This is a genomic window from Marilutibacter maris, assembly GCF_006546735.2.
GTDB classification, from domain to species: Bacteria; Pseudomonadota; Gammaproteobacteria; order Xanthomonadales; family Xanthomonadaceae; genus Marilutibacter; species Marilutibacter maris.
In genome coordinates this window covers 1-56,619 of sequence record NZ_VICD02000049.1, presented here as the reverse complement: position 1 = coordinate 56,619, position 56,619 = coordinate 1, and the positions used below count along the sequence as shown (strand labels likewise).

The following is a 56,619-nucleotide window of genomic DNA, read 5'->3' as shown; positions in this document are numbered from 1 at the left end:
TCGCGCCGTCGACCAGCGGCCGCAGCGCCGGGTCCAGCGCGACCCGCTCGTCGAACACGAAACAGCGGCCGTCGTAGTGCGCGCCACCGACCTGCTCGAAGTACCCGAGGATGCCGCCGTCGAGCTGCAGCACGTTGTCCATCCCGGTCGCGCGCATCCACAGCGCCGCCTTCTCGCAGCGGATGCCTCCGGTGCAGAAGCTGACCACGGTGGCGTCGGCCAGCGCGTCCCGGTGCGGCGCCAGTGCCTGCGGCAGGTCGGTGAAATTGTCGATCGGCAGGGTCAGCGCATTGGCGAAACTGCCGTGGCCGACCTCCTCGCGGTTGCGGGTATCGAGCATCACCACCGGCCGGCCGCGGTCGTCGTGGCCCTGGTCGAGCCAGCGCGCCAATTCGGCCGGCGCCACCGTCGGCGCGCGCCCCTCCAGCGGCGAGGCATCCTCGCGCCGGAACGCGATGATCTCGCGCTTGAGCTTGACCTTCAGCCTGGCGAACGGCTGCGTGCGGCTGTGGCTGTACTTGACCTCGATCGCGGCGAAACGCGGGTCCGCGCGCAAGCCATCCAGAAAACCGTCGATCGCCGCCGCGGTGCCGGCCAGGAACAGGTTGATGCCCTCGGCGGCGACCAGCACGGTGCCGCGCAGCCCGCCGGCCGCGGCCAGGCCGCGCAGGTGCCCGGACAGTGCGTCCGGGTCGTCGATCGGGGTGAAATGGTAGGCGGCGATATTGACGAACATCGGCCGATTCTACGCCGCCGGCACGTCCCGGGCGCTGAACGTCGCCGGTGCCGGCGCCGGAACCGGGCGCTCTTCGCGTTGTCTGAATGTGGGCACTGCCAAGGTGGTGCGGCACGGGTGCGAAACGGTTCGCCCCGTCGCCAATCGCAAGCCGACAACAAGAAGATGGAGGCGCAATGAAGGTACAGATCAATACCGACAATCATGTCCAGCACGACGAGTCGCTGACCCGTCACGTCGAATCCGCGGTCGCCAGCGCGCTCGACCGCTTCGGCGACCAGGTCACCCGGATCGAGGTCCACGTGCGGGACAAGAACGGTGGCAAGACCGGGGGCAACGACAAGCACTGCATGATGGAAGCGCGCCTGGAGGGCCTGCCGCCAATGACCGCCTCCGAGGATGCCGACAGCGTCGCCTCCGCGGTATCCGGTGCCGCCCGCAAGCTGCAGCGGGTCCTCGATCACGCCCTGGGCCGGCTCACCCACTGAGCCCATCCGCGGGAGCGGCGCAGTCACGATTCCCGGGCGGCGCCCGGGAATCCCCAAAGTCTGCCGCGCAAACCCTGGGCCCTGCCGATGCGCCCCATGCGCCTCTTCCCGTAGGAGCGGCGTAAGCCGCGATCCCCGGGCGGCGCCCGGGAATCCCCAAAGTTTGCTTCGCAAACCTTGGGCCCTGCCGTTGCGCCTCCACACCCCCATTCGCGCTGCGCGAATCGCCCCCTGACTTCAGGGGGAACGATATCCGGCTGCGCCCGGATATCTCCCAAGGTTCGCTTCGCAAACCTTGGGCCCCACCGTTGCGCTTCCACACCCCCATTCGCGCTGCGCGCGAATCGCCCCCTGACTCAGGGGGCTGTGGCACTCATCCCCGTCTCGTAGGAGCGGCGCGAGCCGCGATCGGGCGTTCCGGCGATGGTCTCTCGCGCCTCAGTCCTCCTCCCAGCGTCGCGCGCCGGCACCGTTCTCATGCAGGCGGTCGCCGGGATTGGCCAGCCGGCACCGGTCCAGCGACAGGCAGCCGCAGCCGATGCAACCGCCGAGGCTGTCGCGCAACTGGGTCAGCCGATGGATGCGCTCGTCCAGTTCGTCGCGCCAGCGCGTCGACAGGCGCATCCAGTCCTTGCGGGTCGGCGTGCGATTGTCCGGAAGGGTCGCCAGCGCGTCGCGGATCGTCGCCAGCGGGATGCCGACCCTCTGCGCGACCCGGATCACCGCCAGCCGTCTCAGGGTGTCGCGACCGTAGCGGCGTTGATTGCCCGCCGTGCGGCGGCTGTGGATCAGCCCCTTGGTCTCGTAAAAGTGCAGCGCCGACACCGCGACTCCGCTGCGTTCGGCGAGTTCGCCGACACTCAGTTCCGATTGCACGCCCATCGCCCGCATTGAACCTCAAGCAATATCGAGGGTTCATGGTCGCGCCGCATGCGCGCGACCGCAAGCCCACGCGGCCGCTCAGACCTCGTCGATCAGCTGTTGATAGAGGCCGACCACGCGCCCCATCAAGGTGGTCGTGCTCCAGGCGGCGGCATCGCCGGGGCCCAGCGCCGACAGCTCGGCGCGGCGCTGCTCCGAGCGCAGCAAGCCGGCCACGTGGGTGGCGAACTCGCCCACGTCCTCGCCACTGATCACCGCGCTGCGGGTATCGCGCAACACCGTCGCGGTCCCCATCACCGCGGTGGAGACGACCGGCACGCCCAGCGCCATCGCCTCGGTCAGCACCAGCCCCTGGGTTTCCGTCGGCGAGGCGAACACGAACACGTCGCCGGCACGATAGGCATCCAACAGCGCCCCGCGTCGATCGAGATTGCCGAAGAAGCGCACGTTGTCGCCCAGTCCCTGACGCTGGACCAGTTGCTTGAGCCGCGGCGCGTCCGGCCCTTCTCCGGCAATGATGAAGAGCAGCTGCGGAAACTCCGGCACCAACCGCTTGACCACGTCGATCAGGAAGCCGATGTTCTTTTCCACCGCCAGCCGGCTGACCGTCACCAGGGTCGGTCGCGCCGGATCGATCCCGTAGCGCTGCCGGAACGCCTCGCCGTCGCCGCCCTTGAACTCGTCCAGGTCGATGCCGGTCGGGATCACCGTCGACGGCGTCTGGATGCCGTAGCGATCGAGTACCTCGACCATCTGCCGGCTCGGCACGATCAGGTGATCGACGCCGTGGCAGAGCATGCGCGACGCGCGACGCGCGCCCATCCGCAGCAGCGCGCCCGGCAGCCACGGCAGGTAGTGGGCGACGTACTCCTCGAAATAGGTGTGGTAGGTCTCGACCGTTGGCACCCCGGTCAACTCCGACAGCTGCACGCCGAGCCGATGCGCGCGGAACGGGGTGTGGATGTGCACCACGTCCCAGCTGCGCGCCGCCAGCCTGGGCAGGATCCGCCGCAATGCCGACGCCCGGATCAGGCGGTCCTCGGGGTCGAAGAAGATCACGCTGGACGGCAGCCGGATCAATTCCAGTCCCGCCAGGTCGTCATTGGCGGCCGGAGCCTGCGCCGGGTCATCGCCGCCTTCCCCGTCGCTGTCGTGGCTACCGTAGTCGGGCGCGACCAGGGTCACCTTGTGCCCCATCCGCAGCAACGCCTGGGCGAATGTACGGATCGAAGTGGACACCCCGTTCACACGGGGGAAATAGACGTCCGACAGCATCAGGATGTTCATCCCGGAAGGCTATGTCGATGCGATGACAGACAGGTTGCATGCCGGCCATGACGCCCGGCGCTGACGGCACCGGCGGATGAATACGGTCACACGCCTGACACAGGCGCCGGCGAAGCCGCCGACCGCCCGTGCCGCGCCCTAGTCGTGCAGCCGACGCGGCACCGCCAGCAGGGCCAGCAGGGTCAGCACCGCGGCCACGACCAGGTAAGCGCCGACCGCGCCCAGTCCATGGTGAGCGGCCAGCCAGGTCGCCGCGTACGGCGCCAGCGAGGCGCCGAAGATGCCCGACAGGTTGAACGCCAGCGAAGCGCCGCTGTAGCGCACCTCGGCCGGGAACAGTTCGGCCAGGATCGTCCCCAGCGGTCCGTAGGTCAGGCCCATGATGCCCAGCCCCAGAGCCAGGAACAGCATGACGCCGACGCCGCTGCCGGCGACGAACAACGGCGCGAACGCCAGGCCGAACAGCATGATCGCCAGCGTCGCCAGCAGCATCATCCGCCGGCGTCCGACCCGGTCGGCATAGTGCGCGGCCAGTGGAATGCTCAGCCCGAAGCAGACCACGCCGGCCATCTGCATCCACAGGAACTGCTCGCGGCTGTAGCCCAGCTGCGACGTGCCCCAGCTCAGCGCGAACACCGTCATCAGATAGAACAGCACGAAGGTCGCCAGCGCCGAGGCGGTGCCGATCAGCAACGCGCGCGGATGCCGGACCAGCACTTCCAGCATCGGCATCCTCACCCGCTCCTGCCGTTCCAGCACGCGCTGGAACGCCGGCGTCTCGCTGATCCGCAGACGGATCCACAGGCCGAGAAAGACCAGCACGGCGCTGCCGATGAACGGTACCCGCCAGCCCCAGGCGAAGAACGCCGCATCGTCCATCGACGCGGTCAGCAGCAGGAAGGTGCCGGTGGCGAGGAAGAACCCCAACGGCGCCCCCAGCTGCGGGAACATCCCGTACCAGGCGCGCTTGCCCGGCGGCGCGTTCTCGGTCGCCAGCAACACCGCCCCGCCCCACTCGCCGCCCAACCCCAGCCCCTGGCCGAAACGGCACAACGCCAGCAGCGCGGGCGCGGTCACGCCCCATTGCGCATAGGTCGGCAGCAGGCCGATCGCGACCGTCGACAACCCCATCGTCAGCAGCGCGGCGACCAGGGTCGCCTTGCGCCCGATGCGATCACCGAAATGGCCGAACACCGCCGAGCCGATCGGCCGCGCCAGGAACGCCAGCGCGAAGGTCGCCAACGACTGCAGGGTCGAGGAAGCCGGATCGCCGGCGGGAAAGAACAGCGCCGGAAACACCAGCACCGCGGCGGTCGCGTAGATGTAGAAGTCGAAGAACTCGATCGTGGTGCCGATCAGGCTGGCGAACAGTACCCGCCACTTCGAATTGGCGCCCGACAGCCCGACCGCTTTGTCGCTCATCACCACGTCGTTCATCCGCGCCCTTCCCCGAAGCATGTTGGAGGTTCCAGCCCCGATTGTAGGGACTGTGGCGGTGCCCGCATCCACCCGGGGTACGCGGGGATCGACATCGCCCCGTGCGGGCCCGTCATTGTCCGTCATGCCGTAGGAGCGGCATAAGGCGCGATAGCCGTCCCATGAAATCCCATCGCGGCCTACGCCGCTCCTACGGGAAATTCGGAAGCAGGACGGGCTCCGTAGTAGCGGCGTGAGCCGCGATTCCCGGGCTGCGCCCGGATATCTCCCAAAGTTTGCTGGGCAAACCTTGGGCCCCACCGTTGCGTTGCCACACCCCCACTCGCGCCTGCGGCGCGAATCGCCCCCTGACTCAGGGGGCTGGGCCATCCATACCTATCTCGTAGGAGCGGCGTGAGCCGCGATACCGCTAGCGTTTGTGGGTGATCAGCCGTCGCAGGTTGGCGCGCGCGCGCGCCTCCAGGCGCTGGTGGAAGAACTCGCTGAGGTAGATCCGCTCGCGTTGCAACAGGGCCTTGACGAAGCGGCGGCGGTTGAGGCGGAACAGCCAGGCCGGAACACGCCCGCGGTACTCGCTGGCGATGCCGCGGTCGTAGGCGTCGAACCGCGCCGGATCGGCCCCCAGGATCGCCATGTCGCAGTCGAGGAAGTGGCGCACGTCGTCCGGCGCCGGGTCGGAATCGAAATCCGACGCCACGAACTGGCCGTGCCGTGCGGTCAGCTCGATCAGGGCCGCCACCCGATCGGCGTCGATCCCGGCGTCAGGCAGCCAGCGTCCGATCTCCTCGACCGCGAAGGCCGCCGAGCGCGATTCGTTGTCGCTGCGTCCCGGCACGTAGATCGCATCGTGATACAGCACCGCCAGCTCGACCTCGCGCGGCTGTCGCCAGCCGGGACCGGCGGCGACCTCACGGCAATGCCCGAGCACTTCCTGCACGTGGCCGAAGTGGTGGTAGGCACGCGGCGGCTCGGCGTAGGCGGCCTCCAGTCGCGCCCGCTGGGCCGGAGGCAGTTGTAGCGATGACATGCGGCGTCCGCTTTCGTTGTCGTTTCGACCGGAGCACAGCATAGCCATGCCCGCCCCCGGCCGCGGCGGGCGCCGCCACGCGATCGGCACATGGCCGCATAAACAACCGTTTGTCGGCATAAATAGACCATTGATCAATAAAAGCCTGGATTGAAATAACCCTGTAACCCACGCGGGGCCCCAACGCGCTGTCATTCATGCGTAACGCACTTATGTTAGGCCGCGCGGCCTGGGAGGATTTCGATGAAGCACGCCATTCTGTTCGCATCCCTGCTGGCCGCCGGCGCCACGCTCTTCGCTCAGGCGGCCGACGCCGGTCAGCCGGCCGCCCACACCTTCGCGCTGGACCTCGACGCCCGCGGCCAGGTCACCGCCATCGAGCCGACCGAAACCATGCCCGCGGAACTGCGCAAGGAACTGGAAGCACGCATCGGGCAATGGGCGTTCACCCCTGCCACGTTCGACGGCCAGCCGGCCGCCACCCGCACCTATCTGCGCATCACCACCGCCGGCAATCGCGGTCCCGACGGGATGCTGAAGGTACTTTCCGCCACCACCGGCCCGGGCGTCGCCAGTCTCAGCAACCCGGCCTACCCGACCAGCGAGCTGCGCCGTGGCGAAGGCGGCATCGTGGTCCTGCAACTGGCGGTCGACGCCAGCGGCGAGGTCACCGATGTTGCGTTCTACGGCGAGCGCCAACGCGCCTCGCGCACCCTCGCCAACGCCGCCCGCGATGCCGCCCGCGACTGGCGCTTCAAGCCCGAGACCGTGAACGGCACCGGCATCGCCAGCACCGTGGTGCTGCCGGTGTGCTTCATGGCGACCACGCCGACCCTGTCCACCTGCGCCTGGCAGGGCCCGGACGCGAAGAACTTCAATCGCATGGACATCGTCGCTGTGGATCCCGCCGCCCGGGTCGACACCGGTATCGGCCAGTTCGCCAGCAACTAGGAACGCACACGCCCCTCTCCCGGCGTTGAAACCGCCCCGGGAGAGGGACCGGCGGGAGCTCTCCCGCGTCATTGTCGCCTGGTTCGGCGATACCGCTTCCGCTCAGTCCGCGCGCACCGAGCGGCACGCGGCCGCGGTGAACAGCACATCGGTCGAGGAATTGAGCGCGGTCTCGCAGGAGTCCTGCACCACGCCGATGATGAAGCCGATCGCGACCACCTGCATCGCCACATCGTTGGAAATGCCGAACATGCCGCAGGCCAGCGGCACCAGCAACAGCGAGCCGCCGGCCACGCCGGAAGCGCCGCAGGCCGCCACCGCCGCGACCACGCTCAGCAGCAGTGCGGTCGCCAGATCGACCTCGATATTCAGGGTATGCACGGCGGCCAGCGCCAGCACCGTGATCGTGATCGCCGCGCCGGCCATGTTGATCGTCGCGCCGAGCGGGATCGATACCGAATAGGTGTCCTCGGGCAACTCCAGGCGCCGGCACAGGTCGAGATTGACCGGGATGTTGGCCGCCGAGCTGCGGGTGAAGAACGCGGTGATGCCGCTGTCGCGCAGGCAGGTCAGCACCAGCGGGTAGGGATTGCGCCGGGTCATCGCCAGCACGATCAGCGGATTCGCCACCAGCGCGACGAACAGCATGCTGCCGACCAGCACCGCCAGCAGGCGCAGGTAGTCCAACAAGGCGCCGAAGCCGGACTCGGCCAGGGTCGCCGCGACCAGTCCCAGGATGCCCAGCGGCGCGAAGCGGATCACCAGCCGCACGATGAAGGTCACCGCGCCGGCCAGGTCGGTGACCATCGCCCGGGTGCCGTCGCCGGCGTGGCGCAGGGCGATGCCCAGCCCCACCGCCCACGCCAGGATGCCGACGAAGTTGCCGTCGCGCAGCGCGTTGACCGGGTTGTCGACGATCTTCAGCAGCAGCGTGCGCAGCACCTCGACGATGCCCGAAGGCGGCGCCATCTCGACGCCGGACTCGACCAGCTTCAGCGATGACGGAAACAGGAAACTGGCGCTCACCGCAACCAGCGCCGCGATCAGGGTACCGGCCAGGTACAGGCCGAGGATCGGACGGATGTGGGTCGACTTGCCTTTCTGGTGGTTGGCGATCGCCGCGGTGACCAGCACCAGGACCAGCACCGGTGCGACCGCCTTCAGCGCCGAGACGAACACCGTCCCGAGCAGGCCGACCGACTTCGCGGCCGTCGGCCACCACCATGCCAGGGCGATGCCGACGAGAAGTCCGACCAGGATCTGTACGACCAGGCTGGTTCCGAACAGGAAGCGCAGCACCGGATTGTCCGGAGCGATGCGCTGGGGTGAGAGCTTGTCGGGTGCGGTCATGCGCGCGCCTGTGGTCGGGTTGCGCCGCATCCTCGCCCGAACGCGGCGGTCCGGCAAGTCCGGTCCCCCGCGATCGGACATCCGGCGGCCGGGGACGCTAGGATCGCGGGTATCGTGCGACCGGGGAGGCTCACGTTGCCGTCAACCAATACCGTCCCGCCGACCGCCCGCCTCGGGCGCTGGATCGGCGCCCTGCCCGACGCGCTCACCGCCGGGTTCTTCGCCCTGGTGTGGATCGCGCCGCAACTGCCGGGGGCCGGCGCGATCCGCACCGGCATGTTGATGATGATGGTCGAGTTCGTGCTGCTGCACGCGTCGGCGATGATCGGCTCGATCGCGCTGAACGCCACCTCCAGTCGCCGCAAGAAACTCGCCGCGGTCGGCGGTTTCGCCGCCATGTACCTGCTGTTCATCGCCGCATGGGCGTGGCAGTTCCGGGCCTGGTGGCCGTTGCTGGCATTCGGCTGGCTGGTGCTGGGCAAGGCCTGGCTGGCATTCCAGCCATTGCCGCCGGAGCAACGCCGCCAGCAGATGCACTCGGAATGGGCGGTCGGGGTGATGGCCTATCTTGCCGGCGCCTTCGCCACCGTGTTCCTGCCGATACCGCGGCTGGGCATGACCCCGTCGATCGTCGCCGAGGCCGCCCTGCCCGGCGGCGGCCTGTGGGTGAGCAAGCCGCAGACGGTGATCGCGTTCGGCGTGTTCTATTTCGGCGTGCTGGCGGTGACCAAGGCGCGCGGCACCCGTCTGCGCCACGCCGGCAGCGGCAGCGCCAGCCCCGACCAGGACCGGGCCCGCTAGGAATCAGGCCCGGCCCCAACCGGCGCCGAATCGGGCGCCCATGCAGCCGGCGGCCGGGCAGCGTGTGGCCCGGTCCGGGTGACGGTTACGGCGCGCCCGGACTCGTCCCGGACGCGAACGGGAACTGCGCGAAGATCGCGGTGACCGCCTGGTCGGCCGCGGCCGAACGCTCCTGCGGGCTGCGCTGGACCACCCGTCCGATCGCATCGCCGGTCCACACCAGCCGGTTGCGGCGGGCATCGACCAGGTCGATCGTCAGCGTGCCCTCGGTGTACTGGCTGACCTGGGCCTGGTCGTACCAGACCGGCACCGCGACGTAGTGGCGATGGCGGTAGCTGTAGAAATACTGCATGTCGGTGCGCGGGATGCTGTAGACATCGGTCTTCTCCTGCACGACCGCCTGGAAGTTCACCCTCAGGTCCGGCGACTGCTCGTCGAACACGTAGCCGCGCGCGTCCATCTCGCGGCGGACCGAGGCCCTGATCCGCTCGGTCAGATAGGTGGTGTAGCCGGACTCCTCCATCGCCAGCGGCTGGTAGAAGGCATAGCTGCGGTAGCGCGCGAAGTCCGCCTCGGGATCGAGCTCGGTGCGCACCCGCGGTCCGGTGGCGCAGGATGCCAGCAACGCGATCGCGACGCAGGCCAGAGTGAAGCGGACGATTCGGTGGGACATTCGCATGACGGGCCTCGACGTGGGCGGTCCGTTCGACCGGTGGTTCGAACGCTACACCCGCCGGCGTCGACATGGAATCACCGGGTCTGTCCGATCCCGCGAATCGCGGCACGCGTATCGCCACCGCGTGGCAGACTGCACACAACGGCCCGAGCGGCCACAGCGGAGGCAGCAGATGCGCATGCGCGAAACCGAAGCCATCGTCCACGCTTGCCGGCGCCCTCGCCGATCCCGGCACCGGTCCGCGATCGCCCGGGCGGCGATGGCGGTGATCGCGATGGCGCTGGCACTGATGGCCGGCTGCGCCAGCCTGCCCCACCGCGACCCGCTGGACATCGACGTCGCCGGCGTCGAGGCCCTGCCCGGCGAAGGCATGGAGCTGCGCCTGGCGGTGAAACTGCGCATCCAGAACCCCAACGACAGCGCGATCGACTACCGGGGCGCGGCCCTGCAGCTGGAGCTCAACGGGCACCGCCTGGCCAGCGGGGTCAGCGACGTGGCCGGCACCGTGCCCCGCTACGGCGAGAGCGTGGTGACCATTCCGGTCACGGTATCGGCGCTGGACATGGCCCGCCAGATCGCACTCCTCGGCGAGGGTCGGCCGGACTGGCGCTACCGCGTCGAAGGCAAGCTGGAGGGCGGTCTGTTCGGCACCCGCCGCTTCGGCGACAGCGGCACGCTGGATCTGTCGCGACAGCTGGGCGCTCCCGGCGAGCGCTGAACCCCGCCGCGCCCGCGCCGATTCGAGGCCCTGCTCTAGACGCCTGGGGTATCAAGGAAGCTCCGGTCGGGCGGCAGCGATCGACAGCGGGCAGCCAGGTGCATCCTGAATACACCGTCGCGTTCTTCGACATTCTCGGCTTCAAGCAGGCGTCCGAGCGCCTCGGGCTGGACGCGATCGAACACCGCTACCGCAGGCTGATCGAAGCGGTCGACCGCTTCAACGCCAACTCCGCCAGCCTGTTCGGACAATTGAGTTTCCGCGAGTCGGCGTACTGGACCGAGGATGGCGACATCTTCATCCTCAACCGCATCGACGGCGCCTACGCCAGCGACTCCGTGGTGGTGTGGACGGCGCGCTGGTGGCCGGAGTCGCGCGACCTCGATCCGGCCGCGCGCGCCGGGCTGGCGCGCGACCCCGAGTCGGGCTGGCAGCACACCACCGTCCCCTGCGACAACCTGCTCAGCGTCTGCAACGAACTGGTCTGCCGCAGTATCGAGGTGGGCCTGCCGTTGCGCGGCGCGCTGGCGATGGGGCCGGCCCTGCTCGACACCACCCGCAGCCTGTTCCTGGGGCCGCCGCTGATCCAGGCGGCGACACTGGAGCGGGAGCAGACCCTGATCGGCGCCAGCCTGTGCGACTCGTTCATGGACCAGACGATCCCCGAGCGTTTCGTGCTGGACTTCGACCGCCACCTCAAACCGGGGCTTGCGCGCGATTTCGGCGGCAAGGTGCTGGACTGGCCCCGCCACTGGCGGCGCACCCGCGGCTCCGATCTGCGCGATCGCATCCGCACCCTGTGCCCGGACAGGGGCCGGGCCCGCGTCCACTACCGCAACACCCTGGCGCTGATCGAGATGTCCGAACGCAAACAGAAGCGGCTGGGCGATCCGGCCCCCTCCGACGACCGCGAGCCCTCGTTGCGCGACAGCCACCCCGCCTACGCCGCCGCCCGGCTGGGCACCACGTTCCGCGCGATCCGTCGACGCCGCTGAACGCGGCCGTGGCGGTCCGGCGGAGACGGTTCAGGGCAGCAGGTCGTCCCAGCCCGACAACACGGTGATGCCGCGCGCACGATTGGCGCGGGCCAGCAGCATGTAGGCCTCCATCGTGGTTTCCATCACGTTGCCGCCGGCCGCCGCCAGCACCTCGTCGGCATGCTCGGCCAGCCGGTGCAGACGGTCGCGACGCAGGCGCAGGCGCTCGATCGACTGCAGCTCGGCCTCGATGATCTTGCGCACGTCGGCGGCGTCCAGCGGTTCGGGCAGGACCTCGGGGAAGCAGTCCAGCGCATCCAGCACCTGCCGGCAGAAGCGCTCGGACGCCGCACCGCGCCAGCGGGCGTGGGTCGGCCCCTCGCCCTGGGCACGGATCAGCCGCCTCATCTCCGCCTCCATCGCATCCATGTTCCGGTCCAGCGACCCCAGGCGGGCTTCGGCCAGGATTCGGGGTTCGGAACTCTTTGACATCGTGCGGACTCCGATACGTTCGGGAAGGACACCGGCCGGGCGCGGGCGTCGCGGCATCGGCCTGTCGCGGCCTGGCTCCTGACTAGAACGCAATTCGCCGGCCAAGCCGGGCGCGTCGCCGGCATGTGCCCCGACCCGGCCGCCTGCACGTGCCGTTGTCACGCACCGTGTCAATCTGTGTGTTTTGCCCCGCGGAGTCGCTGCCCATGCCCGTCGCCCCAGCTTCAGCCGAACCGGTCAAGGTCGCCCTGGTCGGATACGGATTCGCCGGCCGGACCTTCCACACGCCGCTGATCCGGGCGGTGCCGGAGCTGGCACTGAGCGTGGTCGCCTCCGGCGATGCGTCCAAGGTCAATGCCGAGCTGCCGCAGGTCGAGGTGATCGCCGACCCGCTGCGCGCGATCACCGCGCCGGGGATCGAACTGGTGGTGATCGCCTCGCCCAACGACAGCCACGTGCCGCTGGCGCAAGCGGCGCTGTCGGCCGGCCGCCACGTGGTGGTGGACAAGCCCTTCACCCTTTCGCTCGACGACGCGCGCGAGCTGGCCTCGCTGGCCGAGGCGCGCGGCAGGGTGCTCTCGGTGTTCCAGAACCGGCGCTGGGACAGCGACTTTCTCGCGATCCGCAACGCCATCGATAAGGGCATGGTCGGCGAACCCATGCATCTCGAATCGCGGCTGGAACGCTTCCGTCCGCATGTGCGGCTGCGCTGGCGCGAACAGGCCGGTCCCGGCAGCGGGCTGTGGTGGGACCTGGGCCCGCACCTGGTCGATCAGGCGCTGCAATTGTTCGGCCTGCCCGACCGGGTGATGGCCTCGTTCGCACTGCAGCGCGAGGGCGCCAGCACCCCGGACTGGGCCCACGTGGTACTGGAACACGGCGCGCGTCGCAGCGTGCTGCACGCCGGCATGCTCGCCGCCGGCGGCTATGCCCGTTTCCTGCTGCACGGCAGCGGCGGCAGCGCGTCGAAGCCGGCCGCCGACCCGCAGGAAGCCCAGTTGCTGGCCGGAACACGCCCCGGCGACCCCGACTGGGGACACGACCCGGACCCGCTGCTGGTGTACGACGGCGTGTCCGCGCCGCGACCGGTCCCGGCGCCGGCCGGCGACCAGTCCTGCTTCTACGCCGCCGTCGCCCGCGCGGTGCGCAGCCGCGGCGCGAATCCGGTGCCGCCGGCCCAGGCGATCGCGGTGATGGCGGTGATGGAAGCGGCGATCGTATCTGCCGAAAGCGGCCATGCGGTCGCGCCGGCGCTGACCGAGTCCGAGATCGCCGCCTTTTCCTCCTGAGCCCGCCGAGAGCCCGCCGAGAGCCCGCCGAGAGCCCGCCGAGAGCCCGCCGAGAGCCCGCCAACCAGGCGACGGAGCGGCCGCCGCGGCTTCCCTCAGGCGGGCGACGCCGTCGGGGCCGGATCGCGCAGGCGGCGCTCGAACAGCGCCAACAGCTTCGTCCACGCCTGCGCCGCGGCGACTTCGTGATGGCGCGGCGTGGTGTCGTTGTTGAAGCCGTGCAATGTGCCCTCGGGCTGGAACAGTTCATGGCGCACCCCGGCCGACTTCAGCGCCGCCTCGTAGTCGGGCCAGCCGCGGTTGACCCGCGGGTCGTCGGCGGCCAGCACCACCAGCAGCTCGGCCCTGATCCGCGGCACCTCCTCCAGCGGCGGGGCGCTGCCATAGAACGGCGCCGCCGCGGCGAGGCCGGGCAGGCGGGTGGCCAGATGGTTGGCCATCGAGCCGCCATAGCAGAACCCGACCACGCCCAGGCGCCCGTTGCCGCCTTCGATCGCCTGCAGCCACGCCGCCGCGGCGAGGAAATCCTCGCGCGTCCGGGCCTGGTCGAGTTGCGGAAACAGGGCGCGCGCGGCGTCCTCGTCGCCGGGATAGCCGCCCAGCGGGAACAGCGCGTCGGGGGCGAAGGCGATGAAGTCCTCCAGCGCAAGACGCCGGGTCACATCCTCGATATGCGGGTTCAGGCCGCGGTTCTCGTGAACCACCAGCACCGTCGGCAGCGCGCCCCCGGCCTTCGCCGGTCGTGCCAGGTAGCCGCGGGCGCGGCCGTATCCGTTCGGCGAGGCATACTCGCGGTAGCCGGTCCGCAGGCGCGGATCGTCGGGATCGACCTGGCGGGCGGCGGCGAAATCGGGCGTCAACGCGGCCAGCAGTCCAGCCGCGCCGGCGCCGCCGACCGCAAACCGCGCGGCGCCGCGGAGGAAGCCGCGACGATCGATCGCCCCGTGCACGTACTGGTCGAACAAGCGCAACAGTTCCGGATCGAAGTCGCTGGCGCGTGGCCGGCCTCGGTTCGACATGGCAGAGCCCCGGACGGTGACGGAACCGGCAGGGTATCCGTCACCGCGTTAGCGCGCCGAAAAGACGCGGTCGCCGCTGCGTCGTCAACGGGTGCGGTGGTAGTGCACCTGGTTGTGCCGATCGCCGACCTGCGAGGTCACGAAGCCGTCGCGGCTCTGGCTGATGGTGAACACCTCGCTGCCAACATGCAGCTCGCCGCCGTTGACCCAGCCGCGCAGGGTCTGTCCATCGGCCACTGCGGTCATCTCGCCGTCGCGGCTGATCGTCATGCGGATGCTGGCGTTGTGGATCGGGTTGTAGCCGGTGAAGGTGCCGACCATCCAGGCAGGTACGTAGGAGTTGTGGCGCGCGCCCTGGTAGCCCTCGTCGTCGTACTTGGCGTCATGCTTGTTGGCGTTGTGGATCAGCGCGCCCAACACCGCCGCACCGACCAGCACGCCGGCGGCGACCTTGGCGTCCTTGTGGTCGTCGTGACGGGAGGAGCCGCCGTGCGATGAGCCGCGACGATGCTCGTGGCCGTAGGTCGCCACGTTGAACTCGGCACGACAGCCATCGTCCACCCAGACCTCGCGACGGTCGTAGTCCCAGTCGCGTCCCTTGCGGCAGCGCGCATTGGAGAGCTGACGGTGCATGGTCACGTAGCCGGGCTGGTTCAACGGACATCGCTGATAGCGGTTGTCGCGGCTCTCGCAGGTCACCCGGTAGTCGGCCAGGGCCGCGGTCGACCAGGCCAGCGCGGCGATGCCCAAGGTCCAACAGATCGAAGTGCGAATCCCCTGACTCATATCCTCGCCTCCGTTTTGGCAATGGAGCGGATGGTCCCCCTGCAACGGGCGACTGTAGCCCCGGCCACGGAACGGCCACGTGACGAATCAGTGACCGCAGGTCACGGCTGCCCCCTTCAGACACCTGTATTCACGTAGCGTCACGAGCCGCTACAACGTGGTCACCGTCGTCGCCCCCGCCGCGGACAGCATCGCGTCGGCACGATCGCGTTCTTCGCCGTTGCGGGCGTGGACGACCACCGCGGCGCGGCCGTGACGCACCTCGCTCAGCACGGTATGCACATAGGCGTCGTGATCGGGCCGCAGGCCGACCAGCCCACCGATCAGCAACCCCGAGACCGCGCCGTAGAACATCAGGACCAGCAGCGAGATCGTGGCCGAGCTGACGATCATCGTCACCCCGGTCACGCGCAGCAACACGAACAACGCCGCGCCGATCAGCGCGCCGCCAACGCCCATCGTCAGGTGCGAGCGGACCAGGGTCCGGCGGATCCCGGACACCTCCGGCTCCAGCTTTCGTCCCGGGACCGGGTCGCGTGGATGGATCACCCGGACCTGACCGTGTCCCAGGGCCAGCTCCAACCGCAGCCGCCGCGCCACCTCCCGCGCCCGCGCGTCGTCGTCGAAGATGGCGGCCACCTTGGTCGAGTGAAGCTCGCCGGAGAAGGCATGGGACAGCGCCATCGCCTGGGTTCTGCAGCGTCGCCGCGGATCGCGGCCCGATCCCAGCGTCCTCCCCGCGCGGTCGCCATGACGTGAACCTGCGGGGGTGGGATTCAGCCATCCGTCAACACCGTGAAAGCGCGGATCACAAAGGGCAACGGGCGTCCCCAAGCGAGCGAGGATCACCTGCCCGTGCGCGTCGCATCCGGCGGGATTCGGTCAACCTCGTCGCATCCCCGCGCAATCGATTGCGGGTATCCTCTCGCCGGTCCCCCACTCTCCGACAGGATGCTTCCGGAATGAACCGCCTCCTCATCGCCAGTCTCGCCACCGCCGTGTCCGTTCTCGTGCTGTCCACGGCTCCGGTCCGGGCCAGCAGCTTCGCCGGCACCTCGGCCGGCGCCTCATCGGCCGGCTCCTCGGCGTCCTCCGACAGCTCCTCGGGCAACGACAAGGTGGTGATGCAGGCGCGCGAAGACGCGGCCGCCTTCGTCGCCAGCGACGGCCATATCCGCGGCGCCCAGCTGGAAGCGGCGCTGATGCACCTGCGCGAGCAGGATGCGGACGCGCGCGACGCCAGCGACATGGCGCTGGCGAAGGCCATCCTCGCGCTCTGAGGCGGTGAAACTCCGCCGGCCCTGGCCGCCGGCGCCGGTCCCGCGGCTGGCGGGACTGGCCTTGTTGATCCTCGCCCCGCTGGCGGCCGCGTCGCCGCCAATGCGGATATCGACGAGCACGCTCGACGCCGAGGAAACCGGCGCCACCACCGAACTGGTCTCGGCGGCATGGACGACCTTGCCGCCGAAGTGGCGGCAGGCGCTGGATCCGCGCATCGAGCTGGGATGGCGCGACGATCTGCCCGAACACGTCCACGGACGCGTGCGCGGGCGCAGACTCCGGCTCGACCGCGACCTGCTGGACGACTGGGTGGCCGCCGGCGGGAGCGGGCCGGCGCGACGGGCCGCGCTGGCGACCCTGATCCACGAGCTGGCCCACGTCTACGACCGCTCTCCCGACGGCGGACTGTCGCGCGATCCGCGCCTGCTCGACCTGGCCGGGTGGCAGGTCGGCACCCTGCGCCTGGGCCTGCGCAGTGGCCGCAACGCGTTCAGCGACCGCAGTCCCGACCTCTATGAACTGGAGGACCCGGCCGAGTTCGTCGCGGTCAACCTCGAGTACTTCCTGCTCGACCCCGAATACGCCTGTCGCCGCCCCGCCCTGCACCGCTACTTCGCCTCGCAGCTGGAGGTGGAGACGACGCCGGTCGACTGTGCGCCAGGATTCGCGTTCATGAGCACCCCGGACGGCGCCGAAGCCTCGCCGCTGCAGCGGATCGACGTCGACCGGGTCTACCGGATCGACTACCTGCTCGCCGAACCGAACCAGCAGATGATGAGTCGCTGGGGCCACAGCATGCTGCGGCTGGTGATCTGCGCGCCCGGACGTCCGCGCGGGCCCGACTGCGGACTGGACCTGCAGCACCACCGGGTGCTGTCGTTCCGCGCCTTCGTCGACGACGTGCAGGTTTCAGGGTGGCGCGGCCTGACCGGCTCGTATCCCTCGCGCCTGTTCGTGCTGCCGCTGGAACAGGTGATCGACGAGTACACCCGCACCGAACTGCGTGGCCTTCGGTCGACACCGCTGCGACTGCAGCGGGACGAGATCGCCGGCCTGCTCGAACGCGCCGCCCGTCTGCACTGGAGTTACGACGGCCGCTACTACTTCCTGTCCAACAATTGCGCGACCGAGACCTTCAAACTGCTCCACGACGGCGTGCCCCGGCTCGCCGGCAAGTCGCTGGCGAGCATCACTCCGACCGGCCTGTTGCGCCGGCTGCGCGAGACCGGGGTCGCCGACGACAGCATGTTCGACGATCCCGAGCGGGCGGTCCGGCTCGGCTACCGCTTCGAGGCGCTCAGCTCGCACTACCAGGCGATGTTCGAGATCGCCCGCCGCGCGCTGCCATTGCCGCAATCCACGGTAGAGGCCTGGCTGGACGCGCCCGCCAGCGAGCGGGCCCGCTGGCTGGATTCGGCCGACCTGCGCACCAGCGCGGCGTTGCTGCTGCTCGAACAGGCCGCGCTGCGCCGCGAGGAACTGCGCGCACGCGAGGATCTCAAGCGACAACTGCTGGCGCGGACGCCGGCCAGGCCGCATCCCGGTCCCGGCCCGGACGATGGCTCCGCCCCCCTGTCGAACAGCGGCCCGGGCAGCGGCGACGCACGGGCGATGCTGGAACAGATGCTGCAGTCCGAAGGCCATCTCAGCCGGCCGGCCGCGCTGCTGCCGGACACCGGCTATGGCCTGCCCCAGGCCGACGAGCGCAGCGCCATCGAAGCGGTCGGCAACGGACATGCCGCACGCTGGTGGCGACAACGCGAGACCCTGGTCGCCGCCGCCCGCCGCTGGCTGCCGGCGGCGCGGCGGGAGACGCTGGACGGTATCCAGGCCAACGTCGACACCCTGGGCCGGCGCCTGCGCCAGCTTCATGCCGATACGGAGCGTGCCAATGCGGAACGTGCCGATGCGGAGCGTGCCAATCCGGAGCGTGCCGGTGCGGAGCGTGCCGATGGGCAGTCGGACGGGGACCGGCCGCGATCGCTGGAGATTCCCGCGATCCCCTGAGAAGGGCGCCGGCACGATCGGGCGCCATTCTGCAACCCCGATCACCGTCGCGACCCGCCCCGCCTGCAACAATCGGCGCTCAGAATGGCAACCGGCCGCCGTGCGGGACGGCCGGCATGCCGGGACGGAGGGAGCCATGACCATGCGCAGGAAGCCCGTCGCCCTTGTGCTGGGCGCACTGATCGCCAGCACGGCCTGCAGCGCGCCGGCGGAAGGCGAGTCCGGCGCGCCACAACCCGTGTCGCAACCGGCGCCTGCATCTGCCTCGCCCACCACTTCCCCGCCAGCCAACGGCGGCGAGACCTCCGACGCGACCGCATCGTCCGCGACCCGCTGCGGCTGGTTCGAGAATCCGACTCCCGGCAATGCCTGGCTGAGCGACCGCGACCGCACCTGGATCGTCGGCACCCAGGGCGGCCACCAGGCCGACGGCGACTGGCCGGCCTTCGGCGACGACCAGTGGATCGTGACCAACGGTTCCAGCTACGGCTATGGCTGCGCCTGCATGTCGGTGCGCGCCGATGCCGACAACGGCCATGTCCTGCGCATCGACGATGCCCGCGCGCTGCCGCTGTCGCGCTGCCGCGCCGACCCCGCCCTGGAGGAACCCCGCTTCTGACCGCCCGCTCGCCATCGGCCGCGCGGCCCCGGCTTCGCCACCCGCTTCAATCACCCCATCAACCCCTGCCCCATCAGCCCCTGAAGGACTAGCACTGATGATCAAGCCACTGCACCCGACGCCCGCGACCGCAAGGCGGGTACGGCTTTCCGGCGCCGCCCTGGCCATCCTGCTCGCCGCCTCCGTCCCGGCCGTCGCCGGCACCTGCGCGGGCCTGAAGGTCACCGCCTCGGCCCTCAATGTGCGCTCCGGCGCCGGCACCGGCTATGCCGTCGTCGGCACCGTCAATTCCGGCGAGACCTACATCACCACCGGCAGCACCTCCGGCGCCTGGAAAAAGATCTGGTTCAACAACTACGCGCGCTGGATCCATGCCAGCTCCTACACCCAGGCGGTCAACGTCAGCTGCGGCAAGGTCACCGCCTCGACCCTCAACGTGCGCTCCGGTCCCGGCACCGGCTACGGCATCGTCGGCACAGCCCCCTCCGGCTCGACGTGGTCGGTGATCGGCAGTTCCGGCAGCTGGCGCAAGGTCTGGTACGCCAGCCAGGCGCGCTGGATGCACGGCAGCTACCTCGACCAGAACGGCACCGCGCCGTCGATCGGCCTGAGCGGGGTCACCATCAACGGCGGCGCCGCCTCGACCACCAGCCGCTACGTCAGGGTCAAGTTCGGATACAACACCTCGACCCCGACCCACTACCGGATCAGCCACAGCTCGACCTTCTCCGGCGCCAGCTGGAAGAGCTATTCCGGCACCACGGTCGACTTCACCCTGTCCAGCGGCGGCGGCTCCAAGCGCGTCTACATGCAGCTCAAGAACAGCGCCGGTCGCCTGTCCAACGTCACCTCCGACACCATCACCTACAACCCGTCCACTACCGCCAGCGGCTACCGGATCAACCGCGACGCGTTCTTCAGCCGCCTGCGCTACCACTTCGGCTCGCTCAACCAGAGCCAGGTCGACGGCATCAACTACCTGCTCAACAACATCGAGAAGGACACCCGTCCGGCGATCGCCAACCAGACCGTGTGGATGCGCCAGATCGCCTACATGTGGGCGACCACCAAGCACGAGGTGGCCAACACCTACCAGCCGATCACCGAGTACAGCAACACCCACTGCGTGAACTACGACGGCGGCTGCCGCTACAAGGGACGCGGCTACGTCCAGCTCACCCATCTGTACAACTACCGGAAGATGTCGCCGATCACCGGCCAGGACCTGGTGACCTATCCCGAACGCGCGCTGTGGCCGAACGTCGCCTACACGGTGATGTCCTACGGCATGCATTACGGCAGCTTCACCGGCCGCAAGCTGGGCGACTACGTCTACGCCGGACACACCGACTACTACAACGCGCGCCGGGTGGTGAACGGCACCGACCGCGCCAGCCTGCTGGCCGGCTACGCGACCAAGTTCCAGGACATCATGGAACGCTCGACCCAGAAGCTGTGATTGCCCGGATGCCGCGATGAAGCAGAACGCGATGGAGCAGAAAACACTCGTGCTGTGCGGTATCGGCGCGGTCGCGGCGGTCGCGATCGGCATCTTCGTGGTCCGCGGGCACGGCGACCCCGCGGTGTCCCCGGCGGCGGCAGGCAGTGCCGCCGTCGCCGGTGCCGCGGCGGCCTCGCCGGCACCGATAGCGGGCGAGGCCAGTCACGACCCCGCCGCCGAGACCGCGCCCTATCGGGACAGCGTGGCCTCGGTCGCGGAGCTGCGCCGTCTGGCCGAGAGCCCGCAGCTGAGCGCCAAGCAGCAGACCGAGCTGCTGGAACTCAAGCAGGCGCTGCTGGACAACGCCGAGGCCGACGACCAGGCCCTGCGCGGATTGATCGATGCGCTGCGGCTGGATCCGACCTCGGCGACCGCCGAGCACCTGCTGTCGATACTCGGCGAGGTGCGCGCCCCGGCGGTGGAGCAACTGGGCCTTGAGATGGCGATTTCCGACGACAGCCAGATGCAGGCGGTCGGCCTGGACCTGCTGTCGCGACTGGGCATCGCCGGTCAGGACACCTACGACCTGACCCGGCAACTGCTGGCCGATCCCAACCGCGATCCGGAGGTGCTGCGCTCGGCGATCCACGCACTGCCGGACATCCCGCTGCCAGCCAGCGAGGCCAACGGCACCATCGCCCGGCTCGGCGCGCTGGCCTCCACCCATCCGGACATCGGCGTGCGTTCGGAAAGCCTGTTCAAGCTCGGCGCCCTGGCCAAGGACGCCGGCGACCTGCGACCGTTGATCGACGCGCTCGCGGCCGACCGCCACATCGACGAACGCATCAGCGCGGCAATGGCGATCCGCAACAGCCGGGTGGTGGACGACAGCCTGCGCCGGCAACTGCTGCAGATGATGTCCAACCCCGACGAACTGTGGGAGATCCGCCACTACGCGGCCGAATCGCTGCAGCGATTCAAGCTCAGCGAAAACGACTACCGTCTGTACCAGCGCTTCAACGAAGAGCTGGAAGTCATCCGCAGCGGCGGCTGAGCCCGACGGCGACCGCCATGGCCGCTGCCGGCTTCAGTACTCCTGGACCTGGTCCAGCACCAGCACCCAGCCGGCCTCGCCAGGCTCCAGGCGATACAGCAGCTGGCGGGTCTTTCCGGTCGGCTTGCCGTCGTCGCCGATCACCGGAAAGCGCTGGCCGATGAAGTTCTCGATCACCGCGAACTCGTTGCCGCCACCGAAGGCCGGCCCGTTCTCGGCATCCTCGGACAAGGGCGCCAGGTAGATCTCGCTCATGCTCTTGAGGTTGTTGGTCGAGTACGCGACCAGCCGCGCCGTCGCCTTCCCGCCCGGCGGCTGCACGAACACGTAGATCTCCGGCGAGCCGTCGGCGTTGACGTCGGCCACTTCGGCGGCGCTTACCGTGCCTTCGATTTCGGTCACCATCGCTTCGTTGCTCGCTTCCAACCCACTCGGGGTGACGGTCAGGGTGCCGCCACCGGCGCGGACGTCGAATGCGATGCCCTGCAGTTCGTAGCGTTGGGCAAAGCCCTGCGCCTGTGGCGATGCATCCGCGGCATCGGCCGCGGCGGTCCGCTCCGGAGCAGCCGTTTCCGTGGCCGCCTCCATGGCCGCACGCTCGCCGTCGGCCGACGCGGCCTGGCCGGTTTCGGATTGCGGGGCGCTGCAGCCCGCCAAGATCGCAGCGACCGCCGTCGCCAGTATCGGGTACCGCATCGGAACACCTCCCGGGATCGGGCCCGGCCGGTCGGAGGGACCGGCAACCTGCGCAGTATGCGTCCACCCGGAGAAAGTTCGCGTCAATCCCGCGTCGACCAGTCCCGTTTCGATCGCCCCGCACCACCCAGGTATGGCGACGCGCCTAGCCGACCAGCCCTCCAAGCAGCAGCGCCACGCCGAACATCACCCAGTCGTTGATCACATGTGCACCGGTCGAGACCCAGATGTTGCGGGTCTTCAGGTAGGCCAGGCTCAGCACCAGCCGGGCCGTTCCGATGATCAGGAAGCACTGCAGGAAGTTCCAGTCGTAAGTCGGCAGGTGCATCGCGCCGAACAACAGCGCGGACAACAGCCAGGCCAGCAGGATCGACACGGCACGCCCCAGCTTCAGCACCGAATGGAACCACCAGGCCAGCGCCAGCAACGGCAGGATCGTCACCACCTCCTCGCCGAACAACTGCGGCAGGGTCTTGAGAAAAAACAGCAGGCGACTCGCGCCGTCCTGTCCGGCAAGCGTCCCGAACACCGGGTTGGCCGCCGAAGGGAACAGTCGACTGACCAGCGCCGCGACCGTCAGCGTCACCACCAGGTTCAGGCCCGCGAAAGCGAACATCCAGCCGATTTCGCGACCACCGACCTTTCCGAACAACGCGGTCCAGTGCCTACGGGCGACGATCGCGAACACCGCCAGCGGAATCGCGAAGAACGCGATCGCCGGAACGAACTGCCCGACGGCGGTGGAGAACGGCGGCAACGGCGCGATCAGCACCGCAAACCCCAATGCCACGCCGACCATCGCCAACAGCCAGCCCGAGGCGCCGATCGCCACCGGCCTGCCGTCGTAGAACGGAAGATCCTTGCCTGAATGATCGGACATGACCCCTCTCCCGAATCGACGCTCGATGTTCGCGAACGGCCGCGGCCGCTCCGCAGGCCGCCACCGGCGCCCCATTCACGACAACGCCACCGCCCCCGACGACAGGTCAGGCCTGCCCGCACGCTGCGCGCATGCGGGCAGGCCCCGGGGCAATCAGGTGTCCGGTGCGCTGCGCGTCGTGCCCGCGTCCGCGGTTTCCGCGGTTTCGGCGATCCAGCCTTCGATATTGGCGCGCAGCACCGACATCGGCACATTGCCGTGGCGCAGCACCTCGTCGTGGAACCGGCGCAGCTCGAAGCGCTCGCCCAGCGCCGCCTCGGCCTCCTCGCGCAGCGCCACGATCTCGAGCGCGCCGGAGTCGTAGGCGGTCAGCTGTCCCGGCAGCATCGCCATCCGATCGGCCAGCGCCTCGGTCTCCGCGGGACCGAAACGGCCGGTTTCCTTCAGGTATTCGACGGTCTTCTCGCGGCTCCAGCCCAGCACATGCAGACCGGTGTCGGCGACCATGCCGCGCGCCGGCCAGGCGCGGCGCTGGACCTTCGCGTAGTCGTTGCTGTAGATCCCGGCCTCCTCGGCCAGGCGCTCGGCATAGCGGCCCCAGCCTTCGGCGTAGGCCGAGTTGAAGCTCAGCTGCGCCAACGGCGTCTTGTCCTGGGTGAAGGCGAACGCCAGTTGCATGTGATGGCCCGGGAAACCCTCGTGCACCGCGGTGATCTCGGCGCCGCCGCGGGTCTCGTTGGCCCAGCCCTCGCTGTCGATGCGGTAATAGGCCGGCCGGGTCGGATCGGCCGCCGGTTCGTAGTGCGCGCTGGCGCCGGAGCCGCGCATGAAATCGGGGAACGGCTCGACCTTCATTTCCTGCTCGGGCAGGGCCAGGAACAGCTTCTCGCTGGCCTTGCGCGACTGCCCGACCACCGCCCGCGAATAGTCGATCAGTTCGGCCTCGCTGGCGAACTGATTGTCCGGCGCCTCGCGTATCCGGGTGAGGATCTCGGAAAAATCGCCGTTGCCATACAGCTTTTCGCCCATCGCGGAGATCTCGGCCACATTGGCGGCGACCGCCTTCGCGCCCAGGTCGTGGACCTCGCGGGCGCTACGCTCCAGCGTGGTGTAGCTGCGCAGCGAAGCGTCGTAGCAGGCCTCGCCCTGCGGATTGGCCGAGACCCCGAGCGCGGTGCGCGCCTGCGCCCGGTACTCCTCGCGCAGGAAGTCGCGATACCGGGCCAGCGCCGGATTGACCTTGTCGCCGATCACCTCCTCGAACGCGCTCTTGAACGCCGCGTCCTCACTGCGGGTGGCGGGCCCGGCCAGCGGCGAGTCGGCCACGCGGGCGCTGGCCAGACCGTCGACCTGCCCGATCACCCGGTCGACCACGCTGCGCGGCGCCGAGTAGCCCTGCTTCAGGCCTTCGCGCAGGTTGGCGATCTCCTGATCGACGAAGGCCGGCAGCGCCGACCACCGCTGCAGCGCCTGCTCGCGCTCGGCCGCGGTCGAAACCGGCTGGAAGCGCGCGTAGCGGGCCAGCATCACCGGCCACCCGCTCATGTGGTTCACGTCCCACAACTCGAAGCGGCACACGCGCAGCGCCTTCTGCGATTGCAGGCGCTCGCTGAGCAGGGCGTGGTCGAGCTTCAGCGCCGCACTGCCCAGGGCATCGGGATCGATCGCGTCCAGCCCGGCCTGGAGCGCGTCCTCGGCGGCGTCGATGCGGGCGATGTCCTGCGGCGCCCGCGGCGACCAGTGCGCATGGTCGGGCAGCGGCAAGCCGAGCACGTAGCCGGCCAGCGGCTGCTCCTCCAGGCCGAGCGCGACCGCGCGTGCGGCGAGCTCGCTCATCCGTGCATCGACGCCCCCGGCCGCCGCGACCGGCAACGCGAACGCCAGCGAGCAGGCACAGGTCAGCGCCCGCAATGCCGGAACACGGCGACGGGCGGAAGGGAGACGGCGGGGGATCATGTCCTGCAAGGCGATTCTCCTTTTCGTTGCATGCGGGCGGCATCGAGACTGGCGCGCATGAGGGGCGCCCGCCAGAGCCAATCCCGCCCCAGTCGCGAGCGGCCATCGCCGTCGCGCGAGGCGGGCGTGGAAGCCCCTCAGCGGGCCAGTTCGTAGAGATACTCGACGTAGGACATCACCGCGCCGTCGTAGCCGGCGACCCTGGGGTTCGCGGACTCGATCAGGAAATACTCGTCGGGCGCATGCGCGCCGCTGCCGTGCCCCAGGCCGAAATGGCCGGCCGGCAGGCTCAGCGGCGGATCGGTGAACACGAAGCCGGGATAGGAGCCGGCGCCGCGCGGCCACAGCAGCGGATCGAGTCCGTTGTCGCGCAGCACCGACAACTGGGCCTGGATCAGCCGGGCATCGGCATCGGTGCTGGTCGGGTCGTAGCCGCCGGTGACGTTGACCTCGATGTCGCCGTAGCCGCGCGCGGCCAGGTGCGACTTCAGCGCCGCGACCGCGGCGTCCCGGGTCATGCCCGGCACCAGTCGCAGGTCGATCTTGGCCGCGGCGCGATGCGGCAGCACGGTCTTGCCGCCGGGACCGGTATAACCGCCCACCAGGCCCTGGATGTTGACGGTCGGCTGCGAGACCAGGCGCTCGTTGGCCTGCTGCCACGGCAGGTCGTCGATCCAGTGCGGCACGCCGAACAGCTTCTTCATGTCCGCCTCGTCGCGCCGCGAAGTCGCCGCGGCGATCATCCGGCGATGCGCCTCGCTCAGCGGCGGCGCGGTCGGATAGCCGTCGATGGTGATCGTGTTGCCGTCGTCGGAAACCAGGGTGTCCAGCGCCTTGACCAGACGCCAGGCGGGACTGTCGACCATCGCCTTGAGCGAGGAATGGATGTCCTTCGCCGGCCCGCGTCCCCACTTCTCGCCGCTGGCGACCAGCTCCAGCTCGACCACGCCCTTGGCGCCAAGGCTGACGGTGACCTCCCCGTCCAGGCCCTGCAGGGCCATCGGCATGAACACGCCGATGCTGTCGGCCAGCGCGGCGCGCACCTTCGGATGGTGGACGAACTGGCCGATGTGCGGCGAGCCGATCTCCTCCTCGCCCTCGGCGACCAGGACCAGATTGACCGGCATCGGCTGGCCGGCGTCGCGGATCGCGTGCAGCGCGGCCAGCATCGCCGACTGCGGGCCCTTCTGGTTGACCGCGCCACGGCCCATCATCACCGTGCCGACGCCCGGGCGCTCGATCAGCTTCGCCTCCAGCGGCGGCGAGCTCCATTCGGCCGGGTCGAACTGTTTGACGTCGTACATGAAGTAGACGCCGACGGTGGTCGGCGCGCCCGCGTCGAGCACCGCGAACACGCCCGGCTTGCCATCGGTCTCGATGATCTCGACCTGCCCGAAGCCGGCTTCGCGCGCCATGTCGGCCATGTACTGCGCGCCGACGCGCGAGTTCAGGTCCTCGGCGGCGATCGACGGCAGCGCGATCCAGTCCTGCAGGCGCTTCACCGAGGTTTCGTGCTGTTCGGCCACCCTGGCCTGGATCGCCTCGATGTCCGGCGTCGCCGCCCAGCTTCCCGCGCTGGCCAGGGCCAGGATGGCCGCTGCGAGAACCCGCAGGCGCGTGCGGCGCGAGCGGGGCGATACGTTTCCGTGTACGGCGCAGGACGCTTCCATCGATATCCTCTCCCGGTTCAAGGTTTCCCGATACTACCCCCGCCGGCGCCGGCGTCCGTAGCCATATCGTCACGCCCTCCACCGGCCCCGGCCGCCGCGGTCACCGGTCCCAGGTGCTGCTGCAGGAAGCCGGCGATCCCGGTCCAGGCGATGTCGATGGCGACCGGATCCGTGAAACCGTGACCCATGCGCGGAAAGGCCAGCACCACCGGCGGCCGTCCGCGCAGGTTCAACATGCGGACCAGGCGCCGGGTGTGCTCGAAGTCGACACGATCGTCCTCGCGTCCGTGCACCAGCATCAACGGCACCCGCAGTTCGTCCACGCGGTACAGCGGCGAGGCCGCCTTCATCTGCTCCAGCTGGGTCCGCGGGTCGCCCATCATCCGCTCCATCAGCGGTCGCAGCGACGCGTCGCGGACGCTGTCGCTGGCGGTGAAGAACAGCGGCCGATCGCTGACGCCGGAGATCGAGACTGCGCAACGGAACCGGTCCGGCCAGCGGATCGCCGAAATCAGCGCCGAGTAGCCGCCATAGCTGCTGCCGAGCATGCACACGCGCTTGCCATCGACCGGATGCGCGGCCAGCGCCGCCTGCAGGGCCGCCTCGATGTCGTCCTCGATGCGGGTGCCGTAGCTGCCCATGCCGGCTTCGCGGAACGCCCGCCCGTAGCCCTCCGAGCCGCGGAAGTTGACCTGCAGCACCGCGAAGCCCTGCAAGGCCAGGAACTGCACCTCGCGATCGAAATGGCGGCGGTCGCTGACACCGATGGGACCGCCGTGCGGGAACACCACCAGCGGCTTGTCGCCGGCGCCGGCCGGCAGGGTCAGGAAGGCCTCGACCGGCAGGCCGTCCGTGCTGTCCACGCGCAGGACCCGGGTCGGCGCGAACGCCAGGCCGTCCAGCCAGGGCGCGCTCTCCTCCAGCAGGGCGGCGCGCCCGGCGGCGGCATCGAGGTGATAGAGCCGCGCCGGGCGGTCGCTGCCGTCGACCCACAGGATCAGCTGGCGGCCGTCGTCGCTGCGGTCGACCACGGCGACGGTCTGGCCGGGGAAAGCCTCCCGCAACTGCCGCTCCAGCGCCTGGCCGGACTCGGCGAAGTACTCGGTCACCAGTTGCCCGGACAGGTAGTAGCGCGCGGCGACCGGCTCGCGCCGCTCGTCCACCACCAGGCCGACGATGTCGATGCCCTCCTTGGAAAACAGCGTGCGCACCACCTGCCGCCGGACCGGATCGAATGCGACCAGCTCGCGCTGGGGACGCCCCTCGTCGCTGAAGCCGTAGATGGTCGCACCGTCGAACGACAGCCCGGCCGGCTCGAAGCCGCCTTCCGGCCGCGGCCGCAGGACTTCCTCGTAGACCCCGTCGCGGCCGTACAGCAGCACCGCCTCCTCGTCGCGCAGGGCGACCGCGGCGCGCAGCCGGCCATGGCCGTCGGCGAACCACGCGATGTCGCGCTCCACGCCCTTGTTGAGGCGGTCGCGGGTCTTGGCGGTGGCGAATCCGCGAATGTCGCGATCGCCGCGCAGCACCACCCGGTGCACCGCCAGTTGCCGATGGCTGTCGTAGCCCTCGAACAGGATCGCCTCGGGATCGTCCGGCAACAGGTCGACCACCCGGCCCTTGCCGATGATCGGAACCCGCTGGACCCGGTGCGCTCCATCCGCGCCGCCGAGGGCGACCCGATAGACGACATGGCTGTAGCTGTTGCCGGGCTCCTCCACCACCAGGGTGAAGTCGTCCTTCCACACCACCATGCCGGGGGCGCGGCGCCGGGTCAGCAGGGTCTGCTCGCCGCCGGTCTGCAGGTCGAGCAGGCGCAGGCTCCAGTCGCCGTCGTCGTCGCGCACCGCCTCGGCAAACAACCGTCCCGACGGACTCAGCGAATAGTCGCCGATACGGCCAGGGCGCCACATGGTTTCCGCGTCGACCGGCAACGACGCCGGCTTGGGCGGCTCGCGGCCGCTGTCCAGCTCCGCCGGCGGACGCTCGTCGTCGGCCCTGGCGGCCCGGTAGAACTCGGGGAACGGGTCCGGATAGTGGCCGGCATAGGCGAACCGGTACTGCCGATAGGGACCGGGATGATTGCGTTCCAGCCAGTCGATCGCCGGCAGGCCGTGGTTGGCGACATGGATCCTGGCCGAGGTCCAGCCCAGCGGTCGCATCACCAGTTCGCCGGGATAGCTGATCTGTCCGGCGATCACCTCGAAGCGGTAGTTCTCGCCCTTGAGATCGAAACGGGTGCGTACGTTCCAGCCGGTGACATTGATGCGCGCCCATTCGTACTCGCCCGCAGCCGCCGCATACAGGCCCAGCGTGCGCCCCTGCCCCAGGTAGTTCAGCACTTCGGCGTTGCCACCGCCGGCGTGGTCGACACGGATGCTGCTGATCTGCGCGTTGGCATCGACCGCGAGCACCACCAGCCCCTCGTCGGGCTTCAGTCCGGGGTCCTCGCCGGGATCGATCCTGCGCATCGCGGCGGCGGCATCGGCCACCGCCAGCAGGCACAGCATCGCCAGCATTGCGGCCACGCCATTCACGCCTCTGCACAGGGCATCACGCCGCCCGCCTTCGATCCGATGCTGCATTGCGTTCCCCCTGGTCCACGGCAGTCCGTAACCCCTGCGAGGGTAGCGCCGGACCGGGGGCGCTCCAAGACGGCGCCGCTCAGGCCAGCCCGGCTCCCGCCGACAACAGCGCCAGGGCGGTCGCCAGACACCAGCTGCGTCGCGGCCACAGCGCCATCAACAGCACCCAGGCCAGCGCCGCGATCACCAACGCCGCGGCCCAGAAGATCGGCCCCTGACCCCAGCCGTGATCTTCGACCGCGATCGCGAAGGCCAGCGGCAACAGGCTCCAGCCGGCCAGTCGCAGCAGGTGCCCGCCGCGGTCGCTTGCCGCCGCTCCGAACACCGCCTGACGATGCCTGGGCAGCCCCAGGGCCAACAGCATCCACGCGCCGATCGACAGCGCCAGCACGACGCCGAACATCAACCCGTCTCCACGGCCGCGGAGGCGGCCTGTTCGCGCTCCGACCGCTGCGGCCGCGCCGCCAGGCCCGACGGTTGCGACCGGGTCTGTCGCCAGGCCAGCGCGGCATAGCCGATCGCGAACGCGAGTGCGCCCAGGTCGACCGCGGCCAACGCGTACTCGCCGCGCCCCAGGGTCGCCAGCAACTGACTGTCCGGAGTCGCGACCGCGTTGACCAGCGGCACCGCCAGCAGGGCCGCCGCGGTGGCCGCGAACAGGTCTCGCCAGCCGCGTCCGAGGCGGTCGCGCCAGGTGCCCCACACCGCCGCCAGCACCCACACCGCGCAGAACACCGCGATCTCGGCGGCGGCGCGATCGCCGAGGTCGGCCGGCAACAGCCGATTGGCCAACAGCATCGACACGCAGGCCAGCGGCATCCCGGCGACCACACCGACGTTGAGTCCGCGCACCAGTCCGTAGCCGGACAACACGCCGGCCGCCGCCACCCGCCTGGCGCGTTTGTTGACCCAGACCTGCATGCCGCTGGCGATCATCACGCAGCCGGCCACGCCCATCAGGAAATACAGCCAGCGCAGCGCGGCGCCGCCGAACTGCGCCATGTGCATGCCCCCCAGATAGCTGTAGCTGGCGTATCCACCGCCCGGCGCGCCGGTCTGGTGCAGGAAGCGGCCGTCGGTGGCGTCGTAGAAGACCTGTCGCAGGTTCCAGGCCACCGCGCGGCTGTGGTCGCCGCCGAAGGAGATGGTCGCGCTGGCGTCGTCGGGATGATGCACGCTGGCCCAGGTGACCGGCGCCCCGAGGCGGCGCTGCGCATCCTCGACCAGGGCATCGACCGAGTGCAGGCGGGCCAGGGGCTCGCCGACCTCCGGGCGCTCGTACAGGTCGCCCGCCTCCTCGTAGAACTTCAGAATGTCGCCGTCGTAGGCGGCATTGACGCCGGCGAACATGTAGTTGGCGACGAAGATCGCGACTCCGGTGTAGGCGATCATCAGGTGGAACGGCAATCCGAGCACGCCGGTGACGTTGTGGCCGTCGAGCCAGGCGCGCTGCCCGCCCGACTTCGGCCTGAAGGTGAAGAAGTCCTTGAAGATCCGCTTGTGGATCAGCACACCGGCGACCAGGGCCACCAGCATCAACATGCCGGCCAGGCCGACGATGTACATGCCGACCGTACCGGCGTGCAGGTTGTAGTGCAGGGTGAAGAAGAAGTCGCCACCGGCGGTGTCCGGCACCGGCGCTCCGCTGAGCGGATCGAGCGCCTGACGGGTGTGGCTGCCGTCGTCGAAGTAGACATACGACTCCATCGCCCGCTCGCGATCGTTGCCGGCGGTGACATACCACGCATGCGCCTCCGGGGCGCGTTCTCGCGACAGCGCGAGCGCGGCGTCGAAGGCGGGGCGTTCCGGCGCCTGCACGCCATGCAGCGCCGGCCGCATCCAGTCGTCCAGTTCCTTGTCGAAGCACGCCAGGGTGCCGCCGACGAAGATCGCGAACAGCAGCCAGCCGACCACCAGTCCGGCCCAGGTATGCAGCCAGGCCATCGATTGCACGAAGGAGTTCTTCATCGTATCCGTCTGTACCGGTGCCCGGCTCAGGGCCGCCGAGCGGCGTCGTGGAACAGCATCGAAACGCCCAGCAGCACGGTCGCGGCCAGCGTCGGCAGCCACCATGCGCGCCAGGCCGAACGCGCGGCGAAGGCGTGGATCGCGGCCGCGCACCAGACCGCGAACGAAAGCAGGCTGGCGGCGATCACCCGGTCGACCCGCGCGAAAGGCAGGACCAGGGTCAGGAAGGCGGTCGTCGCATGCGCCAGGTAGTAGCCGCCGGCCATCGCCGCCAGCACCCGCGCGATCACCGCCCCGCGGTAGCGCCAGCCCCCGGGGGGCGCGCGCCGCGCCACGGCGGCGGCGGATGTCGTCGCTGTGCGCATCGTCGACATCCGCTCAGAACCGATAGCCGATCGTCAGCGATGCGTGCCGCGGCGCGCCGTAGTAGCCCTGCTCCCAGTACAGGCTGGGGATGTACTTCTCGTCGCTGACGTTGTCCAGGTTCAGGGTCGCGCTCCAGCGACGGGCGAAGTCGTAGCGCGCCATCAGGCCCAGCAGCGCGTAGGCATCCTGGCGGATCCGCGCAGGCCGGCCGTCGGCGCCGACGATCGCGGTGTCGCGATGGATGTCGCCCTGCCAGTTCACCCGCGCGCCGACGCGCAGGCCCTGCACCTGCGGCACCTGCCAGGTCGCCGACAGGCGCAGCAGCTCACGCGGCACGTAGGTGCGCGCGGCGCGGCCGTCGGCGTCGTCGATCTGCAGGCGGGTGAAGCCACCGGCCAGTTGCCAGTGGTCGCCGATGCGTCCGGCGACGTCGATCTCGAAGCCCTGAGATTCGGCATCGATGCCGCGGTAGTAGGTCTGCCCGGTGTCGGTGTTGAAGCCGGCCGATTCGGCGAGATTGTCCTGGCGCGTGCGGAACACCGCCAGCGAAGCGTTGAGCCCGCCGTCGAACCACTCGCCCTTCAGCCCGATCTCGCGGTTGCTGCCGGTCAGGGCGCCGAGCAGGCGGTTGTTCTCGTCGACCTCGGCCTGCTGGTTGAAGATCTCGCCGTAGCTGGCATAGGCCGAGTAGTGCTCGCCCAGGTCCCAGACCGCGCCGGCGAAGGGGGTGGTGCGGGTCTCATCGACCGTGGTCGCCTCGCCATAACTGTGGCCGCGGGTCCGGGCACGGGCGCGATTGACGCCGGTGATCAGCTTGAAGCCGTCGGCCAGGTTCCAGCGCACGGTCGCGTAGAGGCTGTCGCGGCGGTAGTCGAACCGCGAACCGTCGGAATAGGCGTCGAACGCAGGCTTGGGATAACGCCCGTCCCAGTCCTGCAGCGGCGGCAGCGGCGTGCCGATGTCGGTGCTGTACCAGGAGACCTCCTGGTTCTCGCCATCGGCCCAGTTGCCGCCGATCACCACCTCGTGCTCGCGACCGCCCAGCACGATCGGCCCGGTCGCATAGACATCCGCATGCAGCGCGCTGAACTCGCCATCGTAGTCGGACGGGTACGAGAACAGGCCCAGACCGGTATCGCGGTCCGGCGTGCCGTAGACATAGAACAGTTCGGTGTCGCTGCGGGTGTTCTGGTAATTGAGCGAGGCGCGCAGGTTCCAGCCACCGATCGCCTGGTCCAGCTCGACGAAGGCGCGGGTGTCCTCCTGGTCCCAGAACGACCAGTCCGAGGCGGTGCTGGTGGAGACGTCGTAGTCGGTCGGGCTGCCGTCGCTGTAGTACAGCGGCAACGCGCCCCACAGCGGGCTGTTGGGATTGTTGCGCTGGTAGGAGGCGCCGGCGGCCAGGGTCGTGGCCGCGCCGAGGTCGGCTTCGACGACCCCGTAATAGACCTGCTTCTCCAGCGAGTAGCGGTCCAGGTGACTGTCGCCCTCCTCCCAGGCCGCCACCGCGCGACCGCGCACGCCGCCATCGGCGGCCAGCGGCCCGGAGACGTCGATGTCGATGCGCCGCCGGTCCCAGCTGCCGATGGTGAGTTGCGCTTGGCCGCGCAGGTCGGCGGTGGGACGCTTGCGCACGAAGTTCACCGTCGCCGACGGATTGCCGGTCGAGGACATCAGCCCGTTGGCGCCGCGCAGCACCTCGATGCGCTCGTAGAGCGCGGTGTCCAGATCGCCGTCCTGGATCCCGTATGGCAATGGCAGACCCAGCCCGTCGCGCTGGAAATTGGTGACGTCGAACCCGCGCGAGGTGTAGTAGGTGCGGCTGGTCTCGACCGACTCGACGGTGACGCCGGTGGTGGCGCCGAGCACGTCGTTGATGCGGGTCAGGCCGAAGTCGTCCATCTGCTCGCGGCTGACCGCGCTGACCGACTGCGGCGTCTCCCGTGGGGTCAACGCCAGTCGGGTGGCGGTCGAGCTCTGATCGATGCCATAGCGGTCCAGCCGTTGCCCGGTCACCCTCACCGTGTCCAGGTCGGTCGCGTCGGCGCTGTGACCGCCACCTCCCGCCGACGCGAGCGGCGACCACAGCGCCGCGGCAACGCACAGCGACAGCAGTCGGCGAGCACCGACGCGCGAGAAGGCGATGGAGGGATTCGGGGGCGAAGCGGAGGCGGTCATCGGGGGGCGTTCCTGGAGCGAGTGCGGCGGCCGCAAGCCGGGAATGGCCTGCCACGAGCCGCTAATGAGAATATTTATCAATTGTAATCAAGAAGCATTCTCATCATCAACGCCCAATGCGGATCGACTTCCGCGCCCCGCGCCCCGCGCCGCGGCCGACGGCTGGGCCGCCCGCAACTGTCGCATCCGTGGGGCGGATGCGCTGCTTCTCACCCCGCCCCGACCCGCCGCGGCCGCCACGCAACCTCCGTGGCGGTCGGCTTCTTCCTCTACTCCTTGCGGATCGCTTCGACCTGGATCCGCAGCGTCACGTCCATGTCGAAGCCCCAGTCCTTGCCGGCGTCGATCCCGAATGCCGCGCGATCGATCGTGGCGTAGGCGTCGGCGCCGCACCAGTCGCGCTTGAACATCGGATGCGGCATGCACTTGAAGGACTTGATCTCCAGCGTCACCGGACGGGTGACGCCGCGCAGGGTCAGTTCGCCGTCGACCCGGGTCGGCACGCCGTCGGCGAAGCCCGCCAGACTGCCGCTGTAGATCGCGGTCGGATAAGCGGCGGCATCGAAGTATTCCGCACCGACCATCTCGCCGTTGAGCACGTCATGGCCGAAGTCGATACTGGAGATGTCGATCTCGACCCTCAGCGAGCCACTGCCCGCCTGCTTGTCCAGGGTCACCTCGCCGGTGCTGCGATTGAACTTGCCGCGCCAGACCGAGACTCCCATGTGGTCGGCCTCGAAGCTGGGATAGGTGTGATCGGGTTCGATTTCGTAGACCGCCGGATCGGCGGCGGCCGGGAACGACGCCGTGACGGCGAACGCACCGGTCAGAAGCGCGCCGGCCAGCAGCGCGCCGGCCGGCAGCGTGCGGGCCAGCGGCGTGGAAAGATGGCGACGGGTATTCATGACGGCTCTCCGAGGTCGACGGGCCGGCGGTTGCCTGCCCTCCTGCCCCTACGACGAACCGGCACCGACCGGATCGACAGCCGCCGGTATCCGCTGCCCGGTGCCCGTCACGGGCACCGGACGCCTGCCGGTCGCTGGCTGCGTACAGCTAGCCCGCGAGCCGGTTCAGCTTCTGCTCGTGGTGCAGGCCCTTGGCGAGGCTGACGCACATCAGCAGCAGCACGAAGGTGAACGGCAGGCCCAGGCTGACCGCGCCGGCCTGCAGCGCGTCCAGCGCCGCCTTGCCGCCGATCGCCAGCAGCACCGCGGCGATCACGCCTTCGGTCACCGCCCAGAAGATCCGCTGCGCGACCGGCGCGTCGACCATGCCGCCGGAGGTGATGCTGTCGATCACCAGCGAGCCCGAATCGGACGAGGTGATGAAGAATAGCAGGACCAGGGCGATCGCCAATGCCGAGGTGATCGAGGTCCACGGCAGGTGCTGCAGCATCTGGAACAGGGCCAGCGAGGAGTCGCCGATGCCCTCGGCCAGCTCGCCGATCCCGGCCATCGACTGGTCCAGTCCGCTGCCGCCGAACGCGCTCATCCACACGATGGTCAGCAGCATCGGTACCAGCAGCACCGCGGTCATGAACTCGCGCACCGTGCGGCCCTTGGACACCCGGGCGATGAACATGCCCACGAACGGCGACCACGAGATCCACCAGGCCCAGTAGAACACCGTCCAACCGTGGTAGAAGCCCTCGTCCTCGCGGCCGACCGGGTTGCTCAGCGGCAGGATGTACTCCGCGTACGAGGCGATCGTGGTGCCGACATTGCCGACGAAGGCCATCAGCGAGCCGGCGATGATCACGAACAGCAGCAGCGCGGCCGCCGCCAGCATGTTGATGTTGCTCAGCAGCTTGACGCCGCCGTCGATGCCGCGGATCACCGAGATCGTCGCGATCGTGGTGACCGCGGCGATGATTCCGATCTGCAGCGCCAGCCCGCCGGAGATCCCGAACAGGAACTCGATGCCGCCGGCGGCCTGCTTCGCGCCCAGCCCCAGCGAGGTCGCCAGGCCGAACAGCGTCGCCAGCACCGCGAGCACGTCGATCACATGGCCGAGCGGTCCCCAGACCCGGTCGCCGAAGATCGGGTAGAAGGTCGAACGGATCGTCAGCGGCAGGCCCTTGTTGAAGGCGAAGAAGGCCAGCGACAACGCGACCACGCCGTAGATCGCCCACGGATGCAGGCCCCAGTGGTACATGGTCGCGCCCAGCGCGGCCCGCCGCGAGGTCTCGGTACCGCCGGCGATGTCCAGCGGAGAACCGAACCATTCGGTGAAGTAGCCCACCGGCTCGGCCACGCTCCAGAACATCAGGCCGATGCCCATGCCCGCCGCGAACAGCATCGCGAACCAGGACGGCCGCGAGAACTCGGGCCTGGCATCGTCGCCGCCGATCCGGATCTTGCCGACCGGCAGCACGATCACCGCCAGGCAGAACAACACGAACACGTTGCCGGCGGTCAGGAACACCCAGTCGAAGGTGTTCTGGATCCAGGTGCGGGTCGCCAGCAGCACTTCACCGGCCTTCTCCGGCATCGCCAGCGAGACCACCACGAACAGCACGATCAGCACCGCGCTGATGATGAACACCGGATTGTGCAGGTCCAGGCCGAATGCCTTGATGTTGTCCTGGCCTACCTCGTAATCGGTCTCGTATACCTCTTCGAGCTTTTCGATCTGTCGCTGGACGTTCAAGACGCGTACTCCTCGCTGATGCCTGTATCGGCCGGACGCTGCCGGCTCATGTCGTCGCGCCGCGATCGCGGCGCCGGGGTCTCTCCAATGTCGATTGGAAAACTCAGAAATAGAAACCGACGTTGACGTTCAGACGCGAACGCCAGCGGTTGGATCCGGGCTCGTCGACGCCGATGCCCGAGCCGCCCACGAACCACATGTTCTTGCCGGCGATCCAGTCCACGTAGGTGAACATCTTGCCCTTGGCGAAACTGCAGCCGGTGACGTTCTGCCACGACTCGCGCAGACCCGCATCGTCGTCGACCGGGCTGGTCATGCTCAGGTTGTTGTAGCAGGTGATGCCGTCGAACCAACCGGTCTGCGGCAGCGCATAGGCGACGTTGAAGGTCGGCACGTCGGCCTCGGCCGCGATCTCGAACGGAAAGTCGAACGCCGACATCGCGATGCGCGATTCGTCGATGCGGTAGCGGTAGCGCGCCCACTGCGCCTGCATGGTCAGCTGGCCGCGCTTCCACTGCGCGTGCAGCGCGGCGCCGTCGTGACCGTACTTCTCGCCTTCGATGCGATTCTCGACCCGGCCCGTGAACAGCGACGCGCCCAGCGCGAGCTCGCCGTCGTTCCAGTCGCGCACGTTCTCGTAGCGCAGATTCAGGCGCTCGCGCTCGCGATACGGAAGATCCTCGGTGGTCGCCACGTCGAACGAATAGCGATCGTAGCGCGCGCCTGTGCCGTACTCGTCGCCGGAAAACGCGCCGACGTGGAAACGGTGCGCGCCGTCGTCGCGCCGCCACACCACACCGAGGTCGTAGTCGTCCTCGATACCGAGGTAGTAGCCGGAGCCGAACCAGAAACTGTTCGAGGCATAGGGCAGCAGGCCGAACGGCACCTGCTGGATACCGGCGCGGATATCGGAGGACTCGTCGATTTTCCAGCCCGCCCAGGCATGGTGCACGGCGTGGAAGCCGTCATACCAGCGGTACTGCAGAGAGAAGAAGGCCGGGCCTGCGTTGCCCTTGGCGTCGATGCGGACCAACTCCAGATCGGCGCCCGGATTGTCGCCGTAATCGAGCCATCCGTAGTTGAAGCGCACCGCGCCTCCGAGATCGAGTTCGCGATCGCTTTCCTGCGCTTTTGCGGCAAACGTCGACAACAACAAAACGGTACTGCAGATGCTTAAAAAACCACGGAAAATCACAGGCTTCTCGCTCTCCGGAAATGCGGACAAGCGATACAGGTTAACGCCTAAAAACCGACTCTGCAAAATCAACGCATGCGAAAAACCCCATGATTTCAGCGGAAAACCGCGCCACGCGGGGCTATCGACAAATTATCGACGATCGGATCATTCAACTCGAAATGCACGAAAATCGCGCCGATCCGCGCGATTTCCGTGTACTGGGCCCGTGCATTCGGCCGCCCCCGCGAGCCCACCATTGCGCCGTCGGCACGGCCGCGGGAACGCTCGCTGCGACGGCGTGCTCCGATGGCGCCATGTCGCCGCAACTAGGGGCCGGCGACTCCGGGCCGTGAAGACGGCGCCGCCGCCGTCCGCGCCGAGTGGATCAGGGTGCCGCCGCGGACGGTGTGGCGGACGTCGGCGAATGCCGTGGGATCATCGGCCGGATCGCTGGCGAGCACGACCAGGTCGGCATCCATCCCGGCCCGCACCCGCCCCTTGCGATCGCCCTGGCCGAAGCGTCGCGCCGGCGTCGTGGTCAGGCTGGCGAGGATAGCGCGCCAGTCCATGCCCGCATCGGCCATCAGCTCGAACTCGCGACGCGTCTCGAACAGGTCCACGTAACCCACGTCGGTGCCGAACAGCACCTGTCCGCCGGCCTGGTGAAAGGCGCGCAACTGCTGCCGGGCGACGGACACCACCTGCGCGACCACCGACTCAGGCGCCTGTTCCTTGCGCACTTCGATCTCGAACAGCGCCAGGGTCGGCGTCAGCGCGATGTCCGCCTCGACCAGCCGCTTCGCCAGCGCGTCGCTCCACAGCCCGCCCGTCGGTGTGGTGTGCGCGAGCACGTCGACGCCCGCCTCCAGTGCGACCTCCACGCCCGCCAGCGTGGTCGGGTGCGCAAACACCGGCTTGTGTCTGCGGTGGGCCTCGTCCACGACCGCCTTCGCGATCGTCGCATCCATCACCACCACGCCCTTGCCATCGTCGACGATCGCGCCGATGAACAGCTTGACGCCGTCGGCGCCATGTTCGAGCTGGTCGCGCGCCCGCGCACGCGCGGCCTCGGCGGTCGCGACTTCCGCGCTGGGGACCTGGAGCGCATCCAGCAGGTCCTGCACGTAGGACGGCGTCCCGCCGTCGGGAAAGAACGGCGCATCGACGGTCAGCAACGCCGGTCCGGTCACCTCGCCGGCCTCGATCCGGCGACGCAGGGCCGCGGCATTGCCCGAGGGGAAGGATGCGATGTCGAACACCGTCGTGAATCCCTTTCCCGTGAACATCCGGCGCAGCGCGAAATCCAGTTCTGCGGCACTGCGCGTGTCCGCCTCGCGCAACGGCAGCGGCAGTACGTGCGCATGGCTGTTCCAGAAGCCGGCGGTAACCACGCCGCCGTCGGCATCGACCACCCGCGCATCGTCGGGCAGCGTCACCGAGGTCCCGACCTCGACGATGCGTCCGTCGCGCACCAGCACGGTGCCGGCGTCGATCGCCGCCGCCTGCGGATCCGGGTAGATACGCGCGTTGACGATCGCCAGCGCCTCCGCCCGGGCACCACCGGCCAGCGCCGCCATCAATACCGTCGCGCCGAGGGCAGCCGACCGTATCGCCCACCCTCCGCGCATGATCCGCCGCACGGTCGCGACGACCGCCGTCACGCGCTACTCCGCGCACGCTGGTACGCGACCAGAGCATTGGCGTGACCATGGCCCAGGCCATGCTGGGACTTCAACGCCGCGACCTTGTCCATGTGCCGCATGTCGCCCATCGCGTCGAGCAAGTCCAGCCAGTGCTGGATCGGTTTGCCATAGGTCTTCTCGATCGAGGGGAAATAGGACGCGGGACCCTTGACCGGCTTGTCGGCACTCACGATGCGATCTCCTCGGCGGCCGCGGCCTCGATCGCCGCGACATCCAGCTTGTGCATGTCGAGGAAGGCGCGGGTCACCCGCGCGATCCGGGCTTCGTCGCCGGAGGCCATGATCGAACCCAGCACGGCCGGAGTCACCTGCCAGGAGACCCCGAACCGGTCCTTGCACCAGCCGCATTGCTCGGCCTCGGGGACGCTGGACAGCTGCGCCCAGTAGCGGTCGAGCTCGGGCTGGTCGCGGCAGGTCACGACGAAGGAGATTGCTTCGTTGAAGCCGAAGTCGTGCTCGCGGGCACTGTCCATCGCCGCGAACCAGGTCTCGCCGAGCCGGAAGTCGGAAAACATCACCGAACCCTCGCGATCCGGCGCCATTCCGTCCGGGTAACGGATCAGCCGCCCGGGCTGCGAATCCTCGAATACCGAGCGATAGAACGCGCCCGCCGCCTCGGCCTGGCCGCAGGCCTCGCCGACGAACAGCAAGGACGGCATGATCGCCGGCGGCGCCTGCTCGGCGGGTTCGGACAGGATCAGCTGCCAGGACAGGCCGTAGCGGTCCTGCACCCAGCCGTAGCGCGGGCTGAACGGATACGCGTCCAGCGGCATCAGCGCCTGCCCGCCCTCGATCAACGCGGCCCAGGTCGCATCCAGGCGCTCGCGCGCCCGTGGATCGCGGACCGGGTCGAAGTTGACGATGAACGAGACCGAGGGATTGAGCCGGAACAGCGGGCCGGCGCTGATCGCCATGAACGGCTGTCCACACAGCTCGAACGACACCACGTCGCAGTCGCCGGACGGCGTATCGCGCAGCGTCACCACCGACTCGAGCCGCGAATCGGGGAATACCGAGCAGTAGAACCCGGCGGCCTCGCGGGCCTGGCGATCGAACCACAGGTGCGGGGTGATGGGTCTGACCAGCGACATCGTCGTACTCCATGCAGTGGGGATTCGATCAAACGACGATCCGGGGGCACCGGAATCGACACGACACTAACCGCTCCGCGCGCACCGGCCAATGACCGCCCTCGCCACGCAGGGAAGGCGGTCCCTCCATATCCGAACGGACGCGCTCAGGCGGCGGCCCGGCGGCCGCTGGCGCTCGCGCGCAGCCCGACCCAGCCCAGTTCGGCGAACACCAGCACCACCAGCGCCTGCGCGCAGACGAAGGCGATTCCGATCGCCGCCGGCTGCCATTGCGGACCGAACGCCACCCAGGCGCTGCCGGCGACCCAGGCGAAGTTGATCGCGATCACCGCGGCCATCGCCCCACCCGGCACCCGCGGACGCCGCGCCAACGACAGCACCCAGAGCACGAACGGCACACAGACCAGTCCCGCGCCGCGCAGCAGCCCGACCGGCAGCTGCAGTACCGGCGCCAGCACCCCGGCTCCGGCGATCAGCAGCACGGCGGTGGCGCCGGTGGCCAGGCCGTCGATCCACAACAGGCGGGGCAGGAAGCCCGGGCTTGCGAAAAGGCGCTTGCTCGACATCGCGAATCTCCTCGTGGTTGGGATGTCGGCCATGCTGCCGGCGCGCACGGGGCCGGACCATTACCTGCCAGGTAATGTCTCCGCGGCGCGCACCTGGGCTATCGTCCGCCCTCATGAACCGCATCGACTCCACACCGTCTCCGTTCGGCGAGCAGTTGCGCCACTGGCGCCGTCGCCGCCGACTCTCGCAGGAAGACCTGGCCGGGCTGGCCGATATTTCCGCGCGCCATCTCAGCTTCCTGGAAACCGGCCGCTCGGCGCCGAGCCGGGCGATGCTGTTGCGGCTGACGGACCGGCTCGAAGTGCCGCTGCGCGAGCGCAACCGCATGTTCACCGCCGCCGGCTTTGCGCCACTGTACGGCGAACGCCCGCTCGACCATGCCGGCCTGGAGACGGCCCGGCGCACGATCGAACGGCTCCTGCGCGGCCATGAACCGTTCCCGGCGCTGGCGATCGATCGCCACTGGCGCATGCACGCAGCCAACCGGGCGCTGGCGCCGTTCCTGCTCGGGGTCGCGCCCGAGCTGCTGCAACCGCCGATCAACGTACTGCGGCTGAGCCTGCACCCGCAGGGCGTGGCGCCGCGGGTGGCCAATCTCGGCCAGTGGCGCGCGCACCTGCTGCATCGGCTGCAACAGCAGCTGGAGAGCTCCGGCGACAGCGTGCTGGAGCAGTTGCTGGAGGAACTGCGCGGCTACCCCGGCGCCGGCCCGGAAGAGGACCCCGAGCCCAACGCCATCGCGATTCCGCTGCGCCTGCGCAGCGACTTCGGCGAGCTCTCGTTCATCAGCACCACCACCGTGTTCGGCACTCCGGTCGAGGTGATCCTGTCGGAACTGGCCATCGAGTCCTTCTTCCCGGCCGATCCGCACACCGCCGAGGTGATGCGCGCCCTGCCGCTGGAGGGGCCGATGCCGGGCTTCGAGTTGCCGCCGCCGGACTGATCTCGGCGGCGGCGCGGGTCCCTAGCCCGCCGGGTGTTCGAGCGCGAAGCCGATCGCCGCACGCACCGCCGCGACCTGGGCGTCGTTGCACTGCTGCGGGGTCGCCCGCGGGCTGTCGGGATAGACCTCGGTGGTGGTGGTGTAGCGGGCCCCGGTGATGCCGGCGCACAGACCCAGCGCCTGCAACGGGTAGCGGATCACCCCCGGCGCGACCACTTCCGAACCGATGATCTGGCCATTGGCGTCGGCCGGCGCGATATGGGTGACCGGCTCGACCGCCGCGATCACCGCCTGCTGGAACGCCGGCTGCGGGTTCTCGCTATCGTCGACCAGGTAGAAACCGTCCGGAATCTCGCCCGGCTCGAACGGCTTGCCGTCGCGCGCGGCCAACGCCGGACGGAACTCGCTCTCGTCGCTGTCGGTGGTCTCGTGCAGATCGATGTGAAGGACGAATCGTCCGCGCAGCGGCGCCACCAGCTGCAACAGCGCGGCGGATTCGCCGGCCGGGCTGTTCTCGCGGAACGAACGGTTGGGATCGATCGCGTGCATGTTCCAGCGATGGATGCGCTCGTAGGCCCACGGGCTGACGCAGGGCACGGCCAGCAGGTTGGCGCGGCCTTCGTAGTCGCCGCCGTGCCGTTCGACGAACTGCAGCGCGCCATGCACGCCGCTGGTCTCGTAGCCGTGCACGCCGCCGGTGACCAGCACCGTCGGCAACCCATCGCGCCAACCGCGGTTGCGGATCGCGTACAAGGGGTAGCGCTCGCCCGCGTAGTCGAGCTGACCGTACTGCTCGACGTCGAAGCGCTGGCGCAGCGCATCGACCCGGGCCAGCACGTCCTCGGCATAGCTGCGATGGCGTACCTGCCGCGCCAGCCATTCGGCCTTCTCGGCCTCGCCCCAGGGAACGCCGGGGGTACCGATCGGATAGAAGGCGGTGGCGCTGCTCATGTCGCGGGCTCCTGGGATGCCGGTGGGGACGCGACACTCTAGCATCGGGCCTCCCCGCTTCCGCGCACGCCATCGCCCCCTGGCCGGGCAACATCGGTCCCCCGGCCGGGAGGCGGCTATCGCATCGGACCGTCAGCGACCCGGCAGATCGAACGGGAAGAATCCCCAGCAATCGGCAAGATCGCGCGCCAGGTCGGCGCCTCGGGCGGCGCAGATCTGGCGCGCCTGCACGATCGTGTCCGCGTACACGTTGTCGTAGTCGTTGGTGTCGGCCAGGACGTGCGACATCTCGTGCAGGATGGTTTCCTGCTTCAGCTGGGCATCGGCCTCGCGGAAGCGGATGTTGAGCTCGATCCGGAACGCCAGGTCGCGCGCCGGCGACGCGACCACCGGCATGCCGTTGTGCTCGAAGATGTAGCTGCGGGTACCGCGGTTCATGTTGTTGCGCACATCGCGCCAGGTCGCCCGGAAGCTCTTGGGATCGGCCGGATCGACCTCGCCATCGGGGCCCGGGAACACCACCGGCGGCCGCGCCGACGCGTAGTCCTGGGCATCGTGGTCCTCCCGGTCCGCGTATTCGATATAGACCGTCCAGGTGTTCAGCGCCGTCGCCATCGCCGCATACACCGTCTGCAGCGTGTTCAGGAAGGTGGTGTCGTCCTGGCTCAATGCCGGGACCGGGCCGGCGCCGAACTGGACGCCGAAGAAGGTCGTCAGCGCCACTCGGGCTTGGCCGGCTTCGATGCTGGCCGGGTCGAGCAAGGCATTGCGGTTGCGCGGCTGCAACCACTGCACCGCGTTTCGCGCAAGCTGGACGGCGTCGACGAAATAGGTGTCCAGCGCTTCCATCTGGGCCTGGCCACGGTAAATGCGGGGCATCGGGGGGTCTCCTGGATTCCGGGCCGGGTTGCCCGTCGACACCAGGAACGCTTGCATGGCCTGGTTGTGAAAGGGCTGTTGTGAAAGGGCTGTTGTGAAAGGGCTGTTGTGAAAGGGGTGTTGTGAAAGGGGTGTTGTGAAAGGGGTGTTGTGAAAGGGGTGTTGTGAAAGGCGGGTTGTGAAAGGCGGGTTGTAAAAGCGCGGCTGTGAAAGCGTGGTTGTGAGAGCGCGACGCGGAGCCGTTGCAATGCAGTCCGACCCGCTCACCGCCGACATCCGCCGGGCTATGCCTGCGACAGTGCGGGTGCGCCCTGAGCCGCCCGGCTCGCCCCTTTTCGCAGCCGGTTCGCGGCCGATCCCAGCCACAGCAGGATCAGGCCGATCTCCAGCTTCTGGCTCAGACCGCGCGGCGCCTCCCGCCACAACGCGTGCACCCACAGCCCGACGAACGCCGCCACCGCCACCGCAAACGCGATCGCGAAGCGCTGCCGCCAGCGCGGATCGGCGCGCAGACGCCAGGCTTGCAACAGCATCGCGGTCGTCACGCACAGGAACGCGGTCTGCGCCGCAAGGCCATGCACCAGCGTTTCCAGGGTCACCGGCTGCCCTCGGCACCCGGTTTCCGCCACCGCGGTCACCGCCAACGCCAGACCGGCACAGACGAACAGCAGCAGCGGTGCCGCGCTACGCGCCTGCGGCGACAGCTCCAGGTACCAGCCGCCGCCCAGCGCGATCAAGGCCAGCGCCAGCGCGAAGTAGCCCGCCCGCACCCACAGACCGTGGGGATCGAGCAGGTAGAAACTCAGCGGCGTCTGCAACCAGTCCAGATCCGGGCGCAGGAACTGCGCCGCGATGCCGATGGCCGCGAACAGCAGGACACCGGCCAGCGCGGCGGCGCCGAGGAACCGGGGAACGGTGGAGTCGGTCTTCTTCATGGCCGGAGCGGATCATCCTGGTCGTGTTGAACTGCGCCTGGACACGTGTCTCACGCCGACGCGGCCTTCGCGCCGACGATCCGCACGCCTGCAGATTGGGCGCCCATGCCGCGGTCCGGTGTATCCGCACCGCCAGCGCGAGCTTCCGGGCAGTCGAACGGCCGCATGCGTTCACCCCTGCGCGGGCACGAGCCGCCCTGTCGGCAGCGATGGTCCGACAAGTCGCCGCCGGGCCCATCCGCCATTGGTCATGACTCCCGCGCCCGACCGCACGGCGATGCAAACGCGGGCACATGACGATGTCGATCCGCACCCTTCACGTTCGTCATCTCCCCGAAGGCGCACATTCCGTGTTCCGCCCCACCGTGGAGGTCATCATGTCCTACGTCGACGGATTCATCATTGCCGTACCCACCGCCAACAAGGCCAGGTTCATCGAGCATGCCCGCAATGGCGACTCGTTCTTCATCGAGTGCGGCGCGCTGCGCGTTCTGGAATGCTGGGGCGACGATGTGCCCGATGGCGAGCACACCGACTTCCGCCGCGCGGTGAAGGCCCAGGACGACGAGACCGTGGTGTTCTCGTGGATCGAATGGCCGGACAAGGCGACCCGCGATGCCGGCATGAAGAAGATGTTGAACAGCGACGACCCGCGCATGGACCCGGCCAAGAACCCGATGCCCTTCGATGGCAAACGCCTGATCTATGGCGGCTTTGCGCCGGTGCTGGAGTTGACGAAGTAGTCGGGCTCCATCCGCCCTCGCCCACATCCGATACCGTCCGGAGCCCCCCTCCGGACGGCGCGCGCCTGGCGCGAGCGTTCAGGGCGTGTAGGTCACCGTCAGCCTGGCGCTCGCGCCATGTCCGATCCACAGGTACCGGGTCGCGCTCTGGTCGCTGTCGAAACGCAGCCGCAACTGGGTCCGGCCGCCCTTGTCGATCGCCGCCAGCCCGGCCGCGGAAAACAGGGTGCTGGCCTGGTTGCCGCCGCTGAAGGCCGGCAGCTCGGCGACGTCACCGGCGGCGATGGCCTGCCCCCAGTCGGCGGCCTCGATCGTGCAGGCGCCGATGCAGTCCGGGTGCACGTCGATCACCAGTCTGTTGCCGGCCGGATCCGCCCAGGGATCGCCATAGGCGCTGCCGTAGGCCACGACCAGCGTCGCCGAGGTGATGGTGGCGCCATCGGGAATCGCCGAGGTGTCGAAGGACAGCAGCGCGCGGTTGAACTTGCCATCGGTGCCGCGCCCGATCGCCAGCCCGTAGTAGGCTTCCAGCGTGCCCACCGCCGGCGCGCTGCCGCCGCTGCCGGCCTTGACGTAACCGTCGTTGGCATCCTCGTTGTCGAAGCTCACCGTGACCGGCGCGCCACCGCCGGAGCCTCCTTCGACAGTGACGACGACCGCCGCCGAGGTGCCGACATTGCCGGCCAGATCCAGCGCCCGCGCCTGCAGCTGATGCTCGCCGCTGGCGGCGGTGGTGCTGTCCCAGACCATCGAATACGGCGCGGTCGCATCGCTGCCCAACAACGCGCCGTCGAGCAGGAACTCGACCCGTTCGACACCGACGTCGTCGCTGGCGCTCGCACTGACGGTCACATCGCCCTCGACGATGGCGCCATCGTCCGGCGCGGTCAGCGTCACCTCCGGAGCGACGCCGTCGAGGTTGTCCAGCCCCCAGAAGCGGCCGATGTAATAGCTGGAGCAGATGTTCGCGTCGAGGATGTAGGCACCGGCACTGCCGCACTGGGTCTCGCCGCTGCCCGGATCGACCGGGGTGCCGTGACCCATGCCGGTGATCGTGTAGGTCTCCACCCGCGGCTGTCCGGACGCGTCCTTGTAGACCTTGTGCGGATAGCCGGCGACGCTGTCGGACACGTCGGCGACCTGGTCGATGCCGTGGACATCGGTCCACTGCTGCATGCTCTCGGTCAGGTTCATCGGCCGCACGACGTAGTCGGCGTCGCCATGCCAGATCGAAACGACCGGCCACGGGCCGCTCCACGACGGATGGGCGGCACGGACCTTGTCGCCCCATTGCGTCGGGCCGAGGTCGCTGCCGGGGTTCATGCAGCTGAAGGCCGCGCTCTGCGAGGTCGCGCAGCGGTGCGGCAGTCCCGACAGGATCGCGCCCCCGGCGAACACGTCCGGATAGGTCGCCAGCAGGGTCGCGGTCATCGCGCCGCCGGCCGACAGCCCGGTGACGTAGACCCGCGACGGCTCGATCGCATGATCGGCGATCATGCGGTCGACCATCTGCTTGATCGACAACGCCTCGCCCTGCCCGCGTGCGGTATCGCCGGAAACGAACCAGTTGAAGCAGCCGCTGGAATTGTTGCTGCTCTGCTGCTGCGGCAGCACCAACGCGAACCGCCACCGCTCGGCCAGCATCTGCCAACCGGTTTCGGCGTCGTAGCTGGCGGCGCTCTGCGAGCAGCCATGCAGGGCGACCACCAGCGGCGCCCCCGCCGGCAATCCGGCCGGCACATGCTTGAACATGCGCAGGTTGCCCGGGTTGCTGCCGAAACCGCCGACCTCGGTCTGCGCCATTGCCGGCGACGCGGCCGCCATCGCCAGCAACAGCAGCGGCGCAGTCCATCCACGATGGGCGCGGTAGCCGCGCCCTCCCCCAAAACCGGACACTGCGATCGACATCGTCGGCTCCCTTGACCCCGGACCGCGCCAGTGGGCCACGTCGGCTGCGGCGACGGTATCGGCCGATGGGGCAAGCTGCGCTGCAGCATGACCGCGGGCAGGCACCCGCTGGGCACCCGCCGCGCCGGCTCAGGCGGCCAGACGGGGATCGGCCAGCACCTGGTCGAAGGCGACCTCGCCGGCGAATCCACCCGCGCTCACCGCGGTCCGCTGCGCTTCGATCGCGTGGGCGAAGATCACCGCCGGATCGGCTTCCAGCGTGTCGAACAGCCGCTGCAGATTCGGATAGTCGCGACGGTCGACCGCCTGGTGGTACTCGTTCCAGCGGGCGATGCCGATGAAGTAGGCATCGGCCAGGGTGCGTTGCGCGCCAAGCAACCAGGGCTGGTCGCCAAGCATCGCCGACAGGTCCTCGTGCGCCTTGCGCACCTGGGCCCGCCCATACTCGCCCAGCACCCGCCTGCCCTCGCCCTCACCGGCATGTTCCAGCGCGTACCACAGCGGCGCGTAGGCGCCGAAGAACGAAGTGTTGAGGAAGGCCAGCATCTGGTTGAGCCGGTCGAACTCCGGCGTGCCCTGCGCGAACCCCAGCCCGCGGTCGATGCCACGCGCGCCGATGTGGTTGAGGATGGCCATGCTCTCGCTGATCAGCGCGCCGTCCGCGGTGAGCAGGGTCGGTGTCTCGGCGACCGGATTGAGCCGGCGGTAGGCGTCGCCGGTCACCACTTCGGGCATCTCGATGCGGCTGAGCCGGTAGGGCGCGCCCAGCCACTCCAGGGCGACGACGGAGCCGAACGAGCAGCCGGAGGGAACGCCATAGAACAGGATCGGGGACATCACGAACTCCTTGGGTCGGGTTTCAGGCCGGCGGTCGCTGGCCCGTGCTCGACAAGATAGATTCGTGGACCTTGGGCGAGTAGACGGGATAAATTGGACTTATCGTCTACGTATAGAGACTTCTATGGGCATCAATCTCAATGATCTCGGCTTCTTCGCCGCCGCAGTGGAACAAGGCGGCTTCGCCGCGGCGTCACGCCGGCTGGGCCTGCCCAAGTCCACGATCAGCAAGCGCGTGGCCGCGCTCGAGGAGGCGCTGTCGGTCCGTCTGATCCACCGAACCTCGCGCAGCTTCACCCTGACCGAGCTGGGCCGCGACTTCTACGAGCACGCCCGCGCCGCGCTGATCGAAGCCGAGGCCGCCGAGGCCGTGGTCCGCCGCCGCCAGGCCGAGCCCAGCGGCACCGTGCGGATCACCGCCTCGATCCCGGTCGCCCAACTGCACCTGGCCGAGGCCCTGCCGCGACTGGCGCAGCGCCACCCGAAACTGCTGCTGCAACTGGAGGTGACCGACCGCTTCGTCGACGTGCAGCAGGAGGGCTTCGACATCGCCGTGCGCAGTCACTTCGCACCACTGCCCGATTCCGGACTGGTGCAACGGCAATTGCAGGTCGAGCCCATCGTCCTGGTGGCGTCGCCGGACTACCTCGCCCGACGCGGCGAGCCGGGTTCGCCGGCCGGACTGGAGCACCACGACGCGCTGCTGACCGCGGCGTCGGCGGCCACGTGGACGCTGACCGACACCCACGGTGCGCGCATCCAGGTCGCCCCAAGCGCCGCGATGGTCGCCAACGAGTCCAGCGTACTGCTGCAGGCCGCCGCCAGCGGCATGGGCGTCACCTGCCTGCCCGAACAGATGTGCCATGCGCTGTTGGCGTCCGAACGTCTGGTGCGGGTGCTTCCGCAATGGCGCGCCGGCACCGTGACCACGACCCTGGTGATGCCGCACCGGCGCGGCCAACTGCCCGGCGTGCGCGCCGTCGTCGAGTTCCTGGCCGAGCGGTTCCGGCAGCAGGCAGCAACCGATACTGCCGGCTGATATGCCGCCGAATACCGACTCACGCGGCCGCCGGCTCCGGCGACAGGCGCCGGAACGGCGGGCGCGCTCCCCGGGTCGTCCAGCGCCACAGCCATTCCACCGGTCCGTACTGGAAGCGTGACAGCCACCAGTGGCTCACCCGTACCTGGACCGCGAACAGCAATGCCCAGGCCAGCAGCACCGGTGCCAGCCCGCGTTCGCCGCCCAGGTCCAGACCGATCGCGTAGAACAGCGCCACCCCGACCACGCTCTGCAGCAGATAGTGGGTCAACGCCATGCGCCCGACCGCCGCGAAGGGGGACAGCCAACGCCGCATGCGCGGATGCGAGAACGCCAGTACGAAGGCCGCGGCGTAGGCCACACCCAATGCGATCGGTTCCAGCCTCGCCAACATCCGCAGTGTCAGCTTCACCGCGCGCGTGTCCAGATCAGGATGCGATGCCCGCCACGATGCCTGCACTTCCGCCAGCCCCATCAAGACCAGCCCCAGCACCACGCCGCCGACGCACAACCCGCCCAGCAGTGCGCGATGCCGCCACGGATCCTGCAGCAGCCCCTTGCGTCCCGCCCAGTAGCCCAGCAGGAAACGCGACAGCACGAAGCACACCAAGGCCCAGTTCGCCATCCGCGCCCAGTTGGCGACCGCGATGTTGCCGTGCAGGAACTCGCGCCACGAGGGCATCGAGAACGCCTGCAAGGCCTGGGCGAAAACCTCCTTGCCGGCGGGTATCGGAGGCAACCACGCGCGCACCGGAGCGGATATCAACGGTGGCAACACCGCGACCGCCAGTGCGATCGCCAGCAAGGCGCGATCGGGCAGGTGCCGCAGCGGCAGCAATACCACCCCGACCACCGCATAGGTCAGCAGGATGTCGCCCCACCAGATGAAGTAACCGTGCAGCAGACCGATCAGGGCCAGGCCCAGCATCCGCCGCAGGTAGCGGTGCACGCCCGCGGCGCCCTCGTCGCGATCGAGCTGCAACGCGAATCCCAGCCCGAACAGCAGCGAAAACACGGTGATGAACTTGCCGTCGGCCAACACCGACATCGCCGAGATGGCGGCGGCGTCGAAGCCGGCGCTGGGCAGGGCCTCCCGCGTCGCCTTGGGCATCATCTCGTACAGCGACAGCCAGCGCAGGTTGACCAGGGCGACGCCGGCCAGGGCAAAGCCCCGGAGCGCATCGATGACTTCGTAGCGTGGAGGCTTGGAGGTGTTCAGGCGGGAAGCCCCGGCTTGCGATCGGACTTTTGCGTGCGGATGGACGCGGCGGGACACTTACCCACACCCTGCGTCGCGACCGTCTCCGCGCTCATGGACGCTTGGAGGCCACGCGCCCCGCACCGATGCCCGAACCCGGCGGCGCCAACATCGCGGTATTGACCCATCCGCCGACATCCAGCACGTACTCGAAGTTCTGCACCATCGCGCCATAGCCACGGTCAGAGGCGCCGTAGTTGGCGCCGACATGGATCGTATGACGGCCCGGCGGCAGCGGTTCGATCAACAGCCAGTAGCCGTCGGCGGCGGCCATGCGCCCATTGCCGTCCGCCGCCCTGTGCTCGCCGATGTCGGCGTCGATGTCGAAACACTCCGCGGTGCGCACCCGGTAGCGGGCGACTTCGGGGACCGGGACGCCATCGATCAGCACCACCGCGCTGTTGAGATGATCGTTGTTGACCGCCGCCCCGGCCACCAGTTCGGGGCAACTGTAGGTATCCGGCTCGCCGACGGGCTGCACGTTCCGGTGCAGCATGTTGATCACCGGCAGCAACAGGTACTTGCCCGTCGGCACGTTGCACTCGCGACGTGCATTGAAACTGCCGTCGGTGCCGGCCAGGAACCACACCGGCCCCTCCTGCCCGAGGTCGCACAGGCGTCCGTCCGGATCGAGGTAGGGGCTGAACGGCTGCGCCCGCACCCAGCGCCACCAGTCGGCGGTCAGCTCGGCGACGCTTCGCCCCGGGATGCCGGTATCCGGCGGCAGCACATGATCGAGCACCGCGTCCTTGCCGGCCGTGGCCGGTTCTCCCGCCTGCACGATCATCGCGACGCCGCCCAATACCACGAGCGCCAGCGATCTGATCCCCCTGCCCCGCATCCCCGACTCCGATGAAAACCGTCGCCGCAGACTAGCCGATGAGGCAGATCGCGGAAAGCGCGTCGCCGCGACAATGACGACCCGATCGCAAGCGTTCAATCGATCTGCGCCACCGACCGTGGCACGCTGTCCTGCGAATCGGAGGTCAACGTCGCCAGCGCCTCGACGAACGCATCCTCCAGCGCCATCCGCCCCATCCAGCCGTTGCGCGTGCCGGTCAGGACCCGCAGCATCTGCCCGCGCCCGCCGGGCACGCGCGACAACGGATGGAACAGACGGTCGCGCCACCACGCGGCGACGTCGTGTCCGGACTGGAACAACGGGGTCAGCCAGCGGCTCCAGAAGTGATAGATGCCCACGTGCCGGCGTCGTTGCCGCTGATAGCGGGCCAGCGCATCGGCGACCGAGCCGTCGCCACGCAACGCTTCGCGCAGTGCGCGCGCGTCGAGCAAGGCCATGTTGACGCCCTGCCCCAGCTGTGGGCTCATCGCATGCGCGGCATCGCCAAGCAGGACCGCGCGTCCGCGCGACCAGTCCCGATGCACGGCGTCGCGATAGCGGGCGACGGCCAGGCCCGTCGGCACCTCGGTCGCGCGCAGGCGCTCGGCGGCCTCCGGCCAGACCGTGGCGACATCGTCGCGCCAGCGCTGCGGGTCCCCGACGCCGCGATCCAGCGCCGCGACCGGCAGGCTCCAGAAGAAACTCAGGCGCGGCACCGGGTCGCCGGGACGGGTGCCGACCGGCAGCATGCCGACCATCCGCCGCGCGGCGACGTAGCGTTGCTGCAGTTCGTCGATCCACGGCCAGTCGCCCTGCTCGACCAGGCACCACTGCGCGCCCCACGGATACGGCCGATCCAGTCGCGCCGGCACTACCTGTCCGCGCAGGGCCGAAGCCGCGCCATCGGCGACCACGATCAGGTCGTAGCCGGCATGGCGCCGGCCCTGCGCATCGGTCAGCGTGCCGGCCTCGACATCGACCGCGACCACTTCGCAGCCGCGGTGGATGCGCCGGCCCTGTTGCCAGGCCGCGTCGAGCAGGCCGAACAACGCGCCGCGCTGCAGACCGAGCCCGCACAGGCGAGGGTCGAGTTCGCGATAGCGCATGTCCATGACCGGGCGCCCCTGCAGGGTCTGCCCGTACAAGCGCGAGACCACCGCCCCGTGCCCGATCACCGCATCGAGCAGGCCCATCTTCCACAACACCGCCAGCCCGACCGGCTGCAACAGGAAGCCCGCACCGACCGGTCCCAGCACCGGCGCACGCTCGAACACCTCGACCTGGTGGCCGTCGGCCGACAGCATCAGCGCCGAGGCCTGCCCGCCGGTGCCGTAGCCGACGATCGCGATCCGCAAAGCTCTGCCCAAGGCGGTGCTTCCGTGACGAAATGGAGCCGGCACTTTGCCCAGCGGGTCGGCGCGGGGCAAGCCCGTCGCGGAGCGGCGCGGTCGCCACCGCCCGAGACCATGCGACCCTGGCTATCCTCCTGGTTCCGTCCCGCGTCCGGGTCTACCATCCGACGATGGCCCGACCGCACGCGGACACCCCGCCCACGGCGGCCCGGAGCCGGGCGTCGCCGCCATCATCGAATCTGCACACCGGACCGTTTAGAAGGCCCTGATCCTTTGGCTCAGGAGGGAGCCGGAGGCCACGATTGCCAGCGCGATCCGCCCCGGCTTCCGCCGGCCCGGCGCCCCGGATGCCCGAGGCACGGCACAACGACTCCCGGCCCCCTGGAGCGCACAGACAAGCGGAGGTTCCCGACAACGCACCGATCGACGGCAACACAAGGACTTGACGCGAATTCGACTTCCACAGGGGGAAGCAAGATGAAGACGTCCGTAGCAGTGACGCTCCTGTCGACCTGCCTTGGCGGGTGCGCGATCTATCCGGTGGCCCCGACCTGGAGCGCCGAGGAAATCGACCAGGCGGCCACCGGGGACCCGTTCCTCGCCACCAGTCCGGAACAGGCGCTGACGCGGGTCCAGGGCATACGCAAGCTGCTCGCCGATGAGACCGACGCCCGCCAGAGGGCCGAAATCGTCGCTTCCGAAGCCACCTTCTACGGCACCTTCCTGGCCGCGCTGGGCATATCGATCGACAAGGTCGGGGTGAGGAATACCGGCGCCGGCGTGGCCACCCTGTCGGGACTGTTCACCGGCCGATACCGCCTCGCCGACCAGCAGGTCGTGTTCCGCAAGGCCGAGGCGCGCGCGGCCTGCCTGGAGCAGGCGCTGACTCCGGCGGTGTTCGATGTCGGGACCCTGAAGGCGCTGACCGACGAATCCCGCGCCGAGGCCATCGCCACCGCAATGCAGTTGCATGGCGCCGATGCCGCCGCCAGCGCCGCCGACAACCCGGCCCTGAATTCCTGGGCCGACGGCGGCGCCAAGACACTGAAGGCCGACGCCCTGGTCGCACGGGAACGGATTCCACAGCTGACCTGGCGGGCGCTGCGGCAGCTCGGCAACGACCTTCGCATCGCCCTGGCCGGCATTCCGCTGACGCCCAAGACCCGGGACGAGATCGAACAGACGATCGACCGCGCCAACGACGAAGAGGCCAAAGCCACCGGCCAGGTCTCCAGCGCGCTCAAGAGTGGCGCGACGCCAAGCCCCGAAAGCACGCGGATGCTCAAGGCACTGGCGGCCGCCGCATCGGTCGAAGCCACCATGGACGCCTGCTTCGTCGAGTATCCGCAGTAGCGGTGGACACGCCGTCCGGTCGGGTCGCGGCGGCAGGGCCGGACCTGGCGGGACGGCGCCACGCCCCGACCTTGCCTGGATTGCCAGTCATTCACCCATCAATGGAGCCAGCGATGCAAGACCAAGCCACCGCGATCGGAGCGGTACTGGATGCGATGTACGCGATGATTTCCGGCCCCGCCGGACCACGCGACTGGAGTCGCCAGGACGAGTTGTTCCACCCCGACTGTCGACAGATCCGCACCGGCGCCGACGCCGACGGGGTGCCGTGGATGCTGGCCTTCGGCCTCGCCGAATACCGGGAAAACGCCGACCGGCTGCTCGCCGGCATGGACTTCTACGAGGTCGAGACCGCGCGCGAACTGCGCATCTTCGGCAACATCGCCCACGCCTGGAGCACCTACGAGGCACGCAGCGCGCCCGACGCCGCCGAGCCCGAGCGCCGCGGCATCAACAGCATCCAGCTCTACCGCGAAGCCGACGGCCGCTGGCGGATCATCAACATGATCTGGGACAACGAACGCCCCGGGCTGCGGATCGGAGAATGACCCGCCACCGCGACCACGATTGCGGTCGCGGCGTCGCCTGGTAGCGGTCGGCGGCGCGTCGCCGTCGCCGGGTTCGGACTCACGGCCCCGCCCGCACAGGCGGCGGCCGATCGAGAAAGTCGCCGACGATCCGTGCCAACTCCCGCAGTTCGGCACCGCTTGCCGATTCCACCGGCAGGTAGAGCATGCGCGACATCATCCGTTGCGCCGCCATCGGAGCGGCGCCATCGGCGGCGGCATCGCGCCCGGCCGGCACCGCGTGCAGGCTGGTCGCGCCGCGGGTGGCGTCGAAACCGGCGTGCTGCAACCGCGCCACCAGCACGTCCGGATCATCGCATTGCAGCGGCAACAGCCAATGACAATGCGGTTGCGCCCAACGTCCCGGAATCGCGTCGGCGGGCAGCCGCGCCGCCAGCGCGGTCGCCGCCGCGATACGATCGGCGAGATCGTCGCTGCCGTATCGACGATGGCGCCTGAGCATCAGGCCCAGCAAGGCCGGTCCCGGTCGTCGCCGAAGCTGGACCAGCAGCGCGCCGGGGCCGAAGCCGCGCACCGCGTTCGCGATCACCCGGTCGTGCGAAGTTCCCGACCATCGGCACAGCGTGGCGAACACCGTGTAGGGCGCCCGCCAGCTCAGGGCCTTGAGCAAGCCGTACTTGAGCACCCGGCGCGCATAGCCGCCGCGCCGCTGCGGCGGGTACGCCCGCTGCCGCCGTCGTGCGTCCTCGCAGCGGTCGCGGTCGCGAAACACCAGCACCCCGCCTCCCAGCGCGGTCGCGGTCTTGATCGGGCCGAAGCTGAACATCGTCACGTCGCTTCGCGGATGCCCGGTGTAGCCGTCGGCGGCGAAGGCCTGCGCGCAGTCCTCGAACAGGAACAGGCCATGGCGATCGGCGACCGCCGCCACCGCGTCCATCGGCGTTCTCGACCCGAACAGGTGCGCGACCAGCAGCGCCCGGGTACGGCCGCCGATCGCCTGCCGCAATCGATCGACGCGCAGGGCACAGGTGTCCGGATCGATGTCGACGGGAACCGCGCGCAGGCCGTGTGCCTCGATGATCGCAACCATGTCGCGGATGGTCACCGCCGACACCAGCACCTCGCTGCCCGCCGGCAGGGCCAGCTGTCGCAGCACCAGGTCGAAGCCGCTGCGCACCGACAGCGTCGCCAGCGCGCGCCCTTCCGGCGACCACAGCGCCTCCAGGCGCGACGCGCGATCGGCGCCGCCCCGGCGCAGGCTCATCGCCAACGCACTGGCCAGATCGGCCCAACCGATGTCGAGCTTTTTGCGTGGCAGCATGCAACCGGCGCGTGCGGGACTGCGGACGAGTGTCACACGAAACCCGGTCGCCGCTTCATCCCTTCATGCAGCGGTCGGCTGCACCGCCTGGACCGTCGGCCCTACTCCGCCGCCTCGGGTGCGCTGAAGGCCTTGCTGTAGATGCCCGAGCGGTCGAAGCAGCAGACCTCGCGCTTGCCGGTGGCGAGCATCGAGCAGGCGTTGGCGATCCGCTTCTCGCGCGTCTCGGCCTTCTTCGCGGTGGTGATCCACTGGACCCAGTCGCGCCGCGCGATCAGGGTGATCCGCGACCAGGCCGCCTTCGCCGCCGGATCGGCGGCCAGCGCCTTGCGCAGGTCGGGCGGCACCTTCGCCTCGAGCTGCTTCTGCGCCGGCCACACCTCGACGGCGACGGTGTCGCCGACGCCGACGCCCGCCGCCTCGCGCATCGCCCGGGTCACCTTGAGCCAATGGCTGCCGCTGCCATCGGGCTCCAGTGTGGCCTTGAACGCATGCCCGCCCAGGCGTCCCTCCACCGTGGTCATGCCGCGGCTGGGCAGCGGCGCGCTGGCGTCCTTGGGCAACACGAAGAACGACCAGGTCGCACTCCTGGGGCTGGCCGGTCGCAACAACCTGGCCTGGAAACGGATCGCATCGGTCGGGGTATCCATGCGCGAAAGCTACCAGAATCCGCCCCCACCGAACCCGATACCGCGTCACTAACGTCCGCCACCGCTGCGGAAGATCGACCACAGCAGCCAGATGCCGGCGACCGAGGCGCCGACGAAACCCAGCAGACCGAAGAACGGCAATCCCAGCAGGGTCGGCCCGCCCTCCACCGTCATCGCGATCGACGATCCGATGATCAGCGCAGCGATCACCAGGCCACCGGCAAGCCGGTTGGCGGAATGGCCGATCTGGCGATTGAGGTCCTGCAGGTGCTCCATGCG

The 56,619-nt window shown here is 69.4% G+C and carries 53 protein-coding genes and 1 pseudogene; 16 read left to right on the top strand and 38 right to left on the bottom strand.

What is annotated here, in order from left to right; genetic code table 11:
• On the bottom strand, positions 1–736 hold a 736-nt coding region (locus FKV24_RS03740; RefSeq protein WP_141481344.1), incomplete at its 3' end, for a sulfurtransferase.
• A gap of 176 nt (positions 737–912) precedes the next feature.
• Between FKV24_RS03740 and FKV24_RS03735 the strand changes: the two genes are divergently transcribed.
• Complete coding sequence (locus tag FKV24_RS03735; RefSeq protein WP_141481342.1) at positions 913–1,224, top strand: HPF/RaiA family ribosome-associated protein; 312 nt, start codon at positions 913–915, stop codon at positions 1,222–1,224.
• Between the two features lie 438 nt (positions 1,225–1,662).
• Here the strand turns inward: FKV24_RS03735 and soxR are convergent, their stop codons facing one another.
• The 4 genes from soxR to FKV24_RS03715 form a co-directional block, all read right to left on the bottom strand.
• A complete protein-coding gene (gene soxR / locus FKV24_RS03730) occupies positions 1,663–2,106 on the bottom strand; it encodes a redox-sensitive transcriptional activator SoxR (protein ID WP_283016199.1) in 444 nt (147 codons plus the stop codon).
• 78 nt (positions 2,107–2,184) lie between these two features.
• Positions 2,185–3,393, bottom strand: a complete 1,209-nt coding sequence (locus tag FKV24_RS03725) for a glycosyltransferase (protein ID WP_141481340.1) — start codon at positions 3,391–3,393, stop codon at positions 2,185–2,187.
• A gap of 138 nt (positions 3,394–3,531) precedes the next feature.
• A complete protein-coding gene (locus FKV24_RS03720; protein WP_111268072.1) occupies positions 3,532–4,815 on the bottom strand; it encodes an MFS transporter in 1,284 nt (427 codons plus the stop codon).
• Positions 4,816–5,239: 424 nt separating this feature from the next.
• Complete coding sequence (locus tag FKV24_RS03715; protein ID WP_111266586.1) at positions 5,240–5,857, bottom strand: HD domain-containing protein; 618 nt, start codon at positions 5,855–5,857, stop codon at positions 5,240–5,242.
• A 243-nt stretch (positions 5,858–6,100) separates the two neighbouring features.
• Between FKV24_RS03715 and FKV24_RS03710 the strand changes: the two genes are divergently transcribed.
• Complete coding sequence (locus FKV24_RS03710) at positions 6,101–6,808, top strand: TonB family protein (protein ID WP_141481338.1); 708 nt, start codon at positions 6,101–6,103, stop codon at positions 6,806–6,808.
• Positions 6,809–6,910: 102 nt separating this feature from the next.
• Here the strand turns inward: FKV24_RS03710 and sstT are convergent, their stop codons facing one another.
• Positions 6,911–8,158: a serine/threonine transporter SstT gene (sstT, locus tag FKV24_RS03705; protein WP_111266588.1), complete on the bottom strand. Its 1,248-nt coding sequence runs from the start codon at positions 8,156–8,158 to the stop codon at positions 6,911–6,913.
• 135 nt (positions 8,159–8,293) lie between these two features.
• Between sstT and FKV24_RS03700 the strand changes: the two genes are divergently transcribed.
• Positions 8,294–8,959 carry a hypothetical protein gene (locus FKV24_RS03700; protein WP_141481337.1) on the top strand — a complete coding sequence of 222 codons (666 nt, stop codon included), beginning with the start codon at positions 8,294–8,296 and terminating at the stop codon, positions 8,957–8,959.
• Positions 8,960–9,044: 85 nt separating this feature from the next.
• Here the strand turns inward: FKV24_RS03700 and FKV24_RS03695 are convergent, their stop codons facing one another.
• Entirely contained in the window at positions 9,045–9,632 is a 588-nt protein-coding gene (locus tag FKV24_RS03695; RefSeq protein WP_249040903.1) for a DUF4136 domain-containing protein, read from the bottom strand.
• Positions 9,633–9,813: 181 nt separating this feature from the next.
• Here FKV24_RS03695 and FKV24_RS03690 point away from each other — a divergent pair, with 181 nt between their 5' ends.
• Together FKV24_RS03690 and FKV24_RS03685 are read left to right on the top strand one after the other, a co-directional pair.
• Positions 9,814–10,353 (top strand): LEA type 2 family protein, encoded by a 540-nt coding sequence (locus FKV24_RS03690; protein WP_170288200.1) that lies wholly within the window; start codon positions 9,814–9,816, stop codon positions 10,351–10,353.
• A 98-nt stretch (positions 10,354–10,451) separates the two neighbouring features.
• On the top strand, positions 10,452–11,348 hold the full coding sequence (locus tag FKV24_RS03685; RefSeq protein WP_111266592.1) for a hypothetical protein: 897 nt from the start codon (positions 10,452–10,454) through the stop codon (positions 11,346–11,348).
• Between the two features lie 30 nt (positions 11,349–11,378).
• Here the strand turns inward: FKV24_RS03685 and FKV24_RS03680 are convergent, their stop codons facing one another.
• Entirely contained in the window at positions 11,379–11,822 is a 444-nt protein-coding gene (locus tag FKV24_RS03680) for a hypothetical protein (RefSeq protein WP_141481335.1), read from the bottom strand.
• Between the two features lie 206 nt (positions 11,823–12,028).
• On the opposite strand from FKV24_RS03680, the gene FKV24_RS03675 reads away from it, so the two are divergent.
• A complete protein-coding gene (locus tag FKV24_RS03675; protein WP_141481334.1) occupies positions 12,029–13,111 on the top strand; it encodes an oxidoreductase in 1,083 nt (360 codons plus the stop codon).
• A gap of 95 nt (positions 13,112–13,206) precedes the next feature.
• Here FKV24_RS03675 and FKV24_RS03670 read toward each other — a convergent pair whose 3' ends face one another.
• From FKV24_RS03670 to FKV24_RS03660, 3 genes are all read right to left on the bottom strand, one after another.
• Positions 13,207–14,130 carry a dienelactone hydrolase family protein gene (locus FKV24_RS03670; RefSeq protein ID WP_141481332.1) on the bottom strand — a complete coding sequence of 308 codons (924 nt, stop codon included), beginning with the start codon at positions 14,128–14,130 and terminating at the stop codon, positions 13,207–13,209.
• 84 nt (positions 14,131–14,214) lie between these two features.
• Positions 14,215–14,916, bottom strand: coding sequence for a DUF3011 domain-containing protein (locus FKV24_RS03665; protein ID WP_141481330.1), 702 nt, complete (start codon positions 14,914–14,916; stop codon positions 14,215–14,217).
• A 150-nt stretch (positions 14,917–15,066) separates the two neighbouring features.
• Positions 15,067–15,600, bottom strand: a complete 534-nt coding sequence (locus FKV24_RS03660) for a riboflavin biosynthesis protein RibA (protein WP_141481320.1) — start codon at positions 15,598–15,600, stop codon at positions 15,067–15,069.
• A 278-nt stretch (positions 15,601–15,878) separates the two neighbouring features.
• Between FKV24_RS03660 and FKV24_RS03655 the strand changes: the two genes are divergently transcribed.
• The 5 genes from FKV24_RS03655 to FKV24_RS03635 all read left to right on the top strand — a co-directional run bounded on the left by FKV24_RS03655 (position 15,879) and on the right by FKV24_RS03635 (position 21,318).
• Positions 15,879–16,196 carry a DUF2388 domain-containing protein gene (locus FKV24_RS03655; RefSeq protein ID WP_111266598.1) on the top strand — a complete coding sequence of 106 codons (318 nt, stop codon included), beginning with the start codon at positions 15,879–15,881 and terminating at the stop codon, positions 16,194–16,196.
• 100 nt (positions 16,197–16,296) lie between these two features.
• The gene (locus FKV24_RS03650) at positions 16,297–18,204 is read left to right on the top strand and encodes a DUF7844 domain-containing protein (RefSeq protein WP_141481353.1); all 1,908 of its coding nucleotides are present in this window, start codon (positions 16,297–16,299) and stop codon (positions 18,202–18,204) included.
• Positions 18,205–18,340: 136 nt separating this feature from the next.
• Positions 18,341–18,823 carry a DUF4087 domain-containing protein gene (locus FKV24_RS03645; protein ID WP_249040901.1) on the top strand — a complete coding sequence of 161 codons (483 nt, stop codon included), beginning with the start codon at positions 18,341–18,343 and terminating at the stop codon, positions 18,821–18,823.
• A 97-nt stretch (positions 18,824–18,920) separates the two neighbouring features.
• A complete protein-coding gene (locus tag FKV24_RS03640; protein ID WP_170288199.1) occupies positions 18,921–20,282 on the top strand; it encodes an SH3 domain-containing protein in 1,362 nt (453 codons plus the stop codon).
• A gap of 16 nt (positions 20,283–20,298) precedes the next feature.
• Positions 20,299–21,318, top strand: a complete 1,020-nt coding sequence (locus FKV24_RS03635; protein ID WP_141481317.1) for a hypothetical protein — start codon at positions 20,299–20,301, stop codon at positions 21,316–21,318.
• 33 nt (positions 21,319–21,351) lie between these two features.
• On the opposite strand, the gene FKV24_RS03630 is transcribed toward FKV24_RS03635, so the two are convergent.
• The 16 genes from FKV24_RS03630 to FKV24_RS03555 form a co-directional block, all read right to left on the bottom strand.
• Complete coding sequence (locus FKV24_RS03630) at positions 21,352–22,014, bottom strand: hypothetical protein (protein WP_141481316.1); 663 nt, start codon at positions 22,012–22,014, stop codon at positions 21,352–21,354.
• A 145-nt stretch (positions 22,015–22,159) separates the two neighbouring features.
• A complete protein-coding gene (locus FKV24_RS03625; RefSeq protein WP_141481314.1) occupies positions 22,160–22,894 on the bottom strand; it encodes a CPBP family glutamic-type intramembrane protease in 735 nt (244 codons plus the stop codon).
• Positions 22,895–23,047: 153 nt separating this feature from the next.
• Entirely contained in the window at positions 23,048–24,850 is a 1,803-nt protein-coding gene (locus FKV24_RS03620) for a DUF885 domain-containing protein (protein ID WP_249040905.1), read from the bottom strand.
• 137 nt (positions 24,851–24,987) lie between these two features.
• A complete protein-coding gene (locus tag FKV24_RS03615; RefSeq protein WP_141481310.1) occupies positions 24,988–26,520 on the bottom strand; it encodes a M20/M25/M40 family metallo-hydrolase in 1,533 nt (510 codons plus the stop codon).
• Between the two features lie 17 nt (positions 26,521–26,537).
• Positions 26,538–29,039: an alpha/beta hydrolase family protein gene (locus FKV24_RS03610; protein ID WP_249040904.1), complete on the bottom strand. Its 2,502-nt coding sequence runs from the start codon at positions 29,037–29,039 to the stop codon at positions 26,538–26,540.
• Positions 29,040–29,184: 145 nt separating this feature from the next.
• Entirely contained in the window at positions 29,185–29,508 is a 324-nt protein-coding gene (locus FKV24_RS03605; RefSeq protein ID WP_141481306.1) for a DUF3325 domain-containing protein, read from the bottom strand.
• A complete protein-coding gene (locus tag FKV24_RS03600; protein ID WP_170288198.1) occupies positions 29,508–31,073 on the bottom strand; it encodes a PepSY domain-containing protein in 1,566 nt (521 codons plus the stop codon). Before FKV24_RS03600 ends, FKV24_RS03605 begins: the two co-directional genes overlap by 1 nt.
• Positions 31,074–31,099: 26 nt before the next feature.
• Complete coding sequence (locus tag FKV24_RS03595) at positions 31,100–31,438, bottom strand: hypothetical protein (RefSeq protein ID WP_211371768.1); 339 nt, start codon at positions 31,436–31,438, stop codon at positions 31,100–31,102.
• A gap of 13 nt (positions 31,439–31,451) precedes the next feature.
• Positions 31,452–33,617 (bottom strand): TonB-dependent siderophore receptor, encoded by a 2,166-nt coding sequence (locus FKV24_RS03590; protein WP_141481302.1) that lies wholly within the window; start codon positions 33,615–33,617, stop codon positions 31,452–31,454.
• Between the two features lie 269 nt (positions 33,618–33,886).
• The gene (locus FKV24_RS03585) at positions 33,887–34,522 is read right to left on the bottom strand and encodes a YceI family protein (RefSeq protein ID WP_111266610.1); all 636 of its coding nucleotides are present in this window, start codon (positions 34,520–34,522) and stop codon (positions 33,887–33,889) included.
• Positions 34,523–34,670: 148 nt separating this feature from the next.
• Complete coding sequence (locus tag FKV24_RS03580) at positions 34,671–36,266, bottom strand: BCCT family transporter (protein ID WP_111266611.1); 1,596 nt, start codon at positions 36,264–36,266, stop codon at positions 34,671–34,673.
• A 103-nt stretch (positions 36,267–36,369) separates the two neighbouring features.
• A complete protein-coding gene (locus FKV24_RS03575; protein WP_249040900.1) occupies positions 36,370–37,416 on the bottom strand; it encodes a hypothetical protein in 1,047 nt (348 codons plus the stop codon).
• 353 nt (positions 37,417–37,769) lie between these two features.
• Complete coding sequence (locus FKV24_RS03570; protein WP_249040899.1) at positions 37,770–39,104, bottom strand: amidohydrolase family protein; 1,335 nt, start codon at positions 39,102–39,104, stop codon at positions 37,770–37,772.
• Positions 39,101–39,316, bottom strand: coding sequence for a DUF4287 domain-containing protein (locus tag FKV24_RS03565; protein WP_111266613.1), 216 nt, complete (start codon positions 39,314–39,316; stop codon positions 39,101–39,103). The genes FKV24_RS03570 and FKV24_RS03565 overlap by 4 nt, the downstream gene beginning before the upstream one ends.
• Entirely contained in the window at positions 39,313–40,236 is a 924-nt protein-coding gene (locus FKV24_RS03560; protein WP_141481301.1) for a VOC family protein, read from the bottom strand. The genes FKV24_RS03565 and FKV24_RS03560 overlap by 4 nt, the downstream gene beginning before the upstream one ends.
• A gap of 146 nt (positions 40,237–40,382) precedes the next feature.
• Complete coding sequence (locus FKV24_RS03555; protein WP_141481299.1) at positions 40,383–40,802, bottom strand: hypothetical protein; 420 nt, start codon at positions 40,800–40,802, stop codon at positions 40,383–40,385.
• A 113-nt stretch (positions 40,803–40,915) separates the two neighbouring features.
• On the opposite strand from FKV24_RS03555, the gene FKV24_RS03550 reads away from it, so the two are divergent.
• A complete protein-coding gene (locus FKV24_RS03550) occupies positions 40,916–41,746 on the top strand; it encodes a helix-turn-helix domain-containing protein (RefSeq protein WP_141481298.1) in 831 nt (276 codons plus the stop codon).
• Between the two features lie 21 nt (positions 41,747–41,767).
• Here the strand turns inward: FKV24_RS03550 and FKV24_RS03545 are convergent, their stop codons facing one another.
• The 3 genes from FKV24_RS03545 to FKV24_RS03535 form a co-directional block, all read right to left on the bottom strand.
• Positions 41,768–42,697: a M14 family metallopeptidase gene (locus tag FKV24_RS03545; protein ID WP_141481296.1), complete on the bottom strand. Its 930-nt coding sequence runs from the start codon at positions 42,695–42,697 to the stop codon at positions 41,768–41,770.
• Between the two features lie 132 nt (positions 42,698–42,829).
• A complete protein-coding gene (locus tag FKV24_RS03540) occupies positions 42,830–43,576 on the bottom strand; it encodes a hypothetical protein (protein WP_141481294.1) in 747 nt (248 codons plus the stop codon).
• A 284-nt stretch (positions 43,577–43,860) separates the two neighbouring features.
• Positions 43,861–44,511 (bottom strand): DUF998 domain-containing protein, encoded by a 651-nt coding sequence (locus tag FKV24_RS03535; protein ID WP_141481292.1) that lies wholly within the window; start codon positions 44,509–44,511, stop codon positions 43,861–43,863.
• A 377-nt stretch (positions 44,512–44,888) separates the two neighbouring features.
• On the opposite strand from FKV24_RS03535, the gene FKV24_RS03530 reads away from it, so the two are divergent.
• The gene (locus tag FKV24_RS03530; RefSeq protein WP_141481290.1) at positions 44,889–45,254 is read left to right on the top strand and encodes a DUF1428 domain-containing protein; all 366 of its coding nucleotides are present in this window, start codon (positions 44,889–44,891) and stop codon (positions 45,252–45,254) included.
• A 78-nt stretch (positions 45,255–45,332) separates the two neighbouring features.
• Here the strand turns inward: FKV24_RS03530 and FKV24_RS03525 are convergent, their stop codons facing one another.
• Both FKV24_RS03525 and FKV24_RS03520 read right to left on the bottom strand, forming a co-directional pair.
• Positions 45,333–47,162, bottom strand: a complete 1,830-nt coding sequence (locus tag FKV24_RS03525) for an extracellular catalytic domain type 1 short-chain-length polyhydroxyalkanoate depolymerase (RefSeq protein ID WP_211371767.1) — start codon at positions 47,160–47,162, stop codon at positions 45,333–45,335.
• Positions 47,163–47,291: 129 nt separating this feature from the next.
• Positions 47,292–47,999, bottom strand: coding sequence for a glutathione S-transferase family protein (locus FKV24_RS03520; protein ID WP_141481288.1), 708 nt, complete (start codon positions 47,997–47,999; stop codon positions 47,292–47,294).
• Between the two features lie 124 nt (positions 48,000–48,123).
• Between FKV24_RS03520 and FKV24_RS03515 the strand changes: the two genes are divergently transcribed.
• Positions 48,124–49,038 carry a LysR substrate-binding domain-containing protein gene (locus FKV24_RS03515; RefSeq protein ID WP_141481287.1) on the top strand — a complete coding sequence of 305 codons (915 nt, stop codon included), beginning with the start codon at positions 48,124–48,126 and terminating at the stop codon, positions 49,036–49,038.
• A gap of 19 nt (positions 49,039–49,057) precedes the next feature.
• Here FKV24_RS03515 and FKV24_RS03510 read toward each other — a convergent pair whose 3' ends face one another.
• The 3 genes from FKV24_RS03510 to FKV24_RS03500 form a co-directional block, all read right to left on the bottom strand.
• Entirely contained in the window at positions 49,058–50,314 is a 1,257-nt protein-coding gene (locus FKV24_RS03510) for a DUF418 domain-containing protein (protein WP_141481285.1), read from the bottom strand.
• A 34-nt stretch (positions 50,315–50,348) separates the two neighbouring features.
• The gene (locus FKV24_RS03505; RefSeq protein WP_141481284.1) at positions 50,349–51,137 is read right to left on the bottom strand and encodes a hypothetical protein; all 789 of its coding nucleotides are present in this window, start codon (positions 51,135–51,137) and stop codon (positions 50,349–50,351) included.
• A gap of 95 nt (positions 51,138–51,232) precedes the next feature.
• Positions 51,233–52,504, bottom strand: coding sequence for an FAD-dependent oxidoreductase (locus FKV24_RS03500; protein WP_141481282.1), 1,272 nt, complete (start codon positions 52,502–52,504; stop codon positions 51,233–51,235).
• Between the two features lie 462 nt (positions 52,505–52,966).
• Between FKV24_RS03500 and FKV24_RS03495 the strand changes: the two genes are divergently transcribed.
• Together FKV24_RS03495 and FKV24_RS03490 are read left to right on the top strand one after the other, a co-directional pair.
• Positions 52,967–53,842, top strand: coding sequence for a hypothetical protein (locus FKV24_RS03495; protein WP_141481280.1), 876 nt, complete (start codon positions 52,967–52,969; stop codon positions 53,840–53,842).
• A gap of 113 nt (positions 53,843–53,955) precedes the next feature.
• On the top strand, positions 53,956–54,390 hold the full coding sequence (locus FKV24_RS03490) for a nuclear transport factor 2 family protein (RefSeq protein WP_141481278.1): 435 nt from the start codon (positions 53,956–53,958) through the stop codon (positions 54,388–54,390).
• A gap of 79 nt (positions 54,391–54,469) precedes the next feature.
• Here the strand turns inward: FKV24_RS03490 and FKV24_RS03485 are convergent, their stop codons facing one another.
• The 3 genes and pseudogenes from FKV24_RS03485 to FKV24_RS19145 form a co-directional block, all read right to left on the bottom strand.
• Positions 54,470–55,690: a DegT/DnrJ/EryC1/StrS family aminotransferase gene (locus tag FKV24_RS03485; RefSeq protein WP_111266627.1), complete on the bottom strand. Its 1,221-nt coding sequence runs from the start codon at positions 55,688–55,690 to the stop codon at positions 54,470–54,472.
• Positions 55,691–55,791: 101 nt separating this feature from the next.
• The gene (locus tag FKV24_RS03480) at positions 55,792–56,340 is read right to left on the bottom strand and encodes a YdeI/OmpD-associated family protein (protein ID WP_141481277.1); all 549 of its coding nucleotides are present in this window, start codon (positions 56,338–56,340) and stop codon (positions 55,792–55,794) included.
• A 48-nt stretch (positions 56,341–56,388) separates the two neighbouring features.
• Positions 56,389–56,619, bottom strand: a pseudogene (locus FKV24_RS19145) (ubiquinone biosynthesis protein UbiB); the annotation flags it as partial.

Excerpts from the sequence above, each read along its gene's own strand:
- FKV24_RS03735 (WP_141481342.1), top strand. The coding sequence starts at position 913 with ATGAAGGTACAGATCAATACCGACAATCATGTCCAGCACGACGAGTCG.
- soxR (WP_283016199.1), bottom strand. The coding sequence starts at position 2,106 with ATGGGCGTGCAATCGGAACTGAGTGTCGGCGAACTCGCCGAACGCAGC.
- FKV24_RS03725 (WP_141481340.1), bottom strand. The coding sequence starts at position 3,393 with ATGAACATCCTGATGCTGTCGGACGTCTATTTCCCCCGTGTGAACGGG.
- FKV24_RS03720 (WP_111268072.1), bottom strand. The coding sequence starts at position 4,815 with ATGAGCGACAAAGCGGTCGGGCTGTCGGGCGCCAATTCGAAGTGGCGG.
- FKV24_RS03715 (WP_111266586.1), bottom strand. The coding sequence starts at position 5,857 with ATGTCATCGCTACAACTGCCTCCGGCCCAGCGGGCGCGACTGGAGGCC.
- FKV24_RS03710 (WP_141481338.1), top strand. The coding sequence starts at position 6,101 with ATGAAGCACGCCATTCTGTTCGCATCCCTGCTGGCCGCCGGCGCCACG.
- sstT (WP_111266588.1), bottom strand. The coding sequence starts at position 8,158 with ATGACCGCACCCGACAAGCTCTCACCCCAGCGCATCGCTCCGGACAAT.
- FKV24_RS03695 (WP_249040903.1), bottom strand. The coding sequence starts at position 9,632 with ATGTCCCACCGAATCGTCCGCTTCACTCTGGCCTGCGTCGCGATCGCG.
- FKV24_RS03690 (WP_170288200.1), top strand. The coding sequence starts at position 9,814 with ATGCGCGAAACCGAAGCCATCGTCCACGCTTGCCGGCGCCCTCGCCGA.
- FKV24_RS03680 (WP_141481335.1), bottom strand. The coding sequence starts at position 11,822 with ATGTCAAAGAGTTCCGAACCCCGAATCCTGGCCGAAGCCCGCCTGGGG.
- FKV24_RS03675 (WP_141481334.1), top strand. The coding sequence starts at position 12,029 with ATGCCCGTCGCCCCAGCTTCAGCCGAACCGGTCAAGGTCGCCCTGGTC.
- FKV24_RS03670 (WP_141481332.1), bottom strand. The coding sequence starts at position 14,130 with ATGTCGAACCGAGGCCGGCCACGCGCCAGCGACTTCGATCCGGAACTG.
- FKV24_RS03665 (WP_141481330.1), bottom strand. The coding sequence starts at position 14,916 with ATGAGTCAGGGGATTCGCACTTCGATCTGTTGGACCTTGGGCATCGCC.
- FKV24_RS03660 (WP_141481320.1), bottom strand. The coding sequence starts at position 15,600 with ATGGCGCTGTCCCATGCCTTCTCCGGCGAGCTTCACTCGACCAAGGTG.
- FKV24_RS03655 (WP_111266598.1), top strand. The coding sequence starts at position 15,879 with ATGAACCGCCTCCTCATCGCCAGTCTCGCCACCGCCGTGTCCGTTCTC.
- FKV24_RS03650 (WP_141481353.1), top strand. The coding sequence starts at position 16,297 with ATGCGGATATCGACGAGCACGCTCGACGCCGAGGAAACCGGCGCCACC.
- FKV24_RS03645 (WP_249040901.1), top strand. The coding sequence starts at position 18,341 with ATGACCATGCGCAGGAAGCCCGTCGCCCTTGTGCTGGGCGCACTGATC.
- FKV24_RS03640 (WP_170288199.1), top strand. The coding sequence starts at position 18,921 with ATGATCAAGCCACTGCACCCGACGCCCGCGACCGCAAGGCGGGTACGG.
- FKV24_RS03635 (WP_141481317.1), top strand. The coding sequence starts at position 20,299 with ATGAAGCAGAACGCGATGGAGCAGAAAACACTCGTGCTGTGCGGTATC.
- FKV24_RS03630 (WP_141481316.1), bottom strand. The coding sequence starts at position 22,014 with ATGCGGTACCCGATACTGGCGACGGCGGTCGCTGCGATCTTGGCGGGC.
- FKV24_RS03625 (WP_141481314.1), bottom strand. The coding sequence starts at position 22,894 with ATGTCCGATCATTCAGGCAAGGATCTTCCGTTCTACGACGGCAGGCCG.
- FKV24_RS03620 (WP_249040905.1), bottom strand. The coding sequence starts at position 24,850 with ATGATCCCCCGCCGTCTCCCTTCCGCCCGTCGCCGTGTTCCGGCATTG.
- FKV24_RS03615 (WP_141481310.1), bottom strand. The coding sequence starts at position 26,520 with ATGGAAGCGTCCTGCGCCGTACACGGAAACGTATCGCCCCGCTCGCGC.
- FKV24_RS03610 (WP_249040904.1), bottom strand. The coding sequence starts at position 29,039 with ATGCTGGCGATGCTGTGCCTGCTGGCGGTGGCCGATGCCGCCGCCGCG.
- FKV24_RS03605 (WP_141481306.1), bottom strand. The coding sequence starts at position 29,508 with ATGTTCGGCGTCGTGCTGGCGCTGTCGATCGGCGCGTGGATGCTGTTG.
- FKV24_RS03600 (WP_170288198.1), bottom strand. The coding sequence starts at position 31,073 with ATGAAGAACTCCTTCGTGCAATCGATGGCCTGGCTGCATACCTGGGCC.
- FKV24_RS03595 (WP_211371768.1), bottom strand. The coding sequence starts at position 31,438 with ATGCGCACAGCGACGACATCCGCCGCCGCCGTGGCGCGGCGCGCGCCC.
- FKV24_RS03590 (WP_141481302.1), bottom strand. The coding sequence starts at position 33,617 with ATGACCGCCTCCGCTTCGCCCCCGAATCCCTCCATCGCCTTCTCGCGC.
- FKV24_RS03585 (WP_111266610.1), bottom strand. The coding sequence starts at position 34,522 with ATGAATACCCGTCGCCATCTTTCCACGCCGCTGGCCCGCACGCTGCCG.
- FKV24_RS03560 (WP_141481301.1), bottom strand. The coding sequence starts at position 40,236 with ATGTCGCTGGTCAGACCCATCACCCCGCACCTGTGGTTCGATCGCCAG.
- FKV24_RS03555 (WP_141481299.1), bottom strand. The coding sequence starts at position 40,802 with ATGTCGAGCAAGCGCCTTTTCGCAAGCCCGGGCTTCCTGCCCCGCCTG.
- FKV24_RS03550 (WP_141481298.1), top strand. The coding sequence starts at position 40,916 with ATGAACCGCATCGACTCCACACCGTCTCCGTTCGGCGAGCAGTTGCGC.
- FKV24_RS03545 (WP_141481296.1), bottom strand. The coding sequence starts at position 42,697 with ATGAGCAGCGCCACCGCCTTCTATCCGATCGGTACCCCCGGCGTTCCC.
- FKV24_RS03540 (WP_141481294.1), bottom strand. The coding sequence starts at position 43,576 with ATGCCCCGCATTTACCGTGGCCAGGCCCAGATGGAAGCGCTGGACACC.
- FKV24_RS03535 (WP_141481292.1), bottom strand. The coding sequence starts at position 44,511 with ATGAAGAAGACCGACTCCACCGTTCCCCGGTTCCTCGGCGCCGCCGCG.
- FKV24_RS03530 (WP_141481290.1), top strand. The coding sequence starts at position 44,889 with ATGTCCTACGTCGACGGATTCATCATTGCCGTACCCACCGCCAACAAG.
- FKV24_RS03525 (WP_211371767.1), bottom strand. The coding sequence starts at position 47,162 with ATGTCGATCGCAGTGTCCGGTTTTGGGGGAGGGCGCGGCTACCGCGCC.
- FKV24_RS03520 (WP_141481288.1), bottom strand. The coding sequence starts at position 47,999 with ATGTCCCCGATCCTGTTCTATGGCGTTCCCTCCGGCTGCTCGTTCGGC.
- FKV24_RS03515 (WP_141481287.1), top strand. The coding sequence starts at position 48,124 with ATGGGCATCAATCTCAATGATCTCGGCTTCTTCGCCGCCGCAGTGGAA.
- FKV24_RS03505 (WP_141481284.1), bottom strand. The coding sequence starts at position 51,137 with ATGCGGGGCAGGGGGATCAGATCGCTGGCGCTCGTGGTATTGGGCGGC.
- FKV24_RS03495 (WP_141481280.1), top strand. The coding sequence starts at position 52,967 with ATGAAGACGTCCGTAGCAGTGACGCTCCTGTCGACCTGCCTTGGCGGG.
- FKV24_RS03490 (WP_141481278.1), top strand. The coding sequence starts at position 53,956 with ATGCAAGACCAAGCCACCGCGATCGGAGCGGTACTGGATGCGATGTAC.
- FKV24_RS03485 (WP_111266627.1), bottom strand. The coding sequence starts at position 55,690 with ATGCTGCCACGCAAAAAGCTCGACATCGGTTGGGCCGATCTGGCCAGT.
- FKV24_RS03480 (WP_141481277.1), bottom strand. The coding sequence starts at position 56,340 with ATGGATACCCCGACCGATGCGATCCGTTTCCAGGCCAGGTTGTTGCGA.